We start from the raw sequence: 57,671 nt of genomic DNA on the forward strand, positions 1-57,671 counted from the left end.
GCCCCGCACCGTGGCGGGGCCGTGCAGGGTCGCCCCCTCCAGGTCGGCCTCGGCGTCGTCGAGCCGGACGTTCAGCCGCCCGCCCACCTCCAGGCGCCGCAGGTCCACCGAGCATCCGCCCGTGGTCACGTCGAGGCCCTTGCCCGCCCACGCCCCGGCGAGGGTGAGGTGGCGGCCGACCGAGATCGGGGCCAGGTAGCCGCCCGCCGAGAAACGCGCCCCGTCGAACCCGGCCAGCCCGCCGAAACTCGTCTTGCGGAAGGACACCGTACGGCGGAACCTGCACCCTCTCAGGGTCGCGTCGCCCGCGAAGCCGGTGCCGTCAAAGGTGACAAAACCATGGAAATCAGCGCATTCAAACGACGCGGTCCGGTTGAAGAGCGCGCCCCCGAACAGGGCGTCACCGTCGATGGAGACCCGGTCGAAGGCCGCGTGCCCGGTGATGGCGACACCGTGCAGGGACAGCCCCCGGTCGAACCTGGCCTCCCGGAAGGAAACGTTGCGCGCGAAACGGGCGTCGAAGAACGAGGCGAGGCGCCGGAAGTGCGCGTGGTCGAACGAGACGTCCCCGCCGAAGGCGATGTCGCCGAACCGCACGCTCTCGGGAAAGGTCGCCCAGTCGAACCTGGCCCGGCCCAGACGTCCCCGGGTCGCGCCGAGGATCCGCTCCAGCAGATCCCTGCCGACGACGGTGGCCCGCAGGTCGACGGCGGAGCCGGGGGAGAGCCCGCGGACGACCTCGTCGAGCTCGGCGGCGTCCAGATGGGCCAGGCACCGGCCGTACGGCTGCCGCGCGGATCCGGCGCACTCCGGGGAGGCGGCGCAGGTCACCCAACCCACGTCCAGAGTTCTCATGTCCAAGTGATACCCGCGGACGCCGGGGCAAGCGACTTCTAGGTCAAGGAAAGCCATATCTGGCCAGGCTGGATAGACATGAAGTGTCAACATTCTGGATTTCACCGTCTATCCACTTATATGTGAGTGTTCTGCGATGGACAGAGCCTTACGCTCCGGTTCATGCGTGCTTTATCCCGGGCGTTCGCCGCCCTCGTCGCCGCCGGCCTCACCACCACCGGCGTCGCGGCCCTCGCCTCAGCCCCGGCCCTGGCGGAACCGGGCACCGTCGTCATCAGCCAGGTTTACGGCGGCGGCGGCAACGCCGGAGCGCCGCTCGCCAACGACTACGTCGAGCTGTTCAACCGCAGCACCGCACCCGTCGCCCTGGACGGCTGGTCCGTCCAGTACGCGAGCGCCACCGGTACGGGAAACTTCGGCGCCAACCCGGTCGTCCCTCTGGCGGGCACCCTCGCGCCCGGCCAGTACCACCTGGTCCAGCTGGCCGGAGGCGCCAACGGCTCCCCGCTGCCCGCCGCGGACACCACCGGGACGATCAACCTGAGCGGCTCCGCGGGCAAGGCGGCCCTGGTCCGCTCGGCCGAGGGGCTGGCGTGCAACGGCGGCTCCGCCCCCTGCACGCCGGAGCAGACGGCACTCATCGCCGACCTGGTCGGGTACGGCACCGCCAACTACTTCGAGGGCACCGCCGCCCCCGCGCTCTCGGCCACCCTGGCCGGCCTGCGCAGGGACCACGGCTGCGCCGACACCGACGTCAACGGCACCGACGTGGAGGCCGCGGCCCCGGCGCCGCGCAACCGGGCCACCGCCGCCGCGCCCTGCGGCGCCGTCGAGCCGACACCCACCCCCACACCGACCCCGACGGTGGAGCCCACCCCGAGCCCCACCCCGACGGGGGAGCCGTGCGAGACCCCGGCCACCCACCAGATCGCCCAGGTGCAGGGCAGCGGTGACGTCAGCCCGCTGGCGGGCCAGAACGTCCGCGTCGAGGGCGTCGTGACCGCCGACTTCCAGGCGACCACGCAGCTCGGCGGCTTCTTCCTGCAGGACCCGACCCCCGACGCCGACCCGGCCACCTCCGAGGGCCTGTTCGCCTTCGCCCGCGACTCCTTCAAGGACGTCAAGGTCGGCGACCGCGTCCTGGTCACCGGCAGGGCCGTGGAGTTCAACGGCTGGACCGAGCTGTCGCCGGTCACCGCCGTGGACATCTGCGGAAAGGGCACCGTCGCGCCCGCCAGGCAGAACCTGCCGCGCGCCGAGGGCACGACCTTCGAACCCGTCGAGAGCATGCTCGTCACCTTCCCCGAGCCGCTCACCCTCAACGACCACTACAACCTGGGCCGCTACGGCGAGGTCACCGTCGCCTCCGAGGGACGCCTGTTCCAGCCGACCGACCGGCCGGGCGTGGACGCCGCCAGGAACGCGCGGCGCGCCCTGCTGGTGGACGACGGCTCCACGGTGGAGAACCCCGCGACGATCCCCTACACCGACCCGCGCACCGTCCGCCTGGGCGACACCGCGCTCGGCGTCACCGGCGTGATGGGGTACGGCTTCGGCAAGTACCGGCTCCAGCCGACCAAGAAGATCGACTTCCTCCGGACCAACCCGCGCCTGCCCGTGCCGTTCCCGGTCATCGGCAACGTCAAGGTGGCCAGCTTCAACACGCTCAACTGGTTCACCACCCTCGGCTCGCGCGGCGCGAGCAACGCCGCGGAGCAGCAGCGCCAGCTGGCCAAGCTGGTCGCCGCGCTGAAGGGCATGAACGCCGACGTCGTCGGCCTGATGGAGGTCCAGAACAACGGCCAGACCGCGGTGCAGGCCCTGGTCGACGCGCTCAACGCCGAGGTCGGCGCGGGCACCTACGCGGCGATCGCCCACCCCTACCCGGGCACCGACCTGATCCACGTGACGGCGATCTACAAGCCGGGCAGGGTGCAGCCGGTGGGGGCCGCCCGGTCCTCCACCGACCCGGTCTTCCGCAGGCCCCCGCTGATCCAGACCTTCCGCCGGGTCCAGGGCGGCCAGTCCTTCACCGTGCTGGTCAACCACTTCAAGTCCAAGGGCTGCGACGAGCAGGCCGTGGGCCCGGACGCCGACCAGGGTGACGGGCAGAGCTGCTACAACGGCGAGCGCGTACGCCAGGCACAGGCGACACTGGGCCTGATCGACAGCCTGGACCTGACCAACCCGCTGGTCCTCGGCGACCTCAACGCCTACGGCGAGGAGGACCCGATCGACACCCTGGAGGCCGCCGGCCTGACCAGCGTGACCAAGAGGTTCGTCCCGGCGCCGCTGCGCTACAGCTACCTCTTCGACGGCCTGGTCGGCGAGCTGGACCACGCCCTGGTCGGCAAGGACCTGCTCAAGCGCGTGACCAGCGCGACGATCTGGCACATCAACGCCGACGAGAGCCGGATCCTCGACTACAACACCGAGTTCAACCCGCCGGGCCTCTACGAGCCCGACGCGTTCCGCTCCTCCGACCACGACCCCGTGGTCATCGGGCTGACCCTGTCCGGCGGGAGGCGCTGACCCGGACCGGCGGGCGATGACACGTACCTCCGCGGGGCCGGCGGCCCCGTGGAGGTATCGCCGTACGAGGAAGGCCGTACGAGGAAGAGAGCTGTCATGTTCACGGCTACGCGTGCCGTGCCGGTGGCCCCGCGAAAGGCGGGATCACCGGCACGGCACGCGAGGTGGCGGGGGTCGGTCAGCGGCCCCAGCCCGGCGTGGTGCCGCACTTGGCCTTCGCGTTGAGGCAGACCTTCACGAGCGCGCCGAGAGCCTCCGGCTTCCACGCGTTCATGAAGTCCCCGTGGATCGAGGACGGCAGGCCCGACGACAGGGACAGGCCGTCACCGCCGAGGGAGTCGTAGCCGAGCATGAACGAGAGGTTGGGGACCGCGACCGGGTAGTCGCCGGAGCACGTGCCGTTCTTGGCGGGCCCCATGTGCGACTTGTGGTCGGGCGAGTCGATGTGCTTGCCGTCCCAGCAGTCCTGGAACGTCAGCTGGTAGATCAGGTTGCCGCCCGGTGCGCAGACGGGCCAGTTGCCGTCGGCGCTACGGCCGGTCTCCGCGCTGCCGGCGCACCAGAACTGGCCGGAGGCACCCTTCGGCGTCGCCACCTGCCGCTTCGCGTCGCCCTGCACCACGACCAGACCCGGCGGGAACGGCACGACCTCCGACGGGTCCTTGAGCCGGGAGCCGTAGTACACGCGGAAGTTCTTCATCGGGACCGACTTGCCGTTCTTCAGCAGGGTCGGCGCCCAGTAGGCGCTGTGGTCCCCGGGCGCGTCACAGTTCGTGGCGCTCGTGAACAGGTCTTCCACCGTGGTGTTCGCCGTCACCTTCGGGCCGAAGAAGGTGTGCATGTGGGAGGCCCCGACCAGGCCGGGCAGCACGACCGGGTCGTCCTTGGCCTCGTTGGCCACCTCACAGTTGGTGTGGAACTCGGGGACCCTCACGATCCCCGCGGGGACCGCCTGGGGCGCGACCTTGTTGTAGGCGTCCAGGGTCTTCTTCCACGCGGCCTGGTTCACCGGCACCCAGCCGCCGGCGGGCGCGGTGGTGGTCGGGGTGGCGCTGGACGTCGGCTTGGGCGTCGAGGTCGTGGTCGGCTTCGGAGTCGAGGTCGGCTTCGGGGTCGTGCTCGTGGTCGGCTTCGGGGTCGAGGTCGGGGTGCCCGAGCCGGTGCCGAAGACCTGGAACTCCCACAGCGAGACGCCGTACTGGCCGGACCGCTTGGTCGCGTACAGCCGCACGAACCGGCCGGTGGCCGACAGGTTGATGGTCTGGACGCCGCCCTTGCCCGCCGTGGTGCTGTAAACCGTCTTCCAGGGGCCGTTGCCACCGGTGGCGGTCTGGATCTGGAACGCCGTGGCGTAGGCGCGCTCCCAGTTGATGACGATCTTCTTGATGGCGGTGGACTTGCCGAGGTCGACCGCGAGCCACTGCGGGTCGCCGAACTTGCTGCCCCAGCGGGTGCTGGTCTTGCCGTCGAAGGCGGCCGCGGCCGACAGGTCACCGCGCTCCGCCGAGGAGGCGATGGCGGTACGGCCCTGCGAGAGGGGCACCTCGGCCGCGGCGGCCGGGGAGGTGACGCTCACCATGGAGGTGCCCAGGAGGCCGACGAGAACACCGGCCAGCGACAGGCGGCGGACCTGGCGTACGACGGACGCGCGTCCGGCTCGGATGCCGCGCGAGGCGGTTGTGCTCATAGTGAATGGAGTCCTTGTCCTGTTGGGAAGTCATGGAGGGGACTTCTGGCGGCACTCACAAGCACCGCTACACAGGAGACCCGCAGGCCGCGAGTGGATAACGAAAACTTCGGAGAAACTCGTGACGTCTTGTTCTCGTGCCGGGAATTTCGGGAGCGGCCGCCGCCCTCGCCTCGAACGGGCAGGTCGACGCCGAGGTCCTCCCGGTGGCGGGCGGGCGGCCCCTCGAACGCGCCAGGCCCCGGCTCACCCGCCCGGGCGAGGGGTGGGTGAGCCGGGGCCCGGCCGTCAGGCACGGAGCCGGGGTCGTCCCGTCAGGCGCAGGTGTATCCGGACGGGAGCGCGGTGTCGCCGTTCGGGCGGCTCACCTGGAAGCCGACGCCGGTAGTGGCGGCTCCGGCGGCGAGGGTGCCGTTGTGGGCGACGTTCCTGATGGTCACGGTCTGCCCGCTGACGGTGGTGGTGCCGTTCCACGAGCCGGTCAGCGTGTGCCCGGCCGGCAGCGTGAAGGTGACCGTCCATCCGGTGATCGCCGAGGTGCCGGTGTTGGTGATGGTCAGCGGCTGGATGACGTACCCGGTGCTCCACTGGGTCTGCACGGTCGGCACGGCCGTGCAGGCTCCGGTGGACGTGCCGGGCCGGGTGGTGACCTCCGCGGTGTTCGAGACCGGCGAGATGTTGCCCGCCCCGTCCCGTGCCCTGACCTGGTAGCGGTAGGTGGTGCTCGGGGTCAGGCCCGTGTCGGCGAACGAGGTCGTGGCCGAGGTGCCGGCCTGGGTGAACGTGCCGCCGCTCGCGCCGGGCGCGCGCAGGATGTCGTAGCCGGAGACGCCGGTGTCGTCCGTCGAGGCCGTCCAGCTCAGGGTCGTGCCCGTTGACGTGGTTCCCGAGGCCGCCAGGCCGGCCGGGGCCGTCGGCGGCGAGGTGTCGTCACCGCCGCCGACGGTCGTGGTGAACGTGACCGGCTGCGAGTCGCCGGACAGGTTGCCCGCGCCGTCGCGCGCCCGCACGTACACCTGGTACTGGGTGTTCGCGGTCAGCCCGGTGAGGGTGGTCGAGTTGGTGGTGGACTGCCCGAGTTGCGGGTCGGTGGCGCCCTGCTCGCGGTAGATGTTGTAGCCGGCCAGGCCGGAACCGCCCTGGTCGGTGGACGCGGCCCAGGTCAGCGTGGCGCCGGTGGCGGTCACGCCGGACGCGGCCGGGGTGCCCGGCGTGCTCGGCGGGGTGCTGTCGCCCGAATCGCCGAGGGTCGGGGTCTGCCAGTCCCTCCACTCGGCCAGGTTGCCGGACGCCCTGGACGAGATCCTCATCGCGCCGGGGGCGCTGCCCGTCTTCAGCAGGAACTTCTGGATGTTCTGCTGCAGGGGGGTCCTCCACTCGGACCGGTTGGCGCAGTGGCTGCCGTCCTGGATGTCGGACCAGTAGGTGATGTTGCCTCCCGCGCCGAGCGCCTTGTAGACCTCCGCTCCGCCCAGGGCCGCCACGCTCGCGGATCTGGGGCCCAGATTGGCGATGTGCGGGTTGTCCATGATGAACAGTCCGCGCGGCGCGACCATGGCCACCATCTGGTGGGTGTCCACCGGTAGCCGTGCCGGGCTGCCGGTGAAGGAGCCGAACGCGTCGCCCAGCCAGGGCTGCTCCCCGTAGGCGCTGCTCAGGCTCTGGGCGCCTTCCCCGGGAATCCCGCGGAAGATGGGCACGCCGGCGCTTCCCGACTCGATCGGCATGGTCAGCGCGATGCGCTGGTCGAACGCGCCGATGACGAAGGCGCCCTTTCCGAAGCGCGAGCATCCGGTGACGCCGGTGGCGTCGGCCTTGAGGATGCTGCCTCCCGACTGCTCGAGGACGTCGATGATCCGGCTCACGCCCCAGGACCAGGCCATGAGCAGTCCGGTGCTGGAGGAGGAGCCGTAGATGCTGTAGAAGGCGCCTTGCTTGTTGTTGCGGGGGGTGCCCTCCCGGCCGACCGCGTAGGGGTCGTAGGTGATGACCGCGGCACCGGCCGCTCTGATGGCGGCCGTGTCCGCTCCGAATCCCCCTAGGACGACGACCGCGGGGAAGGGGCCGGACCCGCTCGGCAGCGAGACACCCGCGGAGAAGCTGGAGCTCCTGCCGTTGTGGCTCACGTTCACGGTGATACCGCTGTTCGAGACCGTCCCCGTGACGGTGGCCGGCTTGACGGGCTTCTCGCCGTAGACGAACTTCTCCGCCAGCTTCTTGATCTCCTCGCGCCGGCACCGCCATTCGGACGTGGTGGAGATGCGCGTACCGTTCAGCTTCCTGAAGGGGTCGGGGAGCCTGGAGTCGGTGGGCAGCGATCCCGCGTCGGGCAGGCCGGTCACCGCGCAGTCGGCACCCTCGTTCTCGACTCCGGCAGCGGCGGCGGCAGTGGTGGCGGCTGTGGTGACGGTGGTGGCGGTGGTGACGGCGGTGGCCTCGGCGGAGGTCACCGTCACCGCCCCGGTGACCGAGAGCATCGCCGCCACCGCCGGCGCGACGACCCTTGAGGGGATCTTGAAGCGGGTCAAGTCGATGATCACTGGGGCTCTCCCTTCCGGGTGGGGTGTTGGCGATCAGTCTGGGAACGTGACCGAAAGACGTCAACACAGATGCCGAAATATTTCGAAAATCGATCTTTTCCTGCGTTCCTGAGCTGGAAATACCTCTATGTCGTCAGTAAAACTTTCGGAAAGTAGCTGAAAAGAAGGTGTGTTTCCCCCGCGGGGCCCGTTGCTCGGAAAGTTTCGGAGCGGCGCGCCGTGCTCGGGGCGCCCGGTGACCGGATCGAGAACGGGGGACGGGCCCGAACGCGTCGCCCCCGGCCGCGTCCACCGGCCCGGCGGGTTCCCGCCGCTCCGGCGGGATGGCGGGACGGCGGGATGGAATGCGCGGGGGAGGGAAGTGGTTATGCCAGCCGTACAGACGTGAACGACAGGAGGAGCCACCGGTGGCCACCATCGAGGTAACCGAGAAGAACTTCAACGACATCGCCGATGAGGGGATCGTCCTGCTGGACTTCTGGGCGGCCTGGTGCGGACCGTGCCGCACCTTCGGGCCGATTTTCGAGAAGTCGTCGGCGAAGCACACGGACATCAAGTTCGGCAAGATCGACACCGAGGCCGAGCAGGCGCTCGCGCAGGGATTCGAGATCACCTCGATCCCGACGATCATGGCCATCCGCGATGGCATCGTCGTCTTCGCCCAGCCGGGCGCGCTTCCCGAGCCCGCCCTCGAGGACCTCATCGGCCAGGTCCGCGCCCTCGACATGGAGGCGATCCGCGCCGAGCTCGCCAACGAGCTGGGTGCCCAGAAGGGCTGATGCCCGGATCGCGAAAGCCCCGCGCCGCCGGAGGGAAGGAATCCGATGGCGCGGGGCTTTCGCATGACCGGGGTCCGGGCCGGTCCGGCCCGGAAGGTCAGACCGAGCGGTAGAGCTCGGCCACCCGGAAGGCCAGGTCGAGCGACTGGCCACGGTTGAGACGCGGGTCGCAGGCCGTCTCGTAGCGTCTGGCCAGGTCGTCCTCGACGATCTCGGCGCCGCCGCCCACGCACTCGGTGACGTCGTCGCCGGTGAACTCGATGTGGACGCCGCCCGGATGGGTGCCGAGCGCGCGGTGCACCTCGAAGAAGCCCGCCACCTCGTTCAGGACGTCGTCCAGGCGGCGGGTCTTGTGGCCGCTGGGCGCCTCGAAGGTGTTGCCGTGCATGGGGTCGCAGATCCACGCCACCTGGGCGCCGCTCGCGGTCACCTTCTCCACCAGCTCGGGGAGGTGCTCGCGGATCTTCGACGCGCCCATCCGGGTGATGAAGGTCAGGCGCCCGGCCTCGTTGTCCGGGTTGAGCTTCTCGATCAGCGCGAGGGCGTCCTCGGCGCTGGTCGTCGGGCCGAGCTTGACGCCGATCGGGTTGCGGATGCTGGCGAAGAACTCCACGTGGGCACCGTCGAGCTGGCGGGTGCGCTCGCCGATCCAGACCATGTGCGCCGAGACGTCGTACGGGCGGCCGGTCCGCGAGTCGATCCGGGTGAGCGCCTGGTCGTAGTCGAGGATCAGCGCCTCGTGCGAGGAGTAGAACTCGACGGTGTGGAACTCCTCGGGCTCCACGCCGCAGGCGCGCATGAAGGCCAGCGCCTGGTCGATCTCGCGGGCGAGCTGCTCGTAGCGCTTGCCGGCCGGGGACTCGATCACGAAGTCCTGGTTCCAGGCGTGCACCTGGCGCAGGTCGGCGTATCCGCCCTTGGTGAAGGCGCGGATCAGGTTGAGCGTCACCGCCGAGGAGTGGTAGGCCCGCAGCAGCCGCCAGGGGTCGGGAACGCGGGACTCGGGGGTGAAGTCGAAGCCGTTGACCATGTCGCCCCGGTAGGCGGGCAGCTTGACGTCGTCGCGGGTCTCGAAATTCTTCGAGCGCGGCTTGGCGAACTGCCCGGCCATCCGGCCGATCTTCACCACGGGGACCTTCGCCGCGTAGGTCAGCACGATAGCCATCTGCAGCAGCGTCTTGAGCTTGTTGCGCACGTCGTCGGCGGTGGCGCCGCCGAAGGTCTCGGCGCAGTCTCCGCCCTGGAGGACGAAGGCCTCGCCCCGCGTCACCGCCGCCAGGTCCGCCTTGAGGTTGTCGCACTCGCCCGCGAAGACGAGGGGCGGGAGGCCCTTCAGCTCGCCGACGACCTTGTCCAGCTCGCCGCGGTCGGGCCACTCGGGCTGCTGCGCCGCAGGCAGCCGCCGCCAGGAATCGAGGTTGATGCTCACGACATACCAGGCTATTGCAAGCGGCTGTTCGAACAGACCTGATTGTCCACGTAGTGAGAAGGTCTTTATACCTGGTGAGATTTCACCGGGCTGGAAACATGCTCAGGAAGGATGCCCAGGCCGACGAAACGCCTGGCCAGGAAGCCGATCAGGGGAAGGCGGGAGATGTCGCGCGGCAGCCGCACCGGCCGGGGGCGCTCGCTCAGCGCCGGCCGGATCAGCCGGCTCTGGAGGACGCGCTGGGCGAACTGGGTGACGGCGGTGGGCGGGTTGCGCCGCCGCTGGACCCTCGCGAGCAGCGATTCGGGGATCTCGCCCCCGGCGGCGAGCGGCGCGGCCAGCAGGTTCGCGGCGGCGACCGCGTCCTGTACGGCCAGGTTGATGCCGACGCCGAAGATCGGCGACATGGCGTGCGCGGCGTCGCCGATGACCAGCAGGCCGGGGCGGTGCCAGCGGCGCAGCCGGTTGAGCGCGACCGACAGCATGCTGACCGCCTCGAAGTCCCGCAGCTGCCCGACCCGGTCCCCGAGGAAGGGCAGGAGCCTGGCGACCGGCTCGCGGACCGCCTCGATCCCCTGGGAACGCAGGGTTTCGAAGCCGCCCTTGGGGATCAGGTAGGCGAGCTGCCAGTAGGTCTCGCGATTGATCGCCACCATCAGGTGCCCGTTGGATATCCGCAGGAACGTCACCTCGGGATCGGCGGGCTCGCGCGGCAGCCGGAACCAGAGCACGTCCATGGGGGCGCTGTGCTCCACGGGGACGAGCCCGGCGGCCCGGCGTACGTCGGAGTGGCGGCCGTCGGCGGCCACGGTGAGCGTCGCGCGCAGCTCGTGCTCGCCCGAGGCGTCCCGGTAGCGCACCCCGCGCACCGCGTCGCCCTCGCGGATCACCCCGTGCACCTCGGCCTCCATGATGAGGCGGAAGTTCGGATACCGCCTGGCGGCGGTGGTCAGCAGGTCGAGGAACTCCCACTGCGGGACGAAGGCGATGTACTGGTACTTGCCCTTGAGTTTCCGCAGATCGGCGACCGGCACCGTGGTGTCGTCGGTGTGGATCTCCATCCTGTACGTCTTGCGGTGCGGGAGCCGGTGGAACTCCTCGGCCAGGCCCAGCTCGTCGAGGATCTGCAGGGTCGAGGGATGGATGGTGTCACCCCTGAAGTCGCGCAGGAAGTCGTTGTGCTTCTCCAGGAGCGTCACCTCGACGCCCGCCCTGGCCAGCAGCAGTGCGAGCATCGCCCCCGCCGGGCCGCCCCCGGCGATCACGCATGTGTTCCGTCTCATAATTCATCACCCAGTGAAATCCTGGCACAGGAGCCGGCGGAAGGAAACAGGTTCGCCGGCGATTCGCTCCTCATCCAGTGTCGAATCGCGGGGTGCGAGGACGGAACGCGACCCCTCGGGGAGGCCTGCGGGTCTGCGAGCCGTGGACGGCGGGCGAAGACGGCGTCCGGCCGGCGGGGCCGCCGAATTTATTGGACCGTGCGGTCCAGGGGGTTATGCTGTGGACATGTCCACCCCGGCGAAGTTCACCGTGAAAGGGGCGCTCACGCGCGCCCGCATCGTCGAGGCCGCCGCCGACCTGATCCTGGCCCGCGGGGTCGGCGGTACGACCCTGGACGACATCCGGGCCGGGACGGCGACCAGCAAGAGCCAGCTGTTCCACTACTTCCCGGACGGAAAGCGCGACCTGGTCGCGGCGATCGCGTCGTTCCAGGCCGAGCGGGTGCTCCAGGCGCAGAGGCCGTTCCTGGACACGCTCGACACCTGGGAGGCATGGGAGGGCTGGCGTGACGCCGTTATCGCGCACTACGGCTCGCAGCCGCACTGGGGCTGTCCGATCGGGGCGATGGCGAGCGAGCTCGCCGGCAGTGATCCCGAGCGCGCCGCCGAGGTGGCCGGGCACATGGACCGCTGGTGCGGATACCTGCGGGCGGGGCTCACGCGCATGCGCGCCACCGGCCTGCTGCGCGCCGACGCCGACCCGGAGGAACTGGCCCTGGCGATCTTCGCGGCGCTCCAGGGAGGACTGCTGCTGACCCAGACGACGCAGTCGATCAAGCCGCTGCGCGCGGCGCTGGACGCGGCCCTGACGGCGTTGCGGGCCTCGGCGGCCTGAGCCTCCCACGGGTCTCGGCTGTCACGGGGGCGTTCGCCGGGCGAGGCTGTCACGGGGGCGTTCGCCGGGAGACGAGAACGAGGAGGGCCGGGAGGGTGTCCGAGGTCTGGAAGGTGGCGGCGGGGATCGCGGGCGGCCTGCTGCTGCTCTGGCTGGCCCTGGCCGCCTTCCTGGTGATGGCGCGCCCCAGGGGCGGCGCGCTGGGCGAGGCGTTGCGCCTGCTGCCCGACCTGCTCCGCCTGGTCGCCAGGCTCGCGCGCGACGACGGCCTGCCGCGCGGGGTGCGGGCGCGGCTGTGGCTGCTGCTGGGCTACCTGGCGCTGCCCATCGACCTGATCCCCGACTTCATCCCCGTGCTCGGCTACGCCGACGACGCGATCATCGTCGCCTTCGTCCTGCGCTCGGTCATCAGGCGTGCCGGGCCCGGCGCGCTGGCCGGGCACTGGCCCGGCACGCCGGAGGGGCTGGCCGTCGTCCTGCGCCTCGTCGGAGGGCCCCGGCAGCCGGGAGCCGCGCCTCCCCGCCCCGGCGGGCGGTGACGACGACCGGCTCAGGTCACGGCGTCGCCGAGAGCACGTCGAGGGCGTCGAGCACGGCGGCGGCGGAGCGGTCGCGAAGAGAGGCGTACTCCTTCTCCGGATACTGGCGGGGGCCGTTCTCGACCAGGATGATCAGGGCGAGGTAGAGGCGGTAGAGGGCCATCCGGGTGCGGGCGGGGCCGGTGAACTCCACGACGCCGCCCGCTTCGCGGTATCCGGCGATGATCGGGTCGGACTCGTCCAGCCTGCCGAAGATCGTGGGAGTGACGAAGTCGGCCAGCGGGTCGCCCCAGAAGGCCCGCTCGTGGTCGATGATCGCCTGGATGCGCGGCGTCTCGTCGCGGGTCAGGAAGACGTTGCCCGGCCACACGTCGAAATGGACCAGGCGGGGGATCACGACCTCGTCCAGCGCGCCCGCGCCCGACTCGATCGCCGCCGCGATCTCGGGCACCGGCCTCGGCAGCGGGGTGGCGTAGCGGCCGGCGTCGGCCAGGAGCGCGCCGGTCATCGTCAGGAACGCCTCCCGCCAGGTGCCGCCGGTCAGGCCCGCGTGCGGGTAGCCGTAGACGTCGCCGGTGATCGCGTTCAGCCGGGCCAGGTGGCCGCCGAGCTCGCGGCGCAGGGCCCGCCGGTCCGCCTCCGCCGGCTTCGCCCGGTTCCACGGCACCCCGTCGAGGGCGGACAGGACCAGGTAGTCGCCGCCCAGCACCGGGTCGTCGAACCCGGCGCGCAGCAGCTCGGGGACCGGCACCCCGGCGGGGCCCGCCAGGTCGTAGACCATGGCCTCGGTGCGCAGCAGGTCGCGCTCGTAGCGCAGCTGCTCCAGCTCGGGCGGCGGCGACAGCTTCAGGACCACCTCGCGCCCGTCCAGCAGCGCCAGCCGCCACACGGCGTTGGCGAAGCCGTCGGTCAGCTCGGCGGCGGAGGAGAGGCCGACGCCCAGGGCCCGCCGCGCCAGCGCGTCGAGTTCCGCGGGCGCGAGCGGGCGTTTCGTCCTGCTGTCCATTTCCTGCCCTGTCCTGCCTCGGTGCTGTTGGGGGGAACGGCGGCGCGGCCGGGACGGAGCGCGCCGGGCAAGGGTAAGCCAGGTGAGGAGACGGAGGTGAGCCGGGTCAGGCGGACCCGCGCTCGATCAGGTGGGTGTCCAGTATCACCACCGGCTGTTCCAGCTGCTCACCGTTGATGCGGGCGACGAGAAGGTGGGCCATCTGCCGGCCCATCGACTCGGTGGGCTGGTGCACGCTGGTGAGGGCGGGGGAGGAGTGCGCCCCGGCGGGGGAGTCGTCGAAGCCGATCACCGCGACGTCGCCGGGGATCGACCTGCCCTCCTCGCGCAGCACCCGCATCGCGCCCAGCGCCATCGGGTCGGAGGCGGTGAAGACGGCGTCCAGGTCGCGGTGCTCGGCGAGGAGCCTGCGCATCCCCGCCATCCCGCTCTCCTCGCTGAAGTCGCCGTACGTCACCATCTCGCTCACGCCGGTCGCGAGCAGCGCGTCGCGGTAGCCCGCGAGCCGGTCGACGCCCACGCCCATGTCCTGGGGGCCCGCGATGGTGGCGATCCGGCGGCGGCCCTTGGCCAGCAGGTATTTGACCGCCTGCCTGGCCCCGGCCCGGTTGTCGACGTCGACGTAGCTGTAGGGGGTGAGGCCGACCGGGCGGCCGCCGATGACGGTCGGCACGCCCATCGCCTCCAGCCGCCCCGGCAGCGGGTCGGCGCCGTGCAGGGAGATCAGCAGCACCCCGTCGACGTGCTGCCCGGTCAGGTAGTGCTCCAGCCGCTCGTGGTCCTGCGCCGACTGCGCCATCGCGAGGATCAGCTGCAGGCCGGTCTCGGACAGCGCCGAGCCGATGCCGCGGATGGTCCCGGCGAAGTACGGCTCGTCGAAGACCCTCAGCTCCGACTCCGAGACCACCAGCGCCACGGTGTCGGTGCGCCGGGTGACCAGCGCGCGGGCCGCCCGGTTGGGCACGTAGCCCAGCTCCTGGATCGCCCGCAGCACGGCGTCGCGAGCCTTCTCGCTCACCTTCGGCGAGCCGTTGATGACCCGCGACACCGTGCCCCGGCCGACACCGGCCAGGGCCGCGACCGCCTCGAGCGTCGGACGACGGTCGCCGTTCATGTGTGTGCGCCCCCAGTGGTGAATTTCCCGGCCCCTATTCTGCCGGACCGCTCAGGCCTCCACGCCTGATGGTCCCGGCATACCAGAGAGCGCTCTCTTTGGGAACTCTGACCTGGGTCTCGTAGTCGACGTGGACCAGCCCGAACCGCTTGCCGTACCCCCACGCCCACTCGAAGTTGTCCATCAGCGACCAGGCGAAGTAGCCCTCCAGCGGGATCCCGGCCTCGATCGCGGCGTGGCAGGTGCGCAGGTGGGCGTCGATGTAGTCCACCCGGTCGCGGTCGTGGACGACGCCGTCGGGGCCCACGACGTCGTCGAAGGCCGCGCCGTTCTCGGAGATGACCAGCGGGACGCGCGGGTACTCGGCGGCGAGCCGGTGCAGGATCTCCAGCAGCCCCGAGTGGTCGATCTCCCAGCCCATCGCCGTCACGGGCCGCCCGCCCTCGACGAACGACACGTGCTCGCTGCCGACCCAGGGCGACCCGGTGTCGGTGGGCGCCGCCGCGGCCGACGCGGCGCCGCCGGGGGTGCCCGAGACGGTGAAGCGGCTGTAGTAGTTGATCAGCAGCTTGTCCAGCGGCGTCGAGATGATCTCCATGTCCCCGTCGTGGACGAGCCCCTCCGGCCGGCCGAGGTCCTCCAGGACGTCATCCGGGTACTCGCCCTTGAGCAGGGCGTCCAGGAAGAAACGGTTCTGCAGCCCGTCGATGCGGCGGGCGGCGTCCTGGTCGGCCTCCGAGGAGGTCTGGGGCGAGATCGCGTACAGGTTGACGCAGCCGCCGATGACGGTCTCCGGCCGCTGGGCCCGGATCGCCTGGGCGGCCAGGCCGTGCGCGAGCAGGAGGTGGTGGGCGGCGTACACGGCCTTTTCCGGCTCGCGCCGGCCGGGGGCGTGCTCGCCCGAGGCGTACCCGAGGAACGCCGAGCACCAGGGCTCGTTGACCGTGCTCCAGTTGCGGACCCGGTCGCCCAGCGCGTCGTGCACGGCCGCCGCGTAGTCGGCGAAGCGCTTCGACGTGTCACGTGCCGGCCAGCCGCCCGCGTCTTCCAGGGGCTGGGGCAGGTCCCAGTGGTAGAGCGTCACCCACGGGTCGACGCCCCGGGAGAGGAGCTCGTCGACCAGGCGGCTGTAGAAGTCGATGCCCCCCTGGTTGACGGCGCCACGCCCTTCGGGCTGGATCCGGGGCCAGGAGATGGAGAACCGGTACGCGCCGAGGCCGAGTTCGGCCATCATCCGCACGTCGTCCCGGTAGCGGTTGTAGTGGTCGATGGCGATGTCGGCGTGCTCGCCGTTCACCACCCGTCCCGGCTGCTTGACGAAGGTGTCCCAGATGGAGCGGCCTCGGCCACCCTCCGAGACCGCGCCCTCGATCTGGTAGGCGGAGGTGGCCGCGCCCCAGACGAAGTTCGTCGGAAACATCAGATCCGGGGTCTGAATCCGCGTCTCTTGCGTCGTCACGCCTTGACCGCACCTTCCATGAGTCCGCCGACGATCTGGCGGCCGAACGCGATGAAAACGATGAACAGCGGCAGGACCGACGCCGCGGTGCCGGTGAACAGCATCACGTAGTCGGTTCCGTGCGCCTGGTTGAGCGCCGCGATCGACGTCTGAACCACCGGGTTGTCCGGGTTCAGCACGATCAACGGCCACATGAACTCGTTCCAGGTCTGCATGAAGACCAGGAGGGTGAGCACCGCCATTCCCGGGCGGAGCGCCGGGAGGATGACGTTCACGTAGATGCGCATGGTGGAGGCGCCGTCGACACGGGCCGCCTCGACCAGCTCGTCGGGCACCGCCTGGGTGGCGTACTGGGTCATCATGAAGACGCCGAAGCCGTTGACCAGGAAGGGCAGGATGACCGCCTTCAGCTGGCCGGTCCAGCCGAGCGTGACCATGAGCTCGTACAGCGGCACGATGCCCATCTGCTGGAGCGGGACCATCATCGTCACCAGGATCAGGCCCAGCAGGATCTTGCTGCCCCGGAAGCGCAGCTTGGCGAAGGCGAAGCCGGCCAGGGTGGAGATCAGCACGACCGAGACCGTCACGGTGACCGAGACGATGGCCGAGTTGATCAGGCCGGTCATGAAGTAGGCGTCCTCGGTGGACAGCAGTCGCGCGATGTTCTCACCGAGGTGGCCGCCGGGGAGCAGCGGCGGCGGTACGTCGATGGCCTCCTCGTTGGTCCGGGTGGCCATGATGAACATGTAGTAGATGGGGAACGCCGACAGCACGAGGGCGAGGGCCAGCACGACCTTCGTCATGGGGCCGGCGTCCCAGATGCGGTTCCGCGCGCTCGACGGGCCCGAGGGCCGTCGGGAGTGCTGCGCAGGGGGCCGCCGGAGCTGGGTGACCGTCACTTGGAACCCCCGATACGGCGGGTGAAGGAGTAGTTGATGAGCGTCCCGATCAGGATCAGCGCGAACAGCAGCCACGAGGCGGCGGCGGCGTAGCCGAAGTCGAAGTCGCGGAACGCCTCCTTGACGATGAACATCGCCACGGTCTGGTACTGGCCGGTGGCACCGCCGCTCATCGTCGGGTTGCCGTCGAACATGACCGGCTCGGTGAACAGCGTCAGGCCGCCGATGGTGGAGATGAACACGACGAAGACGATCGTCGGGCGCAGCATCGGGATGGTGATCTGCCAGAACTGCCGCCTGGGCGTGGCGCCGTCGATGGAGGCGGCCTCGTAGAGATCCCTGGGAATGGTCTGCATGGCGGCCAGCAGGATGATCGCGTTGTAGCCGGTCCAGCGCCAGTCGATCATGGTGGAGATCGCGATCCACGAGGACCACTTCTCGTTCTGCCAGTTGATCGCGTCGACGTTGAAGAAGCTCAGGAACCAGTTGATCATGCCGTAGTCGCGCCCGTACAGCTGGGTGAAGACCACCGCGACGGCGACGACGGAGGTGATCAGCGGCAGCAGCACGCCGAGTCGGAAGAAGAGCCGTCCCCGGATGCGCTTGTTGAGCGCGTTGGCCAGCAGGAGGGCCAGGACGAGCTGCGGGATCGTCGACAGGACGAACATGCCGAGGGTGTTGAACACCGCGTTCCAGAAGGCCGCGTCGGTGATCAGCTCGATGTAGTTGTCGAGACCGACGAAGGTCTTGTCCCCGGCGAGCTCCCACTCGTGCAGCGAGACCCAGAGGGTGTAGCCGAGCGGGAAGATGCCGAAGACGGCGAAAAGCAGGAAGTACGGGGAGACGAGGAAGTAGGGGGTCGCCCGGAGGTCGAACCGGGCCCACCCACTGCCCCGCTTCGGTCCACGGCGCCCGGCCGACCGGCGAGGGCCGGGCCGCGGCGGGGCAGCCGGGGAGTCGACGTGCAGTGTCATCGATCAGAGCCTTTCAGCGGGGGCAGGCGACCGGCCCGGCCGCGGGATCACCGCAGCCGGGCCGATGCGGGTCGGTACGGGGATCAGCCCGCTGCCTTGACGCCGGCCTCGAGGAACTTGGTCCAGGCCTGGTCGTAGGGGACCGAGCCCTGGTCCATGCCCTCGAGCACCTTCTCCACCGCAGTCTTGACCTGGGCGTGCTTCTCACCGAGGAAGACGGGCAGCAGGTCCTTGACCGAGGCGCCGAAGATCTGGCCGGTCGGCGCGTCGTTGAAGAACGGGTTCTTCAGGTCGGCGACCGCCGGGTCCTGCTGCGCGGGGAGGGAGCTCGGGAAGGCCGCGGCCTCCTGGAAGGCCATGATGTGGCCCTCCTTGCCGGTGAGGTAGTTCAGGACCTCGGCGGCCTCCTTGGGGTGCTTGCTCTGCTTGGGGATCGCCAGGTAGGAGCCGCCCCAGTTGCCCGCGCCGCCGGGTACGGACGCGACGTCCCACTTGCCCTTGTTGCCCTCACCGGCCGCACCGGAGACCACGCCGAGCATCCAGGCCGGGCAGCCCATGGTCGCGAAGGCGCCCTTCTTGATCGCGGCGTTCCACGGCGGGCTGAACGAGGCGAGCTTGGCGGTCAGGCCCGCCTCGCTGAAGCTCTTCACCGTGTCGAAGGAGGTCTTGATGGCCGGGTTGGTCTCGACGATGAGCTGGTTGTTCTTGTCGAAGTAGGCGACGTTGCCGTTCTTCGGCGCCTCCTGCGACAGGATCACGTTGTAGAGCGTGTTCGGGCCGTCAATGAACTTGGGATCGGTCTTGCCGGGGTTGGCCGCCTTGAACTTCTCACCGATCGCCTTGAAGGCGTTCCAGTCCGGCCAGAGCTTGCCGACCTCCTCGCGGTCGGTGGGCAGGCCCGCCTTCTCGAACAGGTCCTTGCGGTAGCACATGGTCATGCCGCCGATGTCGGTGCCCAGGGCGAAGAGCTTGTTGTCGGCGTTGATGCCGTTGTCCCACTTCGCCGCGGGGAAGTCGGCCTTGCGGCTGTCCAGCCCGTGCTCGGCCAGGTCGGTGAAGAACTGCGGGCGGGCCTTCATGAGGCCCATCGCGCCCTCGTCCAGGGCGATGATGTCAGCCGCGCCGCTGCCCGCCTGCAGGCGCTGGAGCAGCTGCGGGAGGTAGACGTCCTCGAACCGGTCGGTCAGGTTCTGGTATTTGACCTGGATGTTCGGGTGCGCCGCGTTCCACGTCTCCACGGCCTTGTCGTAGCCGAAGTTCTCGCCGCCGCCGAAGGTGTGCACGGTGATGGTCACCGGCTCGGCCGGAGCGGCGGCGGAACCGGTGCCCGCGGCGGGCGCGGACGGCTCGCTGGAACTGCACGAAGTGATGGCCAGGGCGGTGGCCGCCATGACCGCGACGGCGGCCAGCTTGCCGTGCCGCTTGTTGTTCAACATTACGGACCCCTCTCAGGTGGTCGCCCGAATCATTGGGAGGCGACATCGCGGGCCGGTCCCCGACAAACGCGGTCCTCGCGACGAGGTCGTTCCTCAATGTGCTTTGGGAGCGCTCCCACGAAGAGTGGACGATGGGCAACCAGGACGTCAATATGCCGAAACTCAACCGTTACATCCGGTCGTTTTAGGCAGGACTATCGGCATCAGACATGCACAAACATCTCATCAAGGTGATTGGGAGCGCTCCCATCTCACGGGCATACAGTCGGGGCATTTCGTGTGCGTGCGGGGCGGGGGGCGTCGCGGGCGTCCCCGGCGGCGGCGGTGGAAGGTTGTCAAGGGAGTGTCAGGGCGGGCGCGGGCGAGGCCGCGGGAGCAGGTGCCGCCACCACCGGGGCGGGCGTGGGGGAGGGGTTCGAGAAGGCGACCACCGGGCCGGGCGGGGGAGAGGGGCGCCGTGACGAGCGTCCCCGGGGCGGGGCGGGCGCTGTGACGAGCGTCGCCGGGGCGGGGCGGGCGCTGTGACGAGCGTCGCCGGGGTGGGGCGGGGGAGGACGCGGAACGCTCCCGGGGGCGGCGCTCGAACGAGCGCCGCCCCCGGGAGCGGGTGGACCGGGCGGCCGCTCACCGGCGGGGGCCGGTACGCCCGCGCCGCCGGGGGCGGCGGGCGCGGGCGGCGGGCGCGGGGTCAGTCGGAGTAGACGGGGTATCCGTAACCGACGACCTGGGAGACCGGCCGGACGCGCTGTTCGACGTCGCCGTTGCCGGTGTTGCCCTCGATCGTGGTGATCGTGCCGTCTCCGTTGTCCTTCTTCACGAAGCCGACGTGGTCGATGCCGCCGATGCTCTTGCCGCCGGCCCAGTCGAAATAGACGACGGCGCCGGGGGTGGGGATGGTGCCCCAGTGCCCGTTGTCCTTGAACCACTTGGCGTGGGCTACGGTGTAGGCGTCCCAGCCCATCGTGGGGCGGATGCCGGCCATCTCGCCGACCCAGGAGACGAACATCGCGCACCAGGGGGCGTTGGCGTAGTCGTACACGGTGTTGCCGCCGTCGCGGGCGAGGGTCTCCTTGGCGCGAGGGCTCGACATGTACCAGGAGTGGAACTTGGTCCCGCCGCCCTGGGAGTTCTCGCGGACGCCGATCTGCTTGGAGGCGATGTCCAGGACCTTCGCCGCGGAGACCTTGGGAAGCCTCTCGGCCACGATCTGGAGCGGGGTCTTGGCGGCCTTGGAATCCTGGGCCTTGGTGTCGACGGGGGGTGCGTTCACGACGCCGTGGCCGTCGGCCAGGGCGACGCCGGTGGTGCCGGTGGCCAGGGCGACACAGGCGCCCAGGACGGCGCATGCCGCGCGGGGGGTGGAGATGAGGCGATGCTTAGCCATACGGGGGTTCGACTCCTTGCTTCGCTTCCATTCCGCCTACCGGGTTAGCTGACGGGTTCGGGCTGGGAAGTGCCCTACGGCGCACGAGTGCGCTGATTCACCCCAGGAACGTGGTTCCCCGGTTCCGCAGACCTCGCGGATTCGGCGGCCGTGCTCACCGACGGCGGAAGGTCTCCGCCAGGTGGGACACGGTCGGGCAATGTGACGGCAATGCACAGACCTGGATAGATCTAGGCAATTGCCATGAATAGGACGAAGGTACGCCAGACGGACAGACGATTACAAGTAGGACATATTGCCCAGACTTGGGAATACGTCCGAATCGGGTCGGTGTCGCGGGGTGCCGCCCGGCCCGGGAGGCGGGGTGAGGCCGTGCCGGCCGCGCCTCCTCCCGGCGGGTGGGGGAACGCCCCGCCGAGGCCGGGATCCCCTGTCCCCGCGGCGATCCCGGTTTCCCGGACCCGCCTGCGAGCCGCCGGCCGGGGGGTGCTATGGCGCGCGGGTGAACCTCCTGGTCCGAGGTGTTGTGCCTTCATGTTTTCGAATATGGGTTCGATAGTAAAAAGTATTCGGATGGTAGGGGTTCTCCCATGGAAGGTCAGGAGAGGGCGCTCGGGATCCGGCGGTCCGCGACCCGCGCCTGGCGGGGTTTCCGCAGCTCAGGGCGATGGGGGAGGGGTGGGATCAGGCCGTCGGCGGGCCTGGCCGCCCGAAGGGTAAAGAAACGCGCGCTCGGGGGGGCCCGACGCCCGCGAAGGTAAAGGAGAGAGGTAAAGGAAGACGCTTTCCAGGCGGCCTTGTCATCCGCGGAGGTAAAGGCGCGCGGGACAAGGGCGCGCGGGACAAGGGCGCGCGGGACAAGGGCGCGTCAGGGCGAACAGCGGGCCGGTCGGCTTGGAACGGCCGTAGGCGGAGAACCCGCCGCACCGGCGGTCGAGCGTGGTCGGCTGTTCACCCGCAGTTCCCGGGCGCTTAAGGCCACCGGGTTAGGTTGTGGCAGTCGTGAACGGGTCATCGCCCGGCGTGGAGGACGGCCGAGACCACGCGCGGGAACAGGGTTCGGCCGTTGCCTGGGTGGAGTCCCCGCTGCAGATGCTCTGCGCGGTGGAGGCCCACCACGCCGGGCTGCTCGGTGCCCGCAGCCATCTCGTGCCCAGGGCGAAACTCCGCCCGCTGGCCGTGACGGGTCGCGAGCTGGGCCGTCTCACCCTGCCCAGAGGGCTGGAGCTCACCGCGGCCAGGCCGGACATGCCCCGGCCGCGCCGGGGCGAGACCTGGGTGGTGGGCGACGCCTTCTCCGGCAAGGTCCAGTTCCGCTGGCTCACCGCGCTCCCGGGCCGGATCGTGATCGTCGACGACGGGCTCGCCACCATCCGGCTCCTGGAACTGCTCACCGGCAGGATGGGAACGCCCCTGCTGAGGGCCAGGGGGAAGGCCGGAAGGCTCAGGACCGTCCTCGGCACGGCGGCCGGGCTCAGGCTGCGCGCCGCCGCCCGCTCGGGGCGGCTGTCGATCTTCACCGCGCTGCCCGTGCCCCCCGACCTGGCGAAGGCCGTACGCGCCGGGGGAGCCGAGCTGGTCACCCACGACTTCGCCTGGCTGCGCTCCCAGCCGCTGCGCGGGCCCCGTCCCGAGGAGCGCACCGTCGTCCTCGGCACCTCGCTGGTCCGCAACGGCCTGATCCACCGCGACCGCTACTTCAGCTGGCTGGCCGGGCTCGGCTCGGCCGGTCCGGTGGCCTACTTCCCGCACCGCCGCGAGGATCCCGACGACCTCGCCCGGGTCGGGGAGCAGCCGGGGATCACCGTCTACGACGGCGGGACCCCCGCCGAGATGACCCTGCGCGGGCTCGCCGCCGAGCAGCGGGTGCTGAGCCTGCCGTCCACCGCGGTCACCTCCCTGCGGGTGCTGCTCTCGGCCCGGGGCGTCGCCGTGGAGACGGTGGACGTCCCCGACGAGTGGTGGACGGCCGAGGCGGTTCCCTCGCTCCGCTCCCACCTGTCGAGGTTCGCCCATCACGACTCGGGAGTCACCGGGTCATGACCTCACGGCCGGCGCACGGCGGGCCCGCCGCTCGCGGGACGCGCGCCGTGCCGCCTCTCCACGAACGAATCCTCTCCACCCACGAAATCGCGCGAAACCGGGGATTCCCCGTCGGAGGTTCTCTTTGAAGGTCCTGGCCGTGGCCGACTCTGACTCCTACCTGAAGTGGGCGGCCTGCCTGCTGAGGGATCTGCCCTCGGGCTGCGAGACGGAGCTTGCGGTCATCCGCACCCCCATCACCCCGTCGCCGGCGCAGATCCACGCCGCCGTCACCGGCTCGGCGGCCGACCCGCCCGTGCTGTCGGCTCGCGCGCTGCGCCGGACCGCGGAGCGTTTCAGGCCCGACGTGGTGCTCGTCGCCTGTACGGGGCCCGTGGTGGACGTGCTGGCCGGCGAGGTGCTGGCCGGGCTGCGGCCCCGGCCGGTGTTCGTCTCGGGGCTGCCGGGCATCTCCGTCCCGGCCACCGAGAAGGCGTGGCTGTTCCGCAGCGGGTGCGACCTGTTCGTGCTGCACAGCGGCCGGGAGGTCGAGGAGTTCTCCGAGATCGGCCGCAGGCTGGGCGGAGGCGGCCAGATCGGGCTGGCCCGGCTGCCGTTCCTGCGCGACGGCGCGGAGACCCCCGTCACCGGGCCGCGCGACCGGGTGGTGTTCGCCACCCAGGCCAAGGTGCCCAGGCGCAGGGAGGAGCGGGAGCGCATCCTGCTCGCCCTGGCCGAGCTGGCCGGGAGGCGGCCGGACCTTGACGTCGTCGTCAAGCTCCGCGCCCTGGACACCGAGCGCCAGACCCACAACGAGCGCCACCACTACCAGCGCCTGTGGCAGTCGCTCGCCGCGGAGGGCCGGGTGCGCGCCGAGGCCGTGCGCTTCGCGGTGGGGCCCATGCACGAGCACCTGGCCCACGCGGCGGGGTTCGTCACCGTCAGCTCGACCGCCGCGCTGGAGGCGATCGCCCAGAAGGTGCCGCTCCTGGTGCTGTCGGACTTCGGGGTGGGCGCCGAGATGATCAACCTGGTCTTCGAGGACAGCGGCCTGCTCGGCACCCTCGACGACCTCTCCGCCGGGCGCTTCCTGGACCCGGACGACGCCTGGTGCAAGGTCAACTACTTCCACCCCGGTGGCGAGAGCGACTGGGTGTCGCGGATGGTCTCCCTGGTCGGGCAGGCACGCTCCGGGCGCCTGGTCCCGGCGAGCTCCCTGCTCGAAGGCCCCGAGTTCGCCGCGGCCCGCCGCCGCGCCCGCATGCGCGTGGAGGTCCCGCCGAACGTGCTGCGCGTCGGCTACCGCGCCAAGCGCCGGATGCGCCGCTACCTCAAGGCGCTCGGCTAGCCGCGAACCGGGATCGTCCTCGAAGCCGGTCAGCGGTGCAGGGTGAGCCGGAAGGCGCAGCCGTCACCGTCGGGCCGGGAAGGGTCCAGCGTGAGGTCGCCGCCGTGGGCCAGCGCGATCTGCCTGGCGATCGGCAGGCCGAGCCCGGTGCCGGGGACGTCACGCCGGCCGCGCCAGAAGCGCTGGAAGACGTGTTCGCGCTCGCCGGCGGGGATGCCGGGACCGTGGTCGGTCACGGTCACCGCGGCCTCGGCGCCGGTGACCTCGACGTCGATCTCCACCCTCGACCCGGCCGGGGCGTACCTGATCGCGTTGTCGACGAGGTTGGAGATCGCGCGGCTCATGGTGGGCTCGTCGACGGAGCACACGGCGGCGGGCGGGCCGGTGACCGACAGGCCGATCTCCTTCCCGGCCGCCAGCACGCCGGCGTGCTCGACGACGCCGCGTACCAGGGCCATCAGGTCGGCCGGCCGCCGGTCGACGGCGCGGGCCCGCGCGCGGGCGTCGACCAGCAGGTGGTCGATCGTCTTCTGGAGCCGTTCGGACGCCGCTCGCGAGCGTTGCAGCCCTCGCCGGTAGATCTCGACAGTGGGCGCGGGGTGGTCGAGGAGCACCTCGGCGTTGGTCATCAGTACCGACAGCGGCACGCGCAGCTCGTGGCTGGTCTCGTCGATCAGCCGCCACTGCGTCGCGGCGGCCTGTTCCAGCCGGTCGAGCATGGCGTCGAAGGCGGCGGCCAGTGCCACTATCTCGGCCGGCCCGCGGTCCAGGGCGATGCGCCGGCTCAGGTCCGTTCCGCCGATGTCGTCGGCCGCCGCGCGGACCCGCTCGATCGGGGCCGTCGCCCGGCCCGCCCACCACCAGGCGAGCGCGGCGGCGGCCGGAGCGAGCGCGAGGACGGTCCAGCTGACCCACGCCGACCTGTGCGTGGAGGTGCTCCGGACGCTCTGCGCGCCGTCGAGCGTCTGGAGGGTCGTCTCGGTGTCGGTCACGAGGATCACGCCGAACAGCAGCAGCGCCGGGAGGTAGCTCGCGAGGAATCCGAGCACGGCCAGGCGCGCGCGCAGCGAGTGCCAGGGACGGGTCAAGACGAGGGCCCCTTCAGCCGGTAGCCGACATTGGTGATCGTGAGGATCAAGGGAGGATCGCCGAGCTTCCTGCGCAACCGGCTGAGGATGACCCGTACCGAGGCGGTGAAGGGGTTGGCGTGCGCGTCCCACACGTGCTCGAGCAGGTCCTCGGCCGAGAGCGTCGCACCGGGGTGGTGCATGAAGTAGCGCAGCAGCGCGTACTCGCGCGAGGTGAGACCGAGCTCGACGCCGGATCGCCACACCCGGTGGGCGGCCAGGTCGAGCGTCAGCTCGCCCACCCGCAGGATCGAGCCGTGGTCGTCGCCGCGACGGCCCAGCGCCCGCAGCCGGGCGACGAGCTCGGCGAAGTGGAACGGCTTGACGAGGTAGTCGTCGGCACCGGCGTCCAGCCCGGCCACCCGGTCGGCGACGGCGTCGCGGGCGGTCAGCACGAGCGTGCGCCGGGGCCGGTGCAGGTCGGGATCGCGGGCGAGCCGGTGCACGAGGTCGAGCCCGTCACCGTCGGGCAGGGACAGGTCGAAGCAGGCCACGTCGTAGGCCGTGGTCCGCAGCGCCTCCTCCGCCTCGCGATAGGTCGCCGCCAGGTCGACCGCGTACGACTCGTTGCGCAGGCCGAGGGCGACCAGCTCGGCCAGATCGGGGTCGTCCTCGACGATCAGGATGCGCACGGCGGGTCAGCCGGTTCGCCGGGCGGTCGAGGTCCCGTCCGCCCGGGAGACGACCAGGTTCCGGTCCCGGAGGGAGAGGCTCACCTGAGGCCCGGTGCCGGTCGGGTCGTCGGGGAGATAGCGGCCGTCCCCGGAGGCGACGAAGGTCAGCCTCGGAGGTTTGGTGGGAACCTCCGCCGCCTGGACGCCCCCTTGCTCGTTCACGGTGTACCAGCCGAGGACCGGCCGGGTTCCCGCGGTGATGGTGACGTAGGTGCGCACCTCGCCGCCGCCGGTCACGGTGCCGGCCAGAGTGACGCCGCTCACGGGCCCGAAGGCGGCGGTCAGGGACGCCCGCTCCTTGCGGCCCTCCTGCGTCTGGCCGGCCAGCAGCGCCAGCACGCGCTCGTCGTGCCCGCGCGTGTCGCCGGCGCCGGGCCCGCGCGGCGGGAACAGCGCCGTGACGGCGTCGGGGCCGGTCGCGGAGACCGTCACCTTGCCCGCGGCGGCGCTCACGTCGAAGGAACCTCCCGTCTCCAGCTCGTACGATCCGACGATAGCGGCGAGGTCGGCGCCGTCGCGGGGCGCGGTGGTGGGGGTGGGCAGCGGGCCGCCGGTGAGCAGCGCCGGGCCCACCGCCCGCAGCAGGTCCTCGGCGCTCACCTCCGGCCTGTTGGCCGATATCGCGACCACCCGATCCTGCCCGGGGATCCACGCGACGGTGGTGTTGTGGCCGACCTCGCCGCCGCCCCCCGCCGCGGTCACGAACGGTTCGCCGAACACCGACTTCTCGAACGCCACCCATCCCGGGGTCTCGGCCCTGCCTTCGCCCAGGTCGTGTCCGGGCCTGCCGATGGCCTCGGCCGACTCGCGGGAGAGCAGCCGCCCGGTGAACAGCGCGTGCGTCCAGGTCGCCAGATCCCGCATGGTCATGGCGAGGCCCCCGTTGCCCTCCACGGCCCAGTACGGTCCGGCGAAACCACCCGGGTGGCCGGTCGTGCCGTTGTCGAGGCGGCCGACGGCCCGGGGGCCGGTCACGGCCGGCTCACCGTCCCAGAATCCCCCCGCGACCCGTCCGCCGGGCAGCCGCAGGATCCTCGACGCCAGGTAGGAGCGGAAACTCCGGCCGGACGCCTTCTCGACGACGAGCGCCAGCAACGTGTAGCCGGCGTTGGAGTACAGGTAGCCGCGGCCGGGCTTGAAGGCCGGCTCCAGCGCGCCGATCGCCGCCACCGCGGCGTCCCGGTCGAGCGGCTCGTAGTCGTCGTCGGCGTGCGAGCCGTTGAGCCCGCCGGTGTGCAGCAGCAGCTGCCTGACCGTCGCCTTGGCCGCGGCGCCGCCCAGCTCGGGCAGGATCCGCCCCGCCCGGTCGTCGAGCGACAGCTTCCCCTCCTCCACCAGGGCGAACACGGCCGCCGCGGTGAAGGCCTTGGTGACCGATCCGATGCTGAACACCGTCTCCGGCGTGTTCGGCCTCGCGGTGGCGTCGTCGGCCGTGCCGTAGGCGGCGAGACACTCGACCTTGCCGCCCTTCATGATCGTGATCGATCCGCTGAACCCGGCCCTCGCCCACGCGCCGAAGGCCGTGTCCAGCCGTTGGTCGCACCGCGGCGCGCCGGCGTCCGCGGCCCGTCGCGGCTGCGGGCCCGTCGACCCGGCAGTGTCGGCAGTGCCGGCCGGGCCGGCACTGCACGCCGCCAGGGTCGCCGTCAGCGCGAGGGCCGCGATCGCTGGAAGAGATTTTCGCATGAGGCGAAGCTAGGACCCCGCCCGCAAACCTGATGTGAACGGCCACCGTCGTGGCGGCGCCGGGCCGGGGCCCCGCCCGGCCCCGCCACGACGACGGCCGTTCACCGGCCCCGCCGTGGCAGGGCCGTGGCGGGTCCGGGTCCGGGTCCGGTCCGGGTCCGCGGGCCTAGGGGAACGCCTTCGACAGGCGGTCGCGGAGCCTGCCCAGAGGACTCCGCTCCCGGGAGGCGGCGGAGGCCCGCGGGGCGATCAGGTCCAGGGCGCCGAGGCGCTGGCGCTTGAAGTAGCGGGCGGGGCCGTGCGCCTCCAGGTAGGCGGCGGCGTTCTCGCGCAGCCCCGGATACACCTCGGCCTGCATGCAGTAGCCGACCGCGCCCACCAGGGCTGGAAGATCCACCGGCGGCGGTTCCTCCAGCGAGCCGTCCGCCGACAGGCGCGGCAGCAGGGCGTCGGTGACGGTGGCCGGGATCCGGTTGCTGTTCTCGTACGGGGTGAGCCGCTCCAGGACCAGCTCGCCGCCCACCGTCGCCACCGGGAGCCCGAAGTAGCGGCTCGCGGTGATCAGGGCGGTGGAGAAGCAGCCGACCACGAGCTCGGGCCGCAGCGCGGCGAAGCACGACTCGGCGGGTACGGTCTCCGCCACCACCTCCAGCTCGACGCCCAGCTCGGCGGCCGTCTCGCGCAGCCGCCGAGCGTGCTCGCGCCCGGCGGCCGGGTGGGGCTTGAACAGCACGCCGCGAAATCCCCGGGCGGCGAGGCCGCGCAGCATGTCGGCGTGCAGCCGCGCCTCCTCCTCGGGGGTGACGAGGTCGAGGGCGGACAGGTACTGCCCGAGGATCATCGCCCGGCCCGAGGGTGTCCCGGGTGTCTCCCCGATCAGGTCGAGGAAGGCCCGGCCGGGGATGATCTCGGCGGGGACCCCGTACTCCGACAGCAGCAGCGGCGTCAGGCCGGGGACCAGGTCGAGGTGGAGCAGTCGGGTGATCCGGCCGGAGATCTCCAGCGGCAGCGGGTCGCGGGTCGGGCCGTAGCTCATCAGGCCGTCGGAGTAGACCGAGATCGGGCAGTCCTTGACCAGCCCCGCCAGGGTCCTGGCCGGGGGGACCGCGATGGACTCCAGGACCAGCTCGGCGGGCCCGTTCCCCAGGGACAGGTGCGAGCCGACCAGGCGGCTCAGCATCGGCACCTCGATGACGCGGGCCTTCCAGTCCGAGGGGTGCAGCGGGGCCACGATCTCGTTCCACGAGTGGACCTCGTCGAAGCGCGGGCGCAGCGCGGCGAAACCGGGGGTCTCGTCCAGGGACGGGGTGATCTCCGGGATGGCCGCGTTGTTGGACACCAGCAGGATCCGGCGCCCCTCGCGGGGGCCGAAGCGGCCGTCGTCGATCGCCGCCGCCAGCGTCATCGCGCCGAACAGGGTCGAGGCGTAGAACAGCTGCGTCAACAGCCCTCCAGGAGTCTCTGCAGGATCTGGTCGCGTTCCGGATCCAGGCGGGTCTCGGTGAGCAGGTCCGCGGGGAACCGCCTCAGGGTGGCGGCGCCGCGCTCCTCGAAGCGGGCGCGCAGCTCGGGGGAGAACCGCTCGCCCGTTTCCAGGTGGTGGGCCAGGAGCGCGCGGAACATGCGCACCGCCTTGGGCGCGAACTCCTCCTCCAGGCCGTCGAAGACCATGTCGAAGGCGTCGAAGAAGTGCAGCTGCCTGGCGTCGCCGATCTGCGTCAGCGAGCCCGCCACCATCCGCCGGTAGAACAGCCCGGCCAGCGACACCACCGCGAACGAGCTCGCGGCGCGGTGCAGCCGCCAGATCCACGGCCTGTCCTCGGCGGTGTGCAGGTGCCCGGGAAAGGTCAGCAGCTCGCCGAGGTCGCGGCGGTAGATCCCCGCCCACGCGTACGGGTAGTCGACCATGGTCTTCGACCGGGCGGGCAGGATGTGGTCGCGCGGCTTCAGCACCACCTCCCGGGTGGCGAGCGGGGCCCGGTGGATCACCCGCTTCCTGCCCTCCACCTGGACGTGGTCGACCCGGACGAAGTCGCAGCCGAGCCGCTCGATCGCCCCGACCAGGTCCTCCAGGTAGCCGGGCGCGAGCCAGTCGTCGCCGTCCATGAACGTCAGGTAGCGGCCGGAGGCCAGGGTGACCCCGAGGTTGCGCGCGTCGGCCAGCCCGACCGGCGCGTCGTTGTGCAGCACGACCAGACCGGGCAGGTCGCCGCGGAAGTCCTCGACGATCTGCCCGGTCGCGTCCGCGGATCCGTCGTCCACCACGATGAACTCGAAGTCCCGGCGCGCGTTCCTGACCAGCGAGGTCAGCGCGTCACCGATGTAGGCCTCCGCGTCCCGCACCGGGACGACGACGGACAGCTTGATCAAGTTGTTCTTCCCGTTCCTGATCGGAGGGTCATGCGGTGACGCGACTTCCCGATCGAAGGGTCACACGGTGACGCGGCGCAGGCGCGACTTGGGAGCCTCCTCGCCGGGGAAGACCCGCTTGACGCCGTCGCCCAGGGCGGTCTCGATGATCCGGATGTCGCGGACCAGGTGCTCCAGCCCGGCCGGCTCCAGCGAGGCGGCGTGGTCGGAGCCCCACATGGTGCGGTCGAGCGTGATGTGCCGCTCCACGGTCACCGCGCCCAGGGTCACCGCCGCGAGCGAGATCTGCAGGCCGCGCTCGTGGCCGGAGTAGCCGACCGGCACGCCGTACCGCTCCTGGAGGGTGACGATCGCGCGGAGGTTGGCCTCCTCGGGAGGAAGCGGGTAGGTGGAGGTGGCGTGCATCATCACCAGCTTGGAGGTGCCGAGGATCTCCACCGCCTGGTCGATCTCCTCCAGCGTGGACATGCCGGTGGACAGGATGAGCGGCTTGCCGGTGGAGGCGAGCGCGCGCAGCAGCTCCAGGTCGGTCACGCTCGCCGAGGCGATCTTGTGGGTGACCACGTTCATCGACTCGAGGAACTCCACCGACGGCACGTCCCACGGGGAGGCGAACCAGTCCAGGCCGCGCTCCTGGCAGTGCTTGGCGATCTCGGTGTACTCCTTCAGGCCGAACTCGGTCCTGATCTTGTACTCCATGTAGGTCATCTCGCCCCAGGGCGTCTGCCGGATCTGGTCGCGCTGCTCCAGCGGCACGCAGATCTCCGGGGTGCGCTTCTGGAACTTGACCGCCTGGCAGCCCGCCTCGGCGGCCACGTCGATCAGCCTGCGCGCGATGTCCAGGTCGCCGTTGTGGTTGATGCCGATCTCGGCGATCATGTAGACCGGCTGGCCGGCGCCGACCAGAGAGTCGCCGATCTGGACGGGCTTGGCGACCGGGGTGAGCCGCAGCTCGGCGCGGGGCGCGGGAGTGGTGACGACCTCCTCCAGCGGTCGGGCCGCGAGGACCCGGTCGCACAGCTCCCGTACGGCCCCGGCCCCTCCGGCCCGGGTCAGCACGGTCCTGGCGGCGGCGCGGACCTTGGGGTGGGCGTCGGGGACCGTGACGGGCCAGCCGACGTCGCTCATCGGGCCCAGGTCGTTGACGTCGTTGCCGACGTACGCGACGCGGGCCGGGTCGATCCCCTCGATGGCGAGCCAGTCGCGCAGCACGGTCCGCTTGTCGGTCAGGCCCTGCAGGACGGGCACGCCGAGCTTGCGGGCGCGGGCCGCGACCACCGGGTTGTGCTCGGTGGACATGATCATCAGCTTGACGCCGGAGCGGCGCAGCAGCGAGATGCCCATGCCGTCGGAGCGGCTGACCGCGACCATCTCGCGGCCGTCCTGGTCGACGTAGGCGCGGTCGTCGGTGTGCACGCCGTCGAAGTCGGTGATCACCGCGTCCACGTCGATCGGCTCGGGCTCGTCGACGAAGGGCGCGAGCGCCCGTACGATCTCCAGGTCCTCGGGGGTGTCGACCTCGATGGCGTGGCGCGAGGGCACCTGCTGCACGGCGACGGCGCCGAAGAAGCGGTGACCGTGCTCGCGCAGGCCCTCGGTGCGCATCACGTAGAACGCGCCGGTCTCGCGGAAGTTCGGTTCGCGGTCCTGGCGGCGGGGACGGTGGGACGGGTCGTGGTTGACGCCCGCGCCGCTGGCGCTCCACAGGAACTCGTGCGTCTCCAGCCCGGAGAACACCACGTCGGCGCTGCCGTCCAGGACCTTGGCGATCGCGTTGTCCAGGTCGGCGGGGTCGATGAACGCGCTGGTGCACTGCACCAGGATGACCACGTCGGGGACCTCGGACAGGTGGTCCAGCGCGTGCAGCACGGCGGACTCGCTGGAGGCGGTCGCGCCGCTCAGTTCCTCCGGACGGTGGATCACGGTGGCACCCGCGGCGCGGGCGGCTTCGGCGATTCCCTCGTGGTCGGTGCTGACCACGACCTCGTCGACCAGCTCGGCGCGCACGCAGGCCCGTACCGCACGGGCGACCAGGGGACTGCCGCCCACCGCGGCCAGGTTCTTCAGGGGGACCCCCACCGAACCTCCACGGGCGGGGACAACGGCCAGGACTCGCAAGGTGGCTCCTCATGACATACGGCGAACGCCCCTGAGCTGGGGTGTCATAGGAACCTAGCCACGGGGGTGACCGGAAAGGGGTGTCTGAGCTGAACGCCCAGAGTCGCCCGTCTTAACTTTCCGCGCGACCGGGAGTACCAGCTCGCCGGTGCCCCGCGACCTCTTGATCACCGGCCCGCCGGTGACTCGAGGTCTCCTGAACGCCCGCCCGCCGGTGCTCCGCGGCCTCCCGGTCGCCGGCCCGCCGATGACCCGCGGATCCTCAGACGGACGCGCCGATGGAGCCCATGAGCATGGGGAGCGAGCGTTCGAGGCCGCGGCGCCAGTAGGGCCAGGAGTGGGTGCCAGGGCCGTAGAAGTCGACCGCCACGTCGGCGCCGTTCGCCTTGGCCCGCTCGACGAAGGTCACGGCCTGGAGGAGCAGGGAGGCCTCGCCCTCGTCCCGCGCCTCGGAGGCGTCGTCCAGCGGGCCGGGGGCGCCGTCGCCGCTGGAGACGAAGAGCCGCACCCCGCGCAGCGCGCCGGTGAGGTCGGCCGGATTGTGGGCGGCCCACTCCGGGTCCTGGGGAGAGCCCCAGAGCTTCACGGACTTCTCGCCGTACTGCTCGAGCAGCCAGTCGACGCCGCCGTTGCCGTCGCGGGTGTGCAGCACCCCGGAGTAGGAGGCCGCCGCCTGGAACATGCCGGGGTGGCGGGCCGCGTACGACATCGCCCCGAACCCGCCCATGGACAGCCCCGCCACCGCCCGCCGGTTCCCGGCGCCGTAGTCGCGCTCCAGGACGGTCCGCACCTCGGTGAGGTGGAAGGTCTCCCAGCCGGGCCCCTCGCGCCAGTCCGAGTAGAAACCGACGTCGCCGCTCTCGGGGATGACCACGAGCGCGGGGTAGCCAGAGGTGAGCTCCGCGGCGCCTCCCTTGGTCACCCAGGTGTCGTAATCGGACTGGCAGCAGCCGTTCAGCAGATACAGCACCGGCCACGGACCCGAGCCCGGCTCCCACCCCTCGGGCAGCAGGACCCTGACCCTGCCCTCGCGGCCGAGCGCGGCGGAGGTGACGGTGAGCTCGTGGTCGCGCTCGCCCAGCTTCTTCACCGCGACGGCGGAGGCTCGGGCGTCCTCCTTGCCGTACGTGCCGGTGGAGGACGGGGGCAGCAGGGCGAGGAGCACCGCCACGACCGCGACGGCGGCCAGCAGGAACACTCCCAGGCGTACAGCGGTGCGGTTCACGCCGCCAATCCTCCCGCGTCCCGCTGATCGCGTGAAGCCCACATGCCGTACCGGGCCCGCGGAGGAGGCGGCGAGGCGGCGTGTCCGGCGGAGGCGCGGGAGTTCGTGGCCGGTACGGCCCGCCGTTTGGGCCAGTCCATTCATGTTAATTCTGGTGACATATGGCGCTTTAGTAACCCGAAAGCTTGAAAATTACACAAGATCTATTCAGGATTCTCCACGTGGGTTGTAAAGATCGTGCGCACCCCGCGTCGCTCTGCCGGGCGGGAAACTCCCGCCCGGAGTGAGTGAAGGAGATCGTGTGTCAAACACCCCCCGACACCGGCGATCGGTCCTGGCCGGGATCGCCACCGCCCTGATGCTCGTCCTCCCCCAGGGGGTGGCCCAGGCCGCACCCGCCCCAGACAAGATCCACAAGGCCGTCCTGGCGGATCTGGCCACCGACGACAAGGCCACTTTCTGGGTACGCCTGAACGGCGACGCCGACCTCGGCGCGGCTCGCAGGGCGAAGACCAGGACCGAGAAGGCCGCGCAGGTCTTCCGGGCCAAGACCGAGCTCGCCGCCTCGTCGCAGGCGGGCCTGCGCAAGCTCCTGACCGCCGAGAACGCCGACTTCACCCCCTTCTGGATCGCCAACGCCATCCAGGTGACCGGCAACGCCAAGCTGGCCGAGGAGATCGCCGAGCGGCCCGAGGTGGACCGGATCGAGCCCGGCCGGGTCACCAAGATGCCCGAGCCGCTGCCCGGCAAGGAGGTGGCGAGGATCAACGCGATCGAGTGGAACATCGACCGCGTCAACGCCCCCCGCGTCTGGGACGAGCTCGGCGTCCGCGGCGAGGGCATCGTCGTGGCCAACATCGACACCGGCGTGCAGTTCGACCACCCCGCGCTCGCCGCCAAGTATCGCGGCAGGAGTGCCGACGGCGTCGTCGACCACGCCTACAACTGGTTCGACCCGGCCGGTATCTGCCCGGGCACCGCGCCGTGCGACAACAACGGCCACGGCACCCACACCATGGGCACGATGGTGGGCGACGACGGCGGCGCCAACACGATCGGCGTCGCCCCCGCCGCGAAGTGGATCGCCGTCAAGGGCTGCGAGTCCAGCACCTGCTCCGACGCCTCGCTGCTCGCCGCCGGCCAGTGGGTGCTCGCGCCCACCGACCTGGACGGCGGCAACCCGCGTCCCGACCTGGCGCCGCACGTCGTCAACAACTCCTGGGGCGGCGCCGGCTTCGACCCCTGGTACAAGGAGATCGTCGACGCGTGGGTCGCGGCGGGCATCTTCCCCGTCTTCTCCAACGGCAACCTCACGAACGCGGGTTGCAACTCCAGCGGCTCGCCCGGCCAGTACGTCGCCGGCTACAGCGCCGGCGCGTTCGACGTCAACAACGCGATCGCCACCTTCTCCACCCGGGGCACCGGCGAGAACGGCGAGATCAAGCCCAACCTCGCGGCACCCGGCGTGAACGTGCGCTCGTCCGTGACCAACGGCGGCTACGGGTCCAACTCCGGCACGTCGATGGCCGCGCCGCACCTGGCGGCCACCGTCGCGCTGATGTGGTCGGCCTCTCCCGCCCTGCTGGGCGAGATCGCCACCACCCGGGAGCTGCTCGACCGGACCGCGATCGACGTCGACGACACGCGCTGCGGCGGCACCGCCGCGGACAACAACATCTGGGGCGAGGGCAGGCTCGACGCGTTCGCGGCGGTCCAGGCCACCCCGGCCGGCGAGCTCGGCGGGCTGGGCGGCACCGTCACCTCCGGCGGCACGCCGCTCGCCGCGGCGGCCGTCACCGTCACCGGGCCGCTGAACCGCACGACCACCACGGCCCAGGACGGGACGTACGCGCTGCCCCGCCTGCTCGCGGGCGAATACCGGCTCACCGTGAGGAAGTTCGGGTACGACGAGGCCACCGCGACCGTCACCGTCGTGTCCGACCAGGAGGTCACCCAGGACGTGTCGCTGGCGCAGCTGTCCTCGGGCACGGTCTCCGGCACGGTCACCGCCGCGGGCGCCGCCGAGCCGGGTGCCACGCTGACCGCGGTGGGCACCCCGGTCAGCGCGGTCGCCGACGCGGCGGGCCGGTACCGGCTCACGCTGCCCGACGGCGACTATCAGCTGAAGGTCACCCCCGGCTCCCGGTGCGCGGGAGAGCTCACCGTGCCGATCACGGTGGACGGCGACCTGACCAGGGACGTCGACCTGCCGCGCCGTACCGACTCCTTCGGCTACACCTGTGACAGCGCCGCCGAGGCGTACGTCGCGGGCACCGCCAGGAGCACGCTCACCGGCGACGACGCGGTCCAGCAGATCGCGCTGCCGTTCACCTTCCCGTTCTACGGCACCGGCTACACCGGCGCCTGGGTGAGCAGCAACGGGTTCCTGGCCTTCAAGGACAGCACCGCCCTGGCGGGCAACGTGGCGCTGCCCGCCGCCGGCGCGCCCAACGCGGCGCTCTACGCCTTCTGGGACGACCTCGTGCTGGACGACCAGTCCGGGGTCTACACCGCCACCGTCGGGACCGCGCCGAACCGGACCTTCGTCGTCGAGTGGCGCAACGCCCGCTTCTACGCCGACGCCACCCAGCGCGTCTCGTTCTCGGCGCTGCTCGGCGAGAACGGGTCGGTCGGATACCGCTACGACGGCGTCGACAGCGAGCGCGACGCCGGGATCGGCGCCACGGTGGGCATCGAGAACGCCGACGGCACCGACGCGCTGCAGTACTCCTTCAACAGCGCCGCGATCGGCGACGGCCAGAGCCTGACCTTCACCGCGAGCCGGCACGGCCTGCTGACCGGCGTCGTCACCGACGCCAACGACGGTGAGCCGCTGGAGGGCGCGACGGTGAAGGTCGGTGACGTGGCGACCTTCACCACCGGGGCGGACGGCACCTTCCTCGGGCAGATCCTGCTGGGCGACTACCAGGTCGAGGTCTCCAAGGAGAACTACGGGACCTTCACCCAGGAGGTCACCGTCACCGCCGGGGCCGTGACCCGGGCCGACACCGCGCTGGCCACCGGCCGGGTGACGGCCTCGGTCGCCGAGCTGACCCTGGTGCAACCGGCGGAGACCACCAGGACGGGCACGGTCGAACTGTCCAACCTGGGCGTCACCACGGCCTACACCGTGGTGACCGACCCCGCCCAGGGCTGGTTGAGCGTGGCGCCCGCCACCGGCGAGCTCGCCAAGGGCGCGTCGGTGACGCTGAAGGTGGCCGCCTCCAGCGCGGGCGTCCCGCCGGGCACCGTACGCACCGGCAAGCTGCTGGTGCGCTCGGCAAGCGGCCGTGACCCGCAGATCGAGATCGTCGTGACGGTCGTGGTTCCCAAGCACCAGGTCGCCGTCGAGGTGGGCGGCACCAGGGACGTCGTCGACGCCGCGGGCGACCGCTGGACCGCGGACCGCAAGCACAGCGCAGGCGGTCACGGTTACGTCGGTACCGGCACCAAGACGAACACGACGAGCAGGACGATCACCGGCACCACCGAGCAGGCGCTGTTCAGGAGCGTCCGCGAGGGGATGCTGGAGTACCGGTTCGACCAGGTGCCCAACGGCACCTACACCGTCGAGCTGGGCTTCGCCGAGACCCGGGGCAAGCGTGAGGGCCAGCGCGTCTTCGACGTCATCGTCGAGGGCCAGCTGGCGATCCCCGCGCTGGACCTCGCCCTGGAGACCGGCGCGTACACCGCCACCACCCGGCAGTACACGGTGAAGGTCACCGACGGCCAGCTCAACGTGCGGTTCGCCAAGCGGACCGGCGACACCGTGCTCAACAGCGTCCGCGTCTCCGAGCGCCCCGACAAGGCCACCCCGTAGTGGTCTGATCCCCACCGGCCCGCCCCGTCTTCCCCGCGGGGCGGGTCGTGCTCGTCCCCCGGCGGTCCGCGGTACGACGGTGCGCGGACCGGGAGCCGCGGTGTGACGGTCCGCGGGCCGGTGGTTCGAGAGCCGGCCGGACGGGCAAAGTCCTGGCCAAACGACGTTACGGGTCGTGCGGGGCCGGGGATTGGCGGGGTGTGTCGCCTTCACCGGGGCGCGGGACCGGGACCGGGGGTGATGGGGATGGCACCTCTCGGTGAACTCGCCGGACAGGGCTGGGCGCAGGTGGGGGCACTGCTCCTGGCCTTCGCGCTCTCGGCCATGATCGGCCTTGAGCGGGAGGTCCGCCAGAAGAGCGCGGGCCTGCGCACCCACACCCTGGTCGGCTTCGCCGCCGCCCTGATCATGCTGGTGTCGAAATACGGCTTCGCCGATGTCCTGGGGGAGAACGTCAACCTCGATCCGTCCCGGGTGGCCTCCCAGATCGTGTCCGGCATCGGCTTCCTGGGCGCGGGACTGATATTCGTCCGCGGTGACGCGGTCCGCGGCCTCACCACCGCCGCGGCCGTCTGGCTCACCGCCGGGGTGGGCATGGCGGCGGGGGCCGGGCTGTGGTTGCTGGCGATCATCGTGACCGCCGGGTACTTCGCGACGGTGTTCGTCCTCACGCCGCTGGCCGACCGGCTTCCCCGGTCCAAGTACGCACCCTCGCGGCTCCACCTGACCTACCTCGGCGAGCAGGGCGTGCTGCGGCGGGCACTGGCCGAATGCACGCGGCGGGGGTTCGGCGTGGACGAGCTGTCCGTCGGCCAGCGCCCCGAGGGGCAGAGCCCGGCGACCGTCTCGCTCTGGCTCACCGTTCACGGCGCCGGCTCGATAACGGAGCTCACCACGGCGCTCTCCGAGATCGACGGGGTGCTCGCCGTGGTGAGCCGGGACGCCAACACGGCGATGCCCTGAACCGCGGTCGCGCCCTCGGTGATCGCTCCTCGGCGTCCTCGCTGCCGGGTGCGGGGGAAGCATGTCCATGACGTGGGGATTCGCGGGTTTTTGCCGGGCGGGGATCCGGTGGATGAGTAGGGGATACTCATGCTTTCCGGCGCGGCCCTGCCTAACGTTCGGAAAGACCCGTCCTGACCGATCCACGGGGGGTGGGTGGGAAAAGGGCTGGATCCGTCCTCGTCATCGTGTCGATGACGCCGGTGCCGCTCCTCGCGGGTGTCGCACCGGCTGCCGGGAAAGCCGCGAGCCTGGCGGGGGCCGGCTCGCGGACCCCGCCAGGCCGTCCCCGGGCAACGTCACCCCGGGCGCCGAGTTCAACCGGTGGTTCGACCCCGAGGCCGCCAAGATCGTCCTTCGCCCGCCCTTCAAGAAGCAGACCGTGGAAGGCCGCGATCGTCTTCGACATCGGCACCAAGCGCTGCTGGGACCTCTACGTGGACATCATGCGCAACCAGTGAGATTTGGGTACGGGGGTACTCAGGCGCCGGGCCGGCCCACGACGGACGATGCTCTTCTCGCAGCACTCCAGGGGAGAACATCATGGGCTTGAGAACGAAGGCTGGTCTGTCATTCGCGGCGATGCTGGCGCTGTTCCTGGCCTCCATACCGCTCATCGCCACTCCCGCGGCGGCGGCGCCCCCCGGCATCAAGATCATCTTCGAGATCGAGTACCTCTTCCAGGTCGAGGACCCGGACAGCGGGGGGGTGGGCGACGGCGACTACTTCCCCAGGGTGAAGATCGCCGATGGCCCGCTGGTGACGGGCCCCCGCATCGAGGACGACGAGTTCGAGCCCCGCGGCCTGCCCGAGGCGCCCGGCGGCTGGACCTTCACCTACGAGAACTGGCCCGGCGACAAACCCACCGTGGACATCACGGTCGCGATGTGGGACTACGACAGCGATTTCAACTCCAACTCCGACCGGATGGACATCAGCCCCAACGACGAGGACTGGGAGCTGAACCTCACCTACGACCTGCGCTCGGGCACGCTCTCGGGCGACCAGCTCGTCTTCGGCGCCCCGTGCGTCCGGTCCGACGGCCGGACGGCCAAGGGCCAGTCCTGCATCCAGGGCGACGGCGACCATGGCATCCCCCGCGACAACGACGGCCGGATCACCAGGATCGGTATCACCGCCGGCGCCGAGATGCCGGACACCGACCTCGACGGCATCCCGGACCTCATCGAGCTGTCCGGCATCAGGAACGCGGCCGGTGACGTGCTCGTCGATCTGCCCGCGCTCGGCGCCGACCCGTGCCGCAAGACGGTCATCCTGCAGCTCGACCACATGGAGGACGCCGCCCCCGCCACCAGGCACTCGCACGAGCCCAAGGCGGGCGCGATCACCCTGGTCAAGAAAGCCCTGGAGGACGCGCCCATCGCGGCCACGAGTCCCTGCCCCTACCCGGGGCCGCGTCAGGACGGCATCGACTTCATCTACCGGGAGGGCGCGCAACTGGCCGAACAGGCCCAGCTGGGTCTGAACACCAATGACTTCCGCAACGCGCGCACCGCCAACTTCCCGGCCGAGCTCGCCCCCTACGCGCACTACGGGATCTTCGCGCACCGCCTGCTGAACGCCGTCGGAACCTCCGGCCAGTGCTGCGAGCCCGTCCGTGACAACAACAAGGACTTCATCGTCACTCTCGGCGACTGGCGGACCATGTGCGTGGCCGACTTCACCGCCGACTACGGCGGCGACGGCATGCTGCAGACGACCGCGGCCGGAGACGACGTCACCACCGGAACCCAGATCCACGTCGGCAACAACCGCAGGTGCGACACCACCAGCGCCCACACGACGGACGTTCAGGTGCTCACCCCGGGCACGGGCGATGTCGACGCCAACGTCGGCACCGACCAGGACCAGGCCGGCACCATCCTGCACGAGCTCTTCCACGCCATGGCCCTGCGGCACGGCGGCGACGAGAACGTCAACAACAAGCCCAACTACCTCAGTGTCATGAACTACTTCTTCCAGACGGGCATCCCCAACAGCGCGCCGCCGCTGCTGGTCGACCAGTTCCGCGACTGGAGGGTGGGCGCGGTGCGGCTGGACCTGTCCGACGGCGGGCTGCCCCAGCTGGTCGAAGGCGGGCTGGACGAGACATCGGGCATCGGCGACGGCACGGACTGGACGTTCTGGTGGGCCCCCAACGTCGCCAACCCGGGCGGCGACCCCGTGATCCGAGCCGGCGCCGGCAACGGGCCGCTCAACTGGAACGACAACCGCACGGCCGGCACCAACGTCCCGATCATCGACACGACGAACCAGCCGGTGAACATCAACAACGCGGACGGCCTGACCACGCTCACGGACCACAACGACTGGCCCGCGATCAAGTTCAGGGCACAGTCCCCCGACCGCGTCGGCTGGGCCTGCAGCGCCTGGCCCGCGGGCGCGCCTGCCTGCGGAGGCGCCGGGGGCGACGTGGAGCCGGAACTGACCTTCGACACCGCGATCCGGCAGGAGATGTCCTTCTTCAACCTCTACAACCCCGACCTGGCCATCGAGAAGACCGTCGACAAGGCCGACGCCGAGCCCGGCGACACCCTCACCTATCAGGTCAAGCTGGACAACATCGGCACAGGCGCAGCGACCCAGACAAGCGTGAAGGACACCCCGCCGACCGGCGACGTCCAGACGCGTCAGGTCGGGCAGCTCGGCGCAGGCGGCACGAAGACCGAGGCATTCACCTATGAGATCCCCTGCGACACCGAGGACGCGAAGGTCCTGACCAACAAGGCCGAGGTGACCGCGAAGGACCTCGCCGGTGGAGCCGAGGCCAACACGGCGAACAACTCCGCGACCGCCTCGACCAAGGTCCACGCGCCCAAGCTCACCCTGGACAAGCGCGCGACCACCACGGTCAACGCGGGCGAGGCGATCACGGTCGACCTGAAGGTCGCCAACGTCGGCAGTGGCAAGGCCACCGGCGTCGTCCTGACCGACACGCTCCCCAAGGAGGTCTACTACAGCCAGGCCCTCGACCGGGGCACGGGCCCCAAGCCGACCGGGGTCACCCGCAACGCCGACGGGACGACGACGCTGACGTGGTCGCTGGGCGAGCTGGCCGCGAGCGGCGACCAGTCGGTGCGGTTCACGGCCAGGCCCAGCCTGCTGTTCGTCGCCGGGGACAAGCTGACCGACCACGCCTCCGTGGCGTACGGCAACGCCAACGGCTGCACCTACGAGCCGGTGGCCGCGTCGGCCACCACGACGATCACCGAGGTCACGCCGACCCGTGACCCGCGCTCGCACGGCTACTGGAAGACCCACCCCGAGGCCCGCACAGCCGAGTTGCTGGCCCGGGTCCAGGCCACCTACCAGCGGTTCGACAGCTCCGCGAACGGGGCGCTCGACAACGCCGAGGCCGACGCGGTGCTCTCGGCCGGCGGTCCACAGCCTGGTCCCGCCAGGTTCCAGCTGCTGGCGACTCTGTTCGACCTGGCCGCGCGGCAGATCAACGCCTCGACGAAGATCGACAGTAAGCTCACCCGCGCGCTCGGGACGACCACGGTCGGACAGGCCGTCCGGTACGGCTTCGCCACGCTGGACCTGCCGGTCAACAGCTCGACGGCCCAGCGCTACGCCGACACCACCGCCCTGCTCGACGAGATCGTCAACAACAGGAGCGAGGTCTACTAGTCCCAGCGGAAGAACACGGCCGCGACGACGCCGCCGGACACGACGCCGGCGGCCAGGCCGATCAGGTTGGAGGCCTCGACGGGAGCGCCGATCCAGGCGGCCGACAGGGCCTGGCTCCCGGCGCCGAACGGCAGCCACTGCCCGATCGTCGTGATCACCTCAGGGAGGCTGTCGCGCCCGCCGAACATGCCGCCGGTGGCGCCCAGGACGAAGAAGACGCTCAGGCCGATCGCCACGGAGGAGTTCGGGGTGGGCGACAGCGCGGCGACGACCAGGCCCACGGCGTACATGGCGGCCACCGTCAGCGCCAGCACACCGAGCGCCGCGCCGACGCGCACCGGGGGGTTGGCGTCGAACGCCAGCACGGCCAGGATCCAGGCGGCCGCGACGCCGACGGCGATCTGCAGCACGCCGGCGGCCGCCTGGGCGACGAGGATCAGCACGGGCGAGGCGGGCGTCACCCCGAGACGTCGCAGGATGCCGCTGTGACGGTAGTGGGCCAGGAAGCTCGGCATGTTGACGATGCCGGTCAAGGCCACGACCATCGTGAACACCAACGGCAGCACGTGGACGTCGAACGCCGTGCGACCGTGCGCGATCGTCTCCCGGCCGGCGGACGAGGCGTTCATCACCAGGATGAGCATGGGCAGGCCGATCGGCACGATCAGCCCGGCGGTGTCGCGGGCGACCATCTTGAGCTCGCAGATCAGCAGTCCGGCCCAGGCGCGCGGGCCGGGGCGGTGGACGGTGACGTCCGTCATCGGATCGTCTCCTCGGTGTCGAGCCGGTGCCCGGTCAGGGCGACGAAGGCGTCGTCCAGGCCGGCCTGTTCGCTGCGCGTCTCGGTCGCCACGACGCCGGCGCGCACGAGCGCTACGCTGACGGCCTGGAGCAGGTCACCGCGGCCTTCGACGAGGACGTGGTCGCCGTCGGCGCGTACCCGCTCGACCTCGCCGAGTCCTTCGAGCAGCCCGCTCGGCACGGGGGTGGCCGTGCGGAAGGTGACCCGCTGGGCGAACCCGGCCCTTCGCACGAGCCCGGAGGGCGAGTCGAGGGCGATGACCCGTCCCTCGTCGAGCAGCGCGACCCGGTCGCACAGTCGTTCGACCTCCTCCATGGCGTGGCTGACGAGCAGGACGGTCACGCCGGACTCGCGCAGCCGCTCAAGGGCCGACCACATCTGGCGGCGCGCCTCGGGATCGAGCCCGGTGGTGAGCTCGTCGAGGATCACCACCCGGGGCCGCCCGACGAGGGCGAGCGCGATCGACAGCCGTTGCTGCTGGCCGCCGGAGAGATTCTCGAAGCGGGTGCGGTGGGAGGCGGTCAGGCCGACCGACTCGATCAGGCCGGCGGCCGGCAGCGGGTCGCGGTAGAAGGTCCCGTACAGGCGGACCAGCTCGGTGACCGTGAGCGCGGGGTGCAGGGTGGCCTCCTGCAACTGGACTCCGAGGACCTGGCGCAGCCGGGCCCGGTCGCGCCGGGTGTCCAGGCCGAGCACGCGGACGGTACCGCGGTCGGGCCGCCTGAGCCCGGCGATCAGCTCGACGGTGGTCGTCTTGCCGGCTCCGTTGCGTCCCAGGATGCCGAAGATCTCGCCGGCGGCGACAGAAAGGCTGACCTCCTCGACGGCGACCTTGGAGCGGTAGCGCTTGTGCAGACGGTCCGCTTCGACGGCGGGAGATGACGTTGTCGCATGCATGCCGTCGACGTTAGGAAGGGCGAGCCCCTGGCGCCTGTGCCGATGGTCAGCATAGGCACCCATGACTTTCGGCACCTCGGCGCGGATGCGAGCGTCAGTAGAGTGATGGTATGCGGCGAATCGAGCCGGACGGGTGGGCTGGGCTGGCGGTGCTACTGGTATGCCTCGCGGTGGGCATCCCGATACTGCTCGGCGCGGCCCGGACATGGGTGCCCCTGCCGGTGTGGGGCGTGCTGTTCGTGGCGCTGCTGGTCACCTCGCTGACCGCCGCGCTCTGGGAGGATCGCCGGCCGAGGCGGGCGTGGGCCTGCTACGGCGCGGCCGTCGCGCTGGGATGGCTGACGGTCCTGACGGCGCCCGGCGCCGGGTGGCTGCCGATCCTGCTGGTCTTCACCGCGGCCTTGAGCGCGTACGTCGCGCCGCCGTGGGCGGGCCCGGTGGTGGTCGTGCTCAACACCGTCGTCATCGCCGCGAGCGTGGGCCTCACCGGCGCCACCCTCACCGAGATCGGCCTCAGCGCGCTGCTGTACCTGCTGATCCAGGTCGCGACGCTGCTGAGCTCGCTGGCGACCATCCGGGAGCAGCGGATACGCCGCGAGCTGAGTGAGGCGCATCTGGAGCTGCGGGCGGCGAGCGTCATCCTGGCCGACACCGCACGCGCCCACGAACGCCTGCGCATCGCCCGGGAACTGCACGACCTGATGGGGCACCAGCTCACGGCGCTCACCCTGGAGCTGGAGGTCGCCCGGCACCACGACGGCCCCGGCGCGCGCGTGCACGTCGAGCGCGCCGACCGGGTGGCGCGGGACCTGCTCCGCGACGTGCGCACGACCGTCGGGCAGCTGCGCGCCGACGCGCCCGATCTGCGCGAGTCCCTGGCCGCCGTGGTACGCGACATTCCCGGCCTCGACATCGGCGTGTGGATCGACGACGACGTACGTCCCACCGAGGAGGTGACCATGACGCTCATCCGCGTCGTCCAGGAGATCGTCACCAACACCATCCGGCACGCGGACGCGACCTCGCTGCGCATCCGGATCGAGAGCACCCCGGACCGGGTCGTGAAGCTCACCTCCGTCGACGACGGGCGCGGCAGCCCTCAACTGCGGCCGGGCAACGGGCTGCGCGGCCTGAGCGAGCGGATCGACGCGATCGGAGGCGACGTGCGGCTCGACGGCAGCGACGGTTTCCGCGTCACCGCCAGGGTGCCCGCGCGGTGATCCGGGTGATCGTGGTCGACGACCAGACCCTGGTCCGGCAGGGCATCCGCAGCCTGCTCGACCTGACCGACGACATCGAGGTGGTGGGGGAGTCCGACGACGGCATGTCCGCGCTGGCGGCGATCGAGGAGCACGCCCCCGACGTCGTCCTGCTCGACCTGCGCATGCCCCGCCACGACGGCATCTGGGTGCTCGAGGCGTTGCGGGAGCGCGCGGACGACTCGCCGCCGGTGCTCGTGCTGACCACGTTCGACAACGACACCCTGGTGCTGGACGCGATGCGGGCGGGGGCATGCGGCTACCTGCTGAAGGACGTGACGCTCGAACGGCTGACCCGGGCCATCCGCGTCCTGGCCGACGGAGGGACGCTGATCTCGCCGTCGATCACCGATCGGCTGCTGCGCGCGGTGCACCGCCGCCGGCCGGCGGACGACGACCTGCCCGCGATCCAGCGGCTCACCGAACGAGAGGTGGAGGTGCTGCGGCTCGTCGCGGAGGGTTACAGCAACCGCGAGATCGCCCAGGCCCTGTTCCTGGCCGAAGGCACGGTGAAGAACCACGTCTCGACCATGCTGCTCAAACTCGGGGCGCGCGACCGGACCAACGCGGTGCTGCGCGCCCTGCACGCCAACATCCTCGACTGACAGTCGGTAGGCATTTGGTCTAATTCGCTGATGCTGGCATGCTCCTTTCCGGGACTCGGCTGCCCGGAACCCGGCGTGTGCGGCAGGGCGCCGGCCGCCGGACCACTCGGGCGGGTTCGCGGCGGGGGAGGAGCACGATGGCCGGTACGGAGCTCAGATCCGGCGACCCCACCGCCTTCGGGCCGTACACGATCGAGGCCAGGCTGGGTGAGGGCGGGCAGGGCACGGTCTACCTCGGCCGTGACCCGGCCGGTGAGCGCGTCGCGGTCAAGGTGCTGCACCCGAGGTTCGCCGCCGACCAGGTCGCGAGGACGCGCTTCCAACGGGAGATCGCCGTCGCCCGGCAGATCGCCGAGTTCTGCACCGCCCGGGTGCTCGACGCGGGGGAGAGCGACGACCACCTCTACGTGGTGAGCGAGTTCATCGACGGGCCGTCGCTGCAGCAGGCCGTCGAGAGCGAGGGGCCGCGCGACGGCGCCGCCCTGCAGCGCGTCGCGATCAGCACGGCCACCGCGCTCGTCGCCATCCACCAGGCGGGGATCGCGCACCGCGACTTCAAACCGGCCAACGTGCTCCTCGGCTTCGACGGCCCGCGGGTCATCGACTTCGGCATCTCCAAGGCGCTCGACGCAGGGCCCGCCCAGACCAGCGGCGCCATCGGGACCCCGGCCTACATGTCACCCGAGCAGGTGCACGGTCAGCTCGTCGCCGCTCCCTCGGACGTGTTCAGCTGGGCCGTGACGATGGTGTTCGCGGCCACCGGCGGCCCCGCGTTCGGCCAGGACTCCATCCCGGCCGTGCTCCACCGCATCCTCAACGCCGAGCCCGACCTGTCCGGGGTGCCCGAGGGGCTGCGGCCGCTGCTGCGCGCCTGCCTGGCCAAGACCCCCGCCGACCGGCCGACCGCCCCCGACCTGCTGTTCCGGCTGATCCGCCAGCCGTCGGCGGGTGCCGTCGCGCCACCGTCACCGCCGCGGGCCGGGGACCCGGTACGGGACCGGCCGCCGTCGCCCCAGCCGTCCCCCGGTTGGGACGGCGAGTCCGGGCAGCCGTCTCCCGGGTGGAGTGCCGGCTCCCGGCAGCCGTCCCAGCTCCCGCCGTCCCAGCTCCCGCCGTCCCCGCCGTTGTCGCCACCCGGGCTGGGCACCGCGCCCGCGCAGCCGTCGTACGCCGGGCGGTCACCGATCGGCCCGGGCGCCATGCCGGGGCAGTGGCGCCCGGCGGATCCCGGGGGACAGGCCTTTCCCGGTGACACGCGGGAGGGATCCGCCGACGCGACCGCGCCCGGCGGGTCCGGACGATCGCGCCCGTGGCGGATCGGGGCCGCCGTCGCGGCCTCCGCCCTCGCGGTCTCCGCGGGAGTCTTCGTGCTCCCGCCGCTGCTGGCGGGTACGGGGGAGGAGCCCGCGGACCCCACCCCCGTCGCGCTGACCGGATCCCCGTCGGTCTCCGCCGGATCGCCCTCGCCCGGCGAATCAGCACCGCCCAGCACTTCGCCGTCTCCCAGCGGTTCCCCCTCTCCCGGTGGATCGGCGTCCCCCGCGGCCACCCCCACCTCGGTCACCGGGGACTGGAGGAGCGCGCCGGTCGGCGGCCCGCTGCGCGGCCATCGCGACGACCTCCAGACGGTGGCGATCGCCCAGATCGGCGGCAGGCCCGTGATCGTCTCCGGTGCCAACGACCGCACCGTCCGCCTGTGGGACCTCGCCACCCGCAGGCCGCTGGCCACGCTCACCGGGCACACCAACTGGGTGCGCTCCGTCGCGGTCACCGAGCTGGACGGCAGGACGATCGCGGTGTCGGGCGGCGACGACGGCACCGTACGCCGCTGGGACCTCACCACCCGCAAGCCGGTCGGCAGGCCCTTCGACGCCGCCGTGCCCGTCTTCTCCCTCGCCCTGGCCACCCTCGACGGCGAGCCCGTCGTGGTGACCGGCGGCCGCGACGGGAGCCTGCGCCTGTGGGACCTGAGGACGGGCGCCGCGATCGGCAAGGCCCGCCGCGCCTCCGCCGGCGCCGTGTTCGGCCTGGCCACCGCCGAGCTCGACGGCGAGCCCGTCGTGTTCACCGGTGGCGGCGACGGCACGGTGCGCCGCTGGCCGCTCCGCTCGGGGCCCGGCGAGACGATCCTCACCCAGCGGTCCCAGGTCACGGTCGTCACCACGGCCGAGCTGGACGGCAGGCTCGTGGTGCTGTCCGCCGGAGGCGCGCAGGACATCCACATCGACGACGCCGCGGGCGCCGGTGAGGTGCGCCCGCCCATCCGGAGTCACAGCGGCTGGGTCTACTCCCTGGCCGTCGGCCGGGTGGGGTCGCTCACCGTCGTCGTCTCCGGCAGCAACGACTCCACCGCGCGGGTCCACCACCTCGACACGGGAAAGCCGGCGGGGCGGCCGTTCAAGGCCCACGACCACAACGTGTTCGCCGCCGCGGTGACCGAACTCGGCGGGCGCCCCGTCGCGGTCACCGGAGGCGGCGACGACACCGTCCGCGTCTGGCGCCTGGGCTGACCGGTCCCCGGGGCCCCGGCCTCGACCTGCCGTGCGCGACCTCTTCCGGAGCGTGTCGCTTGTCCCGGAGCGCGCCGCGCCGGGTCAGCGACCGGCGGCGAGTTCCGAGAAGATCTCCACCAGTTCCGGCCGGTCGAACGGGCCGACGTGGGGGGCCGCGACGCTCCGCACGTCGGTCGGGTTGTCCGGAGTGAGGCGGTCGGCCTCCGCGACGAACCGGTCCTGCAACGCGGGCGGGATCAGCCGGTCGAGGGTGAAACGCACGTAGGTCCGGGGAATCCGGCCCCAGGTGTGCGCCTCGCCCCGGGCCTCGGCCAGGGGAATGCCGGCGCTCTCGTCCGGCTCCAGCGCGCCGAGCAGCCGCCGCACCCCCTCGTCGGTGAAGTCTCCGGCGAGGGCGTCCCTGACGGCGTGGAACACCGCCGGGTCGGCCGAGCGCCAGTTGAGCCGGGTCGCCCCCAGGACCGCCGGATCGGCGACCACGGTCGCGGCGATCCGGGGGAGCAGGCTGTCGCCGTTCTCCGGCGTCTCGAGGTAGGCGGCCATGTTCGGCAGGTCCACGCAGCAGTACGCCGCGACATAGACGACCCGGTCGAGCAGTTCGGGGACGGCGTTGCCGACCCTGCTCACGGTGACGCCGCCCTGGCTCATGCCGGCGAGGATCACCGGCCCGTGACGGCGGGCGCGGCGCACCACGTCCACGACGCGCTCGACATAGTCGTCGATGGTGATCTTGGCGAGCGGCGACGGTTCGATCGCCAGCTCCCCGAGGTCCTGCGGGGCCTGGTACGAACGGGGGTAGAACGCCTCGGCGCCGTGCCCCGGGAGGTCGACGGCCACGCACCGGTGCCCGCGCAGGGTGAGCTCGGTGGTGAGCCCCGAGGCCCAGGCCGACGAGGAGTGCGTGCCGTGGACGAGCACCAGGGTCGGCGGCCGCCGGTCGGCGTCGCGGTTCGTTGTCATCGACGTTCTCTCTTCCTGTTTGTTGGACGGGTGGTGTGAGCCGGTGGTCAGCGGCGCGGCGGGCGCCACATCGGCCACAGGGGCGGGCCGTCCGCCACCCGGACCGGCTCGCCGAGATCCTCGAATCCGTGCCGCAGGTAGAGGGCGTGGCTGCGGGGCGAGCTCGCTTCCAGATACGCGGCGAGCCCGTCGGCGTCCGCTCGCTCCAGCCGGTGCCGCAACATCGCCGAGCCGAGCCCGGTTCCCTGCCGCTCGCTGACCACTCCCATGCACGGGAGGTAGAGGTGCGGTTCGCGGTCGGGATGCCGCGAGGCCAGCGCCCGGCCCAGGGCCGTCAATCGCGCGCCGTCCTCACCGAAGGCCGTTTCCCGGCCCGCGCCGGACGCGTCCGGGTGCTCCTCGTGGGGCGTCCGGCCCGCGGCCAGGATCAGCCATATCGAGGCGCCCTCGCGGTGGCCGGCCAGATACGCCTCGGCGGCGGGACGGGCGAGCAGGGAGCGGTGATGGTGCGCCTGGAGACGGCCCCGCCGGCCCGCGTCGGGAAAGAGCCAGCGGACGAGGGGATCGTTCGTGAACGCCTCGGTCAGGACGTCCGAGACCGCCTGCCGGTCCGTGTCATCCGCCCGCCGCACGGATGCGTACGGTGTATCGACTGTCATGGGTACAGCGTATTGAGCCGGTCATATAAATGGTCATATTTCGAGGTTCCGGCACGCCAAAGTGAACTGGTACGGAGAGATTGAACTAGTACACTCGTCGCGTTCGGCAACCTCACCAGGAGATCGGGGGCTCTTCCATGCCGTCGTCTGCGCAGCGACCGGAACCGCCGTACCGGCAGATCGTCGCGGAGATCCGCGCCCGGATCCTGGCCGGTGACCTGAGGCCCGGGGATCGGGTGCCGTCCGTCCGGGAGATCGCCCGGAGATGGGGCGTCGCGGTCGCGACCGCGACCAGGGTGATGGCCACCCTCCGCGACGAGGGGCTGGTCGAGACGAGGGTCGGCGCCGGCACGGTGGTCGGCGCCCTCACCGGCCGGACGCGGCCGGTCGTCGTGCCCCCTCCTCCCGGACCACGGCGGGCCGGCGTTCCCAGGCAGGCGCTGAGCCGGAAGCGGACGCTCCGCGCCGCCATCGCGATCGCCGACACCGAGGGACTCGACGCCGTGTCCATGCGGCGGCTCGCGGCCGAGTTCGGCGTCGGCCCGATGTCGCTGTACCGGCACGTGTCGAGCAAGGAGGAGCTGGTGACGCAGATGACCGACGAGGTCTTCGGTGAACCCGAGCTACCCGTCCCGGGGCCGGACGGCTGGCGGGCCAGGCTCGAACTGATCTCCCGCCTGCAGTGGGAGCTGTGCCGGCGGCACCTCTGGCTGCCCAGGGCCGTCTCGCTCGTCCGCCCGTCGCTGGCGCCCAACGTGATGGAGCACACCGAATGGACCCTGCGCGCGCTCGACGGGCTCGGATTGCCCATGACGACCCGGATCCGCGAGGCGCTCACGCTGCCCGCGCTGGTCCTCAGCGTCGCGCTGTCCATGGCGGACGAGGCCGAGGCCGAGCAGGAGACCGGGGTGACGCTCGACCGGTGGTGGCTGGCGCAGCGGGAGCGGGCCGACGAGCTCCTCGACTCCGGACGGTTCCCGCTGCTGGCCACGCTCACCGGGGAGGAGGTGCCGGACGTGGACGGATTGTTCGAGTACAGCCTCGCGCGCCATCTCGACGGTTTCGCCGCCCTGGTGGAGCGGACGCGCCCATAGCTCCGTCTCGTCGGGCGGCTGTCGCGAACTACCCGGCTCCCAGCAGGGCGATGGCGGACAGGGTGCCCAGGGACAGGACACTGGAGACGAGGATGGCGTCGCGGGGCAGGTCGGTGGGGCGGCCGTACTCGGCGGCGTACACGAACGTGTTCTGCGCGGTGGGAAGCCCGGCGAACAGGACGGCCGCGAAGAGCGCCGGGCCGTCGAGGTGGAGGAGGAAGCGCCCGGCCAGGAAGGCCACCAGCGGCTGGAGCAGCAGCTTGAGCGTCACCGCCGGCGCCGTCCCGCGCCAGGAGACGGCCGAGCCGTTCAGGGACATGCCCAGCGAGAAGAGCGCCAGGGGCACCGCGGCGCCGCCGAGGATCTCCAGGGGCCGCAGCGCGAGGTCGGGCAGTCGCAGGCCGAGGGCCGACACGCCCAGGCCGAGGAACGAGGCGATCACGATCGGCGTCCGCAGCGGGGCGAGGAAGGACGCGCGCCCGGCCCCGAGGCCGAGGAAGATCAGCGGGGAGACCAGCAGGACCTGGAAGATCAGGACCGACACCACGAACGTCGCGTCGTTCAGGACGTACAGGCCGACGGGGATGCCGAGGTTGCCGGCGTTGACGTAGGCCGACGACATCGCGCCGAGCACCCGTTCCGGCAGCCCGCCGCGGAACAGCGCGAGCGCGAGCAGGCCGACGGCGAAGGTGCTGACCGCGAAGGCGAGCAGCGGGCCGGGCTGGATCCGGTCGAGCGGGGTACGGCTGAGCGTCGTGAACAGCACCGCGGGCATCGCGACGGTGAACGCGAACCGCGTCAGCGCCTGCCGGGCCTGGTCGCTCGCCCACTCGAACCGGGCGGCCAGCCAGCCGAGGGCGCCGATACACCATATCGGGATGAATGCTGCGATAACCGACTGCACCCGGCATACCGTAGCCGGGCCCTCGCGCGGGGCCGGGAGACCGGCCCCGACCGGCACGGCTTTCCGGGCCGCGCCGGCCAGGGCCGGGCCGTGTCAGTCAGGGCAGGTCAGGTCAGGGCAGGTCAGGGCCGGGCGGGGGTCAGCGCCAGGAGTCGGTGCGCGTCGCGGTGCCGCCCGACGGGGTGGTGAAGGAGCGGTCGGGGTCGCTCTCCCAGGTCACCGAGCCGTCGGAGTTCTTCTTGACGTACTTGTACCGGACCGTCGTGCCGGCCGGCAGGTTCACCGTGGCCCTCCAGACCGGGTACGCGGCCGACGACAGGGCGACGGCGTTCGCCGGGTTCCAGGAGCCCAGCGCGGCGACGTCGCCGACGACGAAGACGTTCTGGCCCCAGCTCGTGGTCACGGTCGCGTTGAACGTGGTGGCGACCTGGCCGGGGTCGACCGTCGGCGTCGGGCTGGGGCCGGGGCCCGAGGCGCCGGTGTGGACGGCGACCGCGCCCCTGGCCGGGACGGTCACCGAGGCCGAGCCGTCCGCGCCGACGGTCACCGAGCCGCCGCCCGCGACGTTGGCGTAGGTCCCGGCGGGCAGGCCGGTGGAGAAGGTGCGGGTGACGGCGCCGCCCTCGTTGTTGATCGCGACCCAGCCCTTGGCGCCCCGGCTGAAGGCGATCACGTTGTCGCCGTTGTCGTACCAGTTGCCGACCGAGGTGCCCTGCACGGCGCGGTTGAAGCCGACCATGCCGTTCATCTGGCGGTGGAAGCAGGTCCACCGGCCGTTGCCGCAGTCGGCGTCGGTGGCGAAGCCGCCGCCGGCCGACGGCGGGCCGGCCTCGCCGTCGCTCCAGGTGAACCCGGAGTAGACCCTGGGCGTGCCGTACGGCCAGGCGAGCATGAAGACGTTGGCCAGCCGGTAGGCGTCGCCGTACTTGTAGTTCATGGTCGAGCCGTTGCGCTCGGTGTCGTGGTTGTCGACGAACACCACGGCCTTGTCGCTCGGCACCGACAGGCCCCAGCTCTGCCCGAAGGACCGCAGGTTCCTGATCTGGCCGCCGTTGAACTGCTCCTTGAGCTTGCGCCCGTACACGAACTCGTGCACGTCGCCGACGCCGGTGTACTGGCTCGGGCTGATCGCCTCGCCGTCGCCCTGGATGACCTCCTGGTGGATGTACGGCGAGCCGGTGAGCCTGCCCTTGATCGCGGCGAGGTCGCCGGGGTCGATGTGCTTGGCGGCGTCGATGCGGAAGCCGTCCACGCCCAGGGAGGTCAGCTTGTTGAGGTAGCCGGCGATCTGGTCGCGGACGTACTCGGAGCCGGTGTTGAGGTCGGCCAGGCCGACCAGCTCGCAGTTCTGCACCCGCCAGGCGTCGCCTGTGTAGTCGGAGCCGTTGATCGTGCAGGCGGGGGAGTGGAAGTCGGCGGCGGAGTAGAGCCCGGGGTAGTTGTACTTGCCGAAGCCGTAGCCGCCGTAGCTGGTGCTGCCCTGGCCGGTCATGTGGTTGACGACGGCGTCGGCGTGCACCTTGACGCCGGCCGCGTGGCAGGCGTTCACCATGTTCCTGAACGCGTTCTCGTCACCGAACTTGCCGGTGAGGGTGTAGCGGGCGGGCTGGTAGATGTCCCACCAGACCGAGCCGCCCCGCGACATCGAGTCGTTCGGCGGGGAGACCTGCACGGCGGCGTATCCGGCAGGGCCGAGGACGTCGGTGCACTCCCTGGCGACGGAGTTCCAGTTCCAGTTCCACAGCTTCACGATCGGGCCGGGGGTGGGCGGCGCCGCCTGGGCGGGGAGCGCGCCGGGCACCAGCACGGCGGCGCTCACCAGAGCGCTTAACGCCGTGGCAACGACGACTCTGTAGGGTTTCACGAGGGGGCCTCCAGGATCGATGGACGGGTTCCCTGGCCGGGCCGGGTGCTGCAACACCTGGCCCGGCCGCCTTTCCGGGGTGTGCGGGGGTCAGGGCTGGACGAAGACGGCGACCGTGCGGGCCGGCACCGTCAGCGTGCCCGTGGCGGGGTCGAACGTCGACCGCTTCACGACGGCGTCGTCGCCGGCCGTCTGGACGGGATGGAGCGTCGCCTGGGTGCCTTTCAGCGCGGCGACGGTCTGCGGCCGCGCCTCGGGGGTCGCGTTGAAGACGACGGTGATCGACTTCCAGCGCGGGTCGATCCCCGTGGCGTCCAGGTGCATGGTCACGACACCCGGGGTCTCCGAGGTGCCGCTCGTCGGGAAGGTGAGGCGCTTCTGCACCTCGGCCAGGGTGGCGAGGCCGAAGACCGGCGAGGAGGAGCGGATCCTCAGCAGCTCCCCGTACCGGGCGCGGGCCGCGCCGATCGCCGCGCAGTCCGGCTTCAGCGCCGGGTCGGCGAGCAGCGGTCTGGCGTACTGCCACTTCTCCTCGTTGTCGGGCCTCGGGGGGAGCCCGGCGCCGAAGCCGTTGCCCGCCGAGCAGTCCCACAGCAGCCGGTTGAACCAGTCGCCCGAGTCGTAGGAGTTGCGGTCGAGGGACTTGGAACGCAGCCGCTCGCTGCCCGCGTGCACGAACGAGGTGCCCTGTCCGAGGACGGCCGTGGCCAGCGAGAGCGACTGCATGCGCACCCGGTCGGCCATCGCGGTCGCCGGGGGCAGCTTGTACGCCAGCGCGTCGAACAGCGTCTCGTTGTCGTGGGCGTCGACGTAGGTGACGACCTCGCCCGGGGAGGCGGCGTAACCGGCGGGGGAGCCGTTGTAGCTCACCTGCGAGCCCTTGACCTGCTCGCCGCCGGAGGCGGTGAAGGTGTAGTCGCGGAGGTTGCCGGCGAGCCCGACCTTGATCAGGTCGTGGTAGTTCAGCAGCCGGGACCTCTGCTGCGCCTCGTCGCCGTTGGCCGGTGAGCCGTTGGGCGCTCCGGCGAGTCCCGAGCCGAAGCCCTGCACACGGGGGTCGGCGTCGAACGGGCCGCCGCCGCGCACCGCGTCGCGCAGCCGGTCGCTGAAGGTGCCGATCCCGGTGCCCGCCATGTTGGCCTGGGTGGCCTGCTCGAAGCGGGCGTCGTCGGCCACCTCGCCGAAGTTCCAGCCCTCCCCGTACAGGATGATCGACTTGCCGTCGACGCCGTCGCGGGCGACGGTCAGGGCGTCCAGGGCCTCGCGGACCGCGACCATGTTCGCCTTCGGGTGGTGGCCCATCAGGTCGAACCTGAAGCCGTCCACCTTGTACTCGCGGGCCCAGGTGACGATGGAGTCGACGACGAGTCTGCCCATCATGGCGTGCTCGGGCGCGGTGTTGGCGCAGCAGGTGGAGGTGGCCACCGTGCCGTCGTCGAGCAGGCGGTGGTAGTAGCCGGGCACGAGGCGGTCGAGCACCGAGGCGGGGTCCTGGCCCGCGGCGTGGGTGTGGTTGTAGACCACGTCCATCACCACCCGCAGCCCGGCCCTGTTCAGCCCGCCGACCATGCCGCGGAACTCCCTGATCCGCGACGACCCGTCGGGGTCGGCGGCGTAGGAGCCCTCGGGCACGGTGTAGTGCAGCGGGTCGTAGCCCCAGTTGAAGGAGTCCTTGGCCGCGGTCCTCGCGACGCAGGCCTGCTGCTCCTCGGAGTCGGGGGGCATCGAGGCGAGGTCGCAGTCGGGTTCGGTCCGGTCGGCCTTCCTCTCGGGGACGGTCGCCATGTCGAAGACGGGCAGCAGGTGCACATGGGTCAGCCCGTCCTTCGCCAGGCCGCGCAGCTCTCTCATCCCCGCCGAGTCGCCGGTGAACGCCGCGTACGTGCCGCGCTCGGCGGCCGGGACGGTCGTGTCGGAGGCGGAGAAGTCGCGCACGTGCAGCTCGTAGACGGACGCCTTCTGCTGGGGGACGGCCCTGGGCTTGGCCAGGGAGGACCAGCCGTCGGGCCGCAGCGCCCGGTCGGACAGGTCGGCGAGCTGGCTGCGGCCCGAGCCCGCCGACAGCGACAGGCTGTACGGGTCGGTCACCTCGTTGACGACGACCTTCCCTGCTGTGCCCTCGCTGGGTACGTAGACCGTCACCAGGAAGGTGTAGTAGCGGTCCTTCCAGTCGCGCTGTCCCCGCACCGACCAGACGCCGGTGTCGTCGTCGCGGCGCATGGGGTGAACGGTGCGCTTGCCGCCGGAGGAGTCGCGGTAGAGCGCCAGCTCGACCTTGCCCGCGGTCGGCGCCCAGACCGACAGCCTGGGCGTGCCGCCGCTCCAGGAGGGGCCGAGCTCGGCGGTCGCCGCCCTGGCGTACAGGTCGTCGAGCAGGCCGGGGATCTGCACGCCGGTGGCGGCGAGCAGCGCGCCGGTGGCGTCGCGCTCGACGGCCACGATCTGGCCACGGACGGCCTCGCGCACCAGGTCGGCGTCGCGCGGGTCGACGGTGAACGCGGCGTGCCCGGCCAGGTGCGGCCACTTCGCCTTCTGCGCCTCGGTCAGCGCACCGGGTACGAGCCGGATGATCCTGAGGTCGCCGGTCAGGTCGCCCCTGTCGTAGGTGATGCCGCCCTTGGCGGAGAAGGCCAGGGAGTAGCGGTTCGTGGTGGAGGGGGCGACCTTCCAGGCGACGGTGGCGCGGTCGATCCAGTGCGCCGACGACTTCGACAGGTCGGCGTCGGCCCCGCGCGCCGAGGGCTGGGGCAGCAGGTGGCCCTCGGTGGCCGCGACCCGCCACACCTCGTGGCCGGTCGCGGTCAGGTCCAGCGACTGGTCGTCCGGCAGGTCCTTGGTGTCGCCCTTGTGGATGATGTAGTTCACGGTCTTGGCCCCCTCGGTCAGGGGGACGCGGAAGTGAACGCCGAACCCGTCCTCGCCCGCGGGCGGCAGCGGCGCGGCCCACTCGGTGGGATTCGCCACGTCACCCCACAGATGAAGTCCCCAGCCGTCGTAATTCCCGTCCGGCCGGTGGTAATGCAGGATCGCGACGTTCTCGGCCGCCGCCCGGGTCGGGTGGGCCTTCGCCACGCCCGAGGCGACGTAGGCGTCGGGCTGCAGCGCCGGGGTGAACGACTGGTCGGGCCCGGGGTCCTTGGTGTCGCCCTTGTGGACGATGAAGTTCGCCGGAAGGGAGGCGTCCTTCAGCGGCACCCTCCAGAACGCGCCGAAGGAGTCGACGCCGTCCGGCGGGCGTGGCGCGGCCCAGTCGGTGGGCACCCCGTCGGCGAGCCCGTCGCCCCACAGGTGCAGTCCCCAGCCGTCGTAGTCCTTGCCGGGGCGGCCGTAGTGGACGGTCGCGTACCCCTGGGCCGCCGCGCGGGACAGGTGGGTCTCCGGTTTCCCCTTCGCCAGCCAGACCTCGCCGTTCCTGGCGGGGTTCACGATCCGGTCGCCGCCGTCCTTCTCCTCGCCCTTGTGGGCGATGATCCCGACGCTGGTGGCGCCCGGCTTGAGCTTGATCCAGGCGAAGCGGCCGTAGGAGTCCTCGCCGGTCAGCAGGAGCGGGGTCGCCCACTCGGTCGGGTTCTCCACGTCGCCCCAGACGTGCAGGCCCCAGCCGTCGTAGTCGGCGGCGTCCTCCCGCTGGTAGTGCACGACCAGCCAGTCGCGCCTGACCGCGCCGGGCTCCTCGGGGGCGGGCTCGGCGCCGACGGTCGCCTGCGCGACCGCCGAGGCGAACCGGCCCGCGGAGTCCTTCACCACGGCCTTGTAGGAGATCCTCGTGCCCGCCGCGATGCCGCGCAGGTCGTGGAAGACCCGGAAAGCCCTGGAGACGGGGCCGGAGGGGGTGGCGTTGGGGGCGTCGTCGGTGCCGATCGCCCGCCAGGGGCCGTCGCCGACCTTGGCGGCGAAGGTGACCTGGTCGAAGCCGGTGCCCGGTACGGTCGCGACGACCGGGATCCGGCCGTCCTCGGCGGTGCCCCTGACCTCGGTCCCCGGCAGGGCGATCGAGACGGCCGGGGCCGAGGCCGGTGCGGCGAGCCTGGCGGGCGCCTTGTAGACCACCGCCGACAGGGCGGGGACGGTGAGCGCCAGCTTGGCGTCCGCGCCGGTGGTGAGCGTGGCGGCGCCCTCGCCGTACACCTTCGTGAAGGCCGCGCCCGCCGAGAAGGTGGGCACGTTCGCGGTCGCGGGCTGTTCGGCGTTGTTGACCGCGACCAGGTACTCGACCTGCCGCGTGGCGTCGATCCTGGAGAAGGCGTAGACGCCGCCGGAGATCAGCCGCTCGATCTGGGCGCCGTCGGCCAGCGCCGGGTGGGCGTCGCGCAGCGCGGC

39 protein-coding genes and 1 riboswitch (2 of these 40 cut by a window edge) are annotated in these 57,671 nt (G+C 71.5%); of the genes, 13 read left to right on the plus strand and 26 right to left on the minus strand.

All coding sequences use genetic code 11. From position 1 onward, the window contains the following. Positions 1 to 855, minus strand: the 5' portion of a protein-coding gene (locus ACTOQ2_RS25755; RefSeq protein WP_440102866.1) for a pentapeptide repeat-containing protein. It extends 207 nt beyond the left edge of the window; only the first 855 of its 1,062 coding nucleotides appear in the window; it begins with the start codon at positions 853 to 855; its stop codon lies off the left edge, out of view. Positions 856 to 1,017: 162 nt separating this feature from the next. Between ACTOQ2_RS25755 and ACTOQ2_RS25760 the strand changes: the two genes are divergently transcribed. After that, on the plus strand, positions 1,018 to 3,387 hold the full coding sequence (locus ACTOQ2_RS25760; protein ID WP_440102867.1) for an ExeM/NucH family extracellular endonuclease: 2,370 nt from the start codon (positions 1,018 to 1,020) through the stop codon (positions 3,385 to 3,387). Between the two features lie 178 nt (positions 3,388 to 3,565). On the opposite strand, the gene ACTOQ2_RS25765 is transcribed toward ACTOQ2_RS25760, so the two are convergent. Beyond that, positions 3,566 to 5,074 (minus strand): DUF1996 domain-containing protein, encoded by a 1,509-nt coding sequence (locus ACTOQ2_RS25765; RefSeq protein WP_440102869.1) that lies wholly within the window; start codon positions 5,072 to 5,074, stop codon positions 3,566 to 3,568. 314 nt (positions 5,075 to 5,388) lie between these two features. Further along, positions 5,389 to 7,614: a fibronectin type III domain-containing protein gene (locus tag ACTOQ2_RS25770; protein ID WP_440102871.1), complete on the minus strand. Its 2,226-nt coding sequence runs from the start codon at positions 7,612 to 7,614 to the stop codon at positions 5,389 to 5,391. Between the two features lie 407 nt (positions 7,615 to 8,021). Here ACTOQ2_RS25770 and trxA point away from each other — a divergent pair, with 407 nt between their 5' ends. Continuing rightward, on the plus strand, positions 8,022 to 8,393 hold the full coding sequence (trxA, locus tag ACTOQ2_RS25775; RefSeq protein WP_329083319.1) for a thioredoxin: 372 nt from the start codon (positions 8,022 to 8,024) through the stop codon (positions 8,391 to 8,393). 97 nt (positions 8,394 to 8,490) lie between these two features. Here the strand turns inward: trxA and ACTOQ2_RS25780 are convergent, their stop codons facing one another. Further along, a complete protein-coding gene (locus ACTOQ2_RS25780; protein WP_440067017.1) occupies positions 8,491 to 9,822 on the minus strand; it encodes a class II 3-deoxy-7-phosphoheptulonate synthase in 1,332 nt (443 codons plus the stop codon). Between the two features lie 65 nt (positions 9,823 to 9,887). Then, the gene (locus ACTOQ2_RS25785; RefSeq protein ID WP_440102873.1) at positions 9,888 to 11,105 is read right to left on the minus strand and encodes an FAD-dependent oxidoreductase; all 1,218 of its coding nucleotides are present in this window, start codon (positions 11,103 to 11,105) and stop codon (positions 9,888 to 9,890) included. A 226-nt stretch (positions 11,106 to 11,331) separates the two neighbouring features. Here ACTOQ2_RS25785 and ACTOQ2_RS25790 point away from each other — a divergent pair, with 226 nt between their 5' ends. Both ACTOQ2_RS25790 and ACTOQ2_RS25795 read left to right on the plus strand, forming a co-directional pair. Then, entirely contained in the window at positions 11,332 to 11,940 is a 609-nt protein-coding gene (locus tag ACTOQ2_RS25790) for a TetR/AcrR family transcriptional regulator (protein WP_440102875.1), read from the plus strand. Between the two features lie 95 nt (positions 11,941 to 12,035). After that, the gene (locus tag ACTOQ2_RS25795; RefSeq protein WP_440067013.1) at positions 12,036 to 12,479 is read left to right on the plus strand and encodes a YkvA family protein; all 444 of its coding nucleotides are present in this window, start codon (positions 12,036 to 12,038) and stop codon (positions 12,477 to 12,479) included. 16 nt (positions 12,480 to 12,495) lie between these two features. On the opposite strand, the gene ACTOQ2_RS25800 is transcribed toward ACTOQ2_RS25795, so the two are convergent. The 7 genes from ACTOQ2_RS25800 to ACTOQ2_RS25830 all read right to left on the minus strand — a co-directional run bounded on the left by ACTOQ2_RS25800 (position 12,496) and on the right by ACTOQ2_RS25830 (position 20,751). Then, entirely contained in the window at positions 12,496 to 13,485 is a 990-nt protein-coding gene (locus ACTOQ2_RS25800; protein ID WP_440102876.1) for a phosphotransferase family protein, read from the minus strand. A 106-nt stretch (positions 13,486 to 13,591) separates the two neighbouring features. Further along, complete coding sequence (locus tag ACTOQ2_RS25805) at positions 13,592 to 14,599, minus strand: LacI family DNA-binding transcriptional regulator (RefSeq protein ID WP_440102878.1); 1,008 nt, start codon at positions 14,597 to 14,599, stop codon at positions 13,592 to 13,594. Positions 14,600 to 14,633: 34 nt separating this feature from the next. After that, complete coding sequence (locus tag ACTOQ2_RS25810; protein ID WP_440067008.1) at positions 14,634 to 16,019, minus strand: GH1 family beta-glucosidase; 1,386 nt, start codon at positions 16,017 to 16,019, stop codon at positions 14,634 to 14,636. 35 nt (positions 16,020 to 16,054) lie between these two features. Continuing rightward, the gene (locus ACTOQ2_RS25815; protein ID WP_440067006.1) at positions 16,055 to 16,861 is read right to left on the minus strand and encodes a carbohydrate ABC transporter permease; all 807 of its coding nucleotides are present in this window, start codon (positions 16,859 to 16,861) and stop codon (positions 16,055 to 16,057) included. Between the two features lie 92 nt (positions 16,862 to 16,953). Further along, positions 16,954 to 17,931 (minus strand): carbohydrate ABC transporter permease, encoded by a 978-nt coding sequence (locus tag ACTOQ2_RS25820; protein ID WP_440102880.1) that lies wholly within the window; start codon positions 17,929 to 17,931, stop codon positions 16,954 to 16,956. Positions 17,932 to 18,014: 83 nt separating this feature from the next. Then, a complete protein-coding gene (locus ACTOQ2_RS25825; protein WP_440102882.1) occupies positions 18,015 to 19,367 on the minus strand; it encodes an ABC transporter substrate-binding protein in 1,353 nt (450 codons plus the stop codon). A gap of 688 nt (positions 19,368 to 20,055) precedes the next feature. Beyond that, positions 20,056 to 20,751 carry a CHAP domain-containing protein gene (locus ACTOQ2_RS25830; RefSeq protein WP_440102884.1) on the minus strand — a complete coding sequence of 232 codons (696 nt, stop codon included), beginning with the start codon at positions 20,749 to 20,751 and terminating at the stop codon, positions 20,056 to 20,058. 18 nt (positions 20,752 to 20,769) lie between these two features. Continuing rightward, positions 20,770 to 20,908: riboswitch (cyclic di-AMP (ydaO/yuaA leader) on the minus strand. Positions 20,909 to 21,753: 845 nt separating this feature from the next. Between ACTOQ2_RS25830 and ACTOQ2_RS25835 the strand changes: the two genes are divergently transcribed. Together ACTOQ2_RS25835 and ACTOQ2_RS25840 are read left to right on the plus strand one after the other, a co-directional pair. After that, complete coding sequence (locus tag ACTOQ2_RS25835; protein WP_440102886.1) at positions 21,754 to 22,794, plus strand: hypothetical protein; 1,041 nt, start codon at positions 21,754 to 21,756, stop codon at positions 22,792 to 22,794. A gap of 139 nt (positions 22,795 to 22,933) precedes the next feature. Further along, positions 22,934 to 24,121 (plus strand): DUF6716 putative glycosyltransferase, encoded by a 1,188-nt coding sequence (locus tag ACTOQ2_RS25840; protein WP_440102888.1) that lies wholly within the window; start codon positions 22,934 to 22,936, stop codon positions 24,119 to 24,121. Positions 24,122 to 24,150: 29 nt separating this feature from the next. Here the strand turns inward: ACTOQ2_RS25840 and ACTOQ2_RS25845 are convergent, their stop codons facing one another. From ACTOQ2_RS25845 to ACTOQ2_RS25875, 7 genes are all read right to left on the minus strand, one after another. Further along, complete coding sequence (locus ACTOQ2_RS25845; protein ID WP_440102890.1) at positions 24,151 to 25,209, minus strand: HAMP domain-containing sensor histidine kinase; 1,059 nt, start codon at positions 25,207 to 25,209, stop codon at positions 24,151 to 24,153. After that, positions 25,206 to 25,880 (minus strand): response regulator transcription factor, encoded by a 675-nt coding sequence (locus tag ACTOQ2_RS25850; RefSeq protein WP_440102891.1) that lies wholly within the window; start codon positions 25,878 to 25,880, stop codon positions 25,206 to 25,208. Before ACTOQ2_RS25850 ends, ACTOQ2_RS25845 begins: the two co-directional genes overlap by 4 nt. A gap of 6 nt (positions 25,881 to 25,886) precedes the next feature. Continuing rightward, on the minus strand, positions 25,887 to 27,608 hold the full coding sequence (locus tag ACTOQ2_RS25855) for a serine hydrolase domain-containing protein (protein WP_440102893.1): 1,722 nt from the start codon (positions 27,606 to 27,608) through the stop codon (positions 25,887 to 25,889). 166 nt (positions 27,609 to 27,774) lie between these two features. Further along, positions 27,775 to 29,052, minus strand: a complete 1,278-nt coding sequence (locus tag ACTOQ2_RS25860) for an alpha-2,8-polysialyltransferase family protein (protein WP_440102895.1) — start codon at positions 29,050 to 29,052, stop codon at positions 27,775 to 27,777. Next, positions 29,049 to 29,978, minus strand: a complete 930-nt coding sequence (locus ACTOQ2_RS25865; protein WP_440102896.1) for a glycosyltransferase family 2 protein — start codon at positions 29,976 to 29,978, stop codon at positions 29,049 to 29,051. The genes ACTOQ2_RS25860 and ACTOQ2_RS25865 overlap by 4 nt, the downstream gene beginning before the upstream one ends. 60 nt (positions 29,979 to 30,038) lie before the next feature. Continuing rightward, positions 30,039 to 32,096, minus strand: a complete 2,058-nt coding sequence (locus ACTOQ2_RS25870) for an N-acetylneuraminate synthase family protein (protein WP_440102898.1) — start codon at positions 32,094 to 32,096, stop codon at positions 30,039 to 30,041. Between the two features lie 262 nt (positions 32,097 to 32,358). Next, a complete protein-coding gene (locus ACTOQ2_RS25875) occupies positions 32,359 to 33,321 on the minus strand; it encodes an alpha/beta hydrolase (protein WP_440102900.1) in 963 nt (320 codons plus the stop codon). Between the two features lie 301 nt (positions 33,322 to 33,622). Here ACTOQ2_RS25875 and ACTOQ2_RS25880 point away from each other — a divergent pair, with 301 nt between their 5' ends. From ACTOQ2_RS25880 to ACTOQ2_RS25890, 3 genes are all read left to right on the plus strand, one after another. Next, positions 33,623 to 37,141: a S8 family serine peptidase gene (locus ACTOQ2_RS25880; protein WP_440102902.1), complete on the plus strand. Its 3,519-nt coding sequence runs from the start codon at positions 33,623 to 33,625 to the stop codon at positions 37,139 to 37,141. Positions 37,142 to 37,387: 246 nt separating this feature from the next. Continuing rightward, positions 37,388 to 38,104 carry an MgtC/SapB family protein gene (locus ACTOQ2_RS25885; RefSeq protein ID WP_440102904.1) on the plus strand — a complete coding sequence of 239 codons (717 nt, stop codon included), beginning with the start codon at positions 37,388 to 37,390 and terminating at the stop codon, positions 38,102 to 38,104. 582 nt (positions 38,105 to 38,686) lie between these two features. Next, the gene (locus ACTOQ2_RS25890; RefSeq protein ID WP_440102906.1) at positions 38,687 to 41,794 is read left to right on the plus strand and encodes a CARDB domain-containing protein; all 3,108 of its coding nucleotides are present in this window, start codon (positions 38,687 to 38,689) and stop codon (positions 41,792 to 41,794) included. Here ACTOQ2_RS25890 and ACTOQ2_RS25895 read toward each other — a convergent pair. Both ACTOQ2_RS25895 and ACTOQ2_RS25900 read right to left on the minus strand, forming a co-directional pair. Then, positions 41,791 to 42,555 carry an ABC transporter permease gene (locus ACTOQ2_RS25895; protein ID WP_440102908.1) on the minus strand — a complete coding sequence of 255 codons (765 nt, stop codon included), beginning with the start codon at positions 42,553 to 42,555 and terminating at the stop codon, positions 41,791 to 41,793. The two genes, ACTOQ2_RS25890 and ACTOQ2_RS25895, sit on opposite strands and share 4 nt — an antisense overlap. Further along, a complete protein-coding gene (locus tag ACTOQ2_RS25900) occupies positions 42,552 to 43,493 on the minus strand; it encodes an ABC transporter ATP-binding protein (RefSeq protein WP_440102910.1) in 942 nt (313 codons plus the stop codon). Before ACTOQ2_RS25900 ends, ACTOQ2_RS25895 begins: the two co-directional genes overlap by 4 nt. Positions 43,494 to 43,603: 110 nt before the next feature. Between ACTOQ2_RS25900 and ACTOQ2_RS25905 the strand changes: the two genes are divergently transcribed. From ACTOQ2_RS25905 to ACTOQ2_RS25915, 3 genes are all read left to right on the plus strand, one after another. Then, positions 43,604 to 44,713, plus strand: a complete 1,110-nt coding sequence (locus tag ACTOQ2_RS25905) for a sensor histidine kinase (protein WP_440102912.1) — start codon at positions 43,604 to 43,606, stop codon at positions 44,711 to 44,713. Next, a complete protein-coding gene (locus ACTOQ2_RS25910; protein WP_440102914.1) occupies positions 44,710 to 45,357 on the plus strand; it encodes a response regulator in 648 nt (215 codons plus the stop codon). Before ACTOQ2_RS25905 ends, ACTOQ2_RS25910 begins: the two co-directional genes overlap by 4 nt. Before the next feature lie 137 nt (positions 45,358 to 45,494). Continuing rightward, complete coding sequence (locus ACTOQ2_RS25915; RefSeq protein ID WP_440102916.1) at positions 45,495 to 47,867, plus strand: protein kinase domain-containing protein; 2,373 nt, start codon at positions 45,495 to 45,497, stop codon at positions 47,865 to 47,867. Positions 47,868 to 47,951: 84 nt separating this feature from the next. Here the strand turns inward: ACTOQ2_RS25915 and ACTOQ2_RS25920 are convergent, their stop codons facing one another. Continuing rightward, positions 47,952 to 48,830: an alpha/beta hydrolase gene (locus ACTOQ2_RS25920; RefSeq protein WP_440102918.1), complete on the minus strand. Its 879-nt coding sequence runs from the start codon at positions 48,828 to 48,830 to the stop codon at positions 47,952 to 47,954. Between the two features lie 47 nt (positions 48,831 to 48,877). Then, the gene (locus ACTOQ2_RS25925; RefSeq protein ID WP_440102920.1) at positions 48,878 to 49,489 is read right to left on the minus strand and encodes a GNAT family N-acetyltransferase; all 612 of its coding nucleotides are present in this window, start codon (positions 49,487 to 49,489) and stop codon (positions 48,878 to 48,880) included. 137 nt (positions 49,490 to 49,626) lie between these two features. Between ACTOQ2_RS25925 and ACTOQ2_RS25930 the strand changes: the two genes are divergently transcribed. Next, positions 49,627 to 50,583: a GntR family transcriptional regulator gene (locus ACTOQ2_RS25930; protein ID WP_440102922.1), complete on the plus strand. Its 957-nt coding sequence runs from the start codon at positions 49,627 to 49,629 to the stop codon at positions 50,581 to 50,583. Between the two features lie 28 nt (positions 50,584 to 50,611). On the opposite strand, the gene ACTOQ2_RS25935 is transcribed toward ACTOQ2_RS25930, so the two are convergent. The 3 genes from ACTOQ2_RS25935 to pulA all read right to left on the minus strand — a co-directional run. After that, a complete protein-coding gene (locus ACTOQ2_RS25935; RefSeq protein ID WP_440102923.1) occupies positions 50,612 to 51,487 on the minus strand; it encodes an AEC family transporter in 876 nt (291 codons plus the stop codon). Between the two features lie 139 nt (positions 51,488 to 51,626). Next, positions 51,627 to 53,306: a carbohydrate-binding module family 20 domain-containing protein gene (locus ACTOQ2_RS25940; protein ID WP_440102925.1), complete on the minus strand. Its 1,680-nt coding sequence runs from the start codon at positions 53,304 to 53,306 to the stop codon at positions 51,627 to 51,629. A 135-nt stretch (positions 53,307 to 53,441) separates the two neighbouring features. Then, positions 53,442 to 57,671, minus strand: the 3' portion of a protein-coding gene (gene pulA, locus ACTOQ2_RS25945) for a pullulanase-type alpha-1,6-glucosidase (protein WP_440102926.1). It continues 1,659 nt past the right edge of the window; 4,230 of the gene's 5,889 nt are visible here — the last part of the coding sequence; the start codon falls outside the window, past its right edge — the gene reads right to left on this strand; the stop codon is at positions 53,442 to 53,444.

It is taken from the genome of Streptosporangium sp. H16 (genome assembly GCF_051918855.1).
Taxonomy (GTDB): Bacteria; Actinomycetota; Actinomycetes; order Streptosporangiales; family Streptosporangiaceae; genus Streptosporangium.

Bases quoted from the DNA above. Each gene is read 5' to 3' on its own strand.
- ACTOQ2_RS25760 (WP_440102867.1), top strand. From the start codon at position 1,018: ATGCGTGCTTTATCCCGGGCGTTCGCCGCCCTCGTCGCCGCCGGCCTC.
- ACTOQ2_RS25765 (WP_440102869.1), bottom strand. From the start codon at position 5,074: ATGAGCACAACCGCCTCGCGCGGCATCCGAGCCGGACGCGCGTCCGTC.
- ACTOQ2_RS25785 (WP_440102873.1), bottom strand. From the start codon at position 11,105: ATGAGACGGAACACATGCGTGATCGCCGGGGGCGGCCCGGCGGGGGCG.
- ACTOQ2_RS25790 (WP_440102875.1), top strand. From the start codon at position 11,332: ATGTCCACCCCGGCGAAGTTCACCGTGAAAGGGGCGCTCACGCGCGCC.
- ACTOQ2_RS25800 (WP_440102876.1), bottom strand. From the start codon at position 13,485: ATGGACAGCAGGACGAAACGCCCGCTCGCGCCCGCGGAACTCGACGCG.
- ACTOQ2_RS25805 (WP_440102878.1), bottom strand. From the start codon at position 14,599: ATGAACGGCGACCGTCGTCCGACGCTCGAGGCGGTCGCGGCCCTGGCC.
- ACTOQ2_RS25810 (WP_440067008.1), bottom strand. From the start codon at position 16,019: ATGTTTCCGACGAACTTCGTCTGGGGCGCGGCCACCTCCGCCTACCAG.
- ACTOQ2_RS25815 (WP_440067006.1), bottom strand. From the start codon at position 16,861: ATGACGAAGGTCGTGCTGGCCCTCGCCCTCGTGCTGTCGGCGTTCCCC.
- ACTOQ2_RS25820 (WP_440102880.1), bottom strand. From the start codon at position 17,931: ATGACACTGCACGTCGACTCCCCGGCTGCCCCGCCGCGGCCCGGCCCT.
- ACTOQ2_RS25825 (WP_440102882.1), bottom strand. From the start codon at position 19,367: ATGTTGAACAACAAGCGGCACGGCAAGCTGGCCGCCGTCGCGGTCATG.
- ACTOQ2_RS25830 (WP_440102884.1), bottom strand. From the start codon at position 20,751: ATGGCTAAGCATCGCCTCATCTCCACCCCCCGCGCGGCATGCGCCGTC.
- ACTOQ2_RS25855 (WP_440102893.1), bottom strand. From the start codon at position 27,608: ATGCGAAAATCTCTTCCAGCGATCGCGGCCCTCGCGCTGACGGCGACC.
- ACTOQ2_RS25885 (WP_440102904.1), top strand. From the start codon at position 37,388: ATGGCACCTCTCGGTGAACTCGCCGGACAGGGCTGGGCGCAGGTGGGG.
- ACTOQ2_RS25890 (WP_440102906.1), top strand. From the start codon at position 38,687: ATGGGCTTGAGAACGAAGGCTGGTCTGTCATTCGCGGCGATGCTGGCG.
- ACTOQ2_RS25895 (WP_440102908.1), bottom strand. From the start codon at position 42,555: ATGACGGACGTCACCGTCCACCGCCCCGGCCCGCGCGCCTGGGCCGGA.
- ACTOQ2_RS25900 (WP_440102910.1), bottom strand. From the start codon at position 43,493: ATGCATGCGACAACGTCATCTCCCGCCGTCGAAGCGGACCGTCTGCAC.
- ACTOQ2_RS25905 (WP_440102912.1), top strand. From the start codon at position 43,604: ATGCGGCGAATCGAGCCGGACGGGTGGGCTGGGCTGGCGGTGCTACTG.
- ACTOQ2_RS25915 (WP_440102916.1), top strand. From the start codon at position 45,495: ATGGCCGGTACGGAGCTCAGATCCGGCGACCCCACCGCCTTCGGGCCG.
- ACTOQ2_RS25920 (WP_440102918.1), bottom strand. From the start codon at position 48,830: ATGACAACGAACCGCGACGCCGACCGGCGGCCGCCGACCCTGGTGCTC.
- ACTOQ2_RS25925 (WP_440102920.1), bottom strand. From the start codon at position 49,489: ATGACAGTCGATACACCGTACGCATCCGTGCGGCGGGCGGATGACACG.
- ACTOQ2_RS25930 (WP_440102922.1), top strand. From the start codon at position 49,627: ATGCCGTCGTCTGCGCAGCGACCGGAACCGCCGTACCGGCAGATCGTC.